Raw genomic sequence first — 57671 nt, forward strand, 5'->3', positions numbered from 1 at the left:
CCTGCGTGACAGGCAGGTATTCTAACCAACTGAACTACCGCTCCGTTTAGTGGTGGGCGTGGAGAGGCTCGAACTCCCGACATTCGCCTTGTAAGGGCGACGCTCTCCCAACTGAGCTACACGCCCACTAAACAAAGTTGAAGGCTTTAGACTCCCCTTCAGGAGTATTTGCAGATTGGCGGAACGGACGGGACTCGAACCCGCGACCCCCTGCGTGACAGGCAGGTATTCTAACCAACTGAACTACCGCTCCACTCTGCAAGTGTTCGATTTGATGGTGGGCGTGGAGAGGCTCGAACTCCCGACATTCGCCTTGTAAGGGCGACGCTCTCCCAACTGAGCTACACGCCCTCAAATCGAGAGCCGAATTGTAAGGATTTTGCGTGCCTTGTCAAACGTTTATCAGAAATTATTTCACAGCCTCAGCAAAGATTTTCTTCTGCCATTTAACCGCCCCCGGTCAGCCGCCATGTTTCTAACCGCTTCAATACATTCAGCTTTAACCGGTAAAGACATAATCCGTAGCATTCTATTATGGCCGGAAGCCTTTATACTTATCGCAACATTAAAGGGAAAACCGATCCATGCACCCAGCCGAAAGCTTACAGACACAAATTGACCAGTTCATACAGAGCAGCACTGAACTGCAGCACAAAACACTTGGCAGACTGCCGCTGACAATTGCTGATCCGGAATGGCCATCAGCCTGCTATCAGCCCTCTCCGGCGAATACGGACAGCCATCAGACCTGGCAGCCTGTACCACAAAACAACTATGCACAGGACATGTTCGACCGGCTGGAAGAAGCTCTTGGTTACAGCATTCACCCGGACATCCGTACCTGGTACAGCAGCTACTGGTCCGACCCTGTACCGGCACAATGTCCGGACGGCGACCTGAGCCTGCTGTTCATCTGGAATGAAAAAGACTGTGAACGCCTGCGGGGAAATCTGATCGGCCACCTGCTGAACAAACAGAAGCTGCGCCACCCACCGAGTATCTTTTTTGCCTGCACCGAACCGGACGGCGACCACTACCTGAGCGTCGACAACCACACCGGCGAAGTCTGGCTGGAACTTCCCGGCCGTCCGGCAATCCGAAAGATAGCAGGCTCATTAAGTGAATTTCTCACCACACTGACGCCTTTACCTATCCCTGACACGGAGTAATCATCTATGCGTTTTTTAATGATGTCTGTAATCACCTCATTATTGCTGCTCACGGGCTGTAGTAAATTTCAGCCACACCAGGTTGATTTGCAGGCCCTGCATCCAAAGATTGAAACCAAGCAACGCCTGCCGGAAGGCCTGACTGTTGCAGTTGAAACCCGTGATCTTCGGCCAGACAGCCTGATCGGCTACCGTATCAGCCGCCTCAGCGACCGGGCACCGGTCGAGCTGGCCTTGCCAGCAAATGTACAGATTAATCAGGGCGCGAAAGTAGCACTGGTAAAACTGGGGGCCACTCCGGTTGCCGGCAATGCTGAAGCTCAGTTACTACTGACGCTGAAAGATCTGAGCTACTCCGCAACGGTAGAAGCCCTGCAAACCGTTACCGTCAAAGCCAGCCTTGAAGTAAAAGCCAGCAAATATAACCGCAGCTACACCGGCAACTACAACAGCCAGAAGCAACACCAGTTTGTTGCCACCCCTGACCTGCAGGAAAATCAGGCAGTCGTACAGGAAATTATTCTGGAAACCCTGAGCCGTGCTTTCAGCGATCCGCAACTGCTGGATTTTCTCGCTCAGTAAAGCTGTATATTTAAAATAAGCGCAAAAAAACACACATAAAAAAAAACAGGCCATCAGGCCTGTTTTTATGTCACTCTTTCCGGCTTAGCGTTACCAGCCGACAGTGTAAGACAGCAACCTGCTGATATGCGCCAGAGGCCTGCCAGACTCCTGCTGCCAGGTATTAAATGCATTCTGCACCAGCGCCAGATCCCGCTTGGCCGTCGGTGCTTTATCGATCACCCCTTGCGCCTTCAGAGCTGCAACAACATCGTCCGTCAGCAGAAAAGTATCTTTCCCTATCTGGCGCAGAAAATACGCGGCAGAACGCCCGCCAAGCTGCTGACCTTCTTTTTTGAGAAACGCCCACAGACTGACAATATCCTCGGTTGGCCAGTGCGCCACCATATGCGCAAAACTGCCATGCTGCTCGCTGTAATTCACAATCATCGTCGCATTGGTACGTACCGCTTTAATCTTGCCCCAGTGCCGGATGATCTTGTCGTTTTGCATCATGTTTTCAAGCTGTTCATCACTCATCAGAGCAATTTTTTGCGGTGCAAACCCCCAGAACGCCTCCTCAAAAGCGGGCCACTTAGCATCCACCAGCGAATGTTTCAGCCCGGCCCGGAAAATCCGCCGGGACATTTCAGACAACACCCTGTCATCCGGTAACTCAGCCAGTATCTCCGGCGACTGCACCACCGGCATAAGACTTTCAACATCCTCTCCCGCCTTATGTGCACTGACATGCTCATAAATCCATTTAAATGACTTCACTTACTGCTCCTCTTTGGCGGTAAAATCCAGCGATACGGAATTTATACAGTACCGCAAACCGGTCGGTGCCGGACCATCCGGAAACACATGGCCCAGGTGCGCACCACAACCATTACATACCACCTCGGTACGGATCATGCCGTGAGACAGGTCACGGTTCTCACCGATACAGCTTTCATTGGCCGGCTGATTAAAACTCGGCCAGCCACAACCGGCATCAAATTTGGTATCTGAAACGAATAATTCTTCACCGCAGCATACGCACTGATACTTACCGGCAACAAAGTGCTGATCATACTCACCGGTGTGCGGACGCTCGGTCCCTTTCTGACGGCAGACCCGATACTGCTCCGGGGTTAACTCAGACTGCCATTCAGCGTCACTGCGCTGACGCGGATATTTATTTTCACCCATTGAAATTCCCCTGTTTTTTTACTCTCAGCTACTGTTTATGGACAGGCCAAATGCAGTATGATTCAAAACCTTGTTTTGATCGCCCAAAGTTAAACTTTAGCGTGCTGTGCATAATATAAAATAACTAACTGTTTCAGCCACCGGCAGACCGTGGCCACCAAGGATAAATAAAGATGTCAATAATCCGCAAATCCAACAAACTGATTAACGTCTGTTACGACATACGCGGACCAGTACTTCAGGAAGCCAAACGTCTCGAAGAAGAAGGCCAGCGCATCATCAAGCTGAACATCGGCAACCCCGCCCCGTTTGGCTTTGAAGCACCAGAAGAAATCATTCAGGACGTTGTTCATAATCTGCCAACCGCCCAGGGTTACTGCGACTCCAAAGGCCTGTTTTCTGCCCGTAAAGCCGTCATGCAGGAAACCCAGAAACGGGGCATTAAAAACGTCACCATCGAAGACATCTACCTGGGCAACGGGGTCAGCGAACTGATCGTCATGGCAACCCAGGGGTTACTTAACGACAACGATGAACTGCTCATTCCCGCGCCGGACTATCCACTGTGGACGGCCGCAGTCAGTCTGGCCGGCGGCACACCGGTTCATTACCAGTGTGACGAAAGCCACGACTGGGCACCTAACATTGATGACATACGCAGCAAAATCAGCGAACACACCAAAGGCATCGTCGTCATTAACCCGAATAATCCCACCGGTGCGGTTTATCCTCAGGAAGTACTGGAACAGATTATTGACCTTGCACGTGAATTCAACCTGATTATTTTTGCTGACGAAATTTACGACAAGATTATTTATGACGAAGCCAGGCACATTCCGCTGGCCAGCCTCAGCGATGACGTTCTGTGCATTACATTCAACGGCCTTTCGAAGACCTACCGGGCAGCCGGTTTCCGGTCCGGCTGGATGGTCCTGAGCGGCCCCAAACATCATGCCAGGGACTACATTGAAGGCCTGGACATGCTGGCCAGTATGCGCCTGTGCGCCAACGTTCCCGCCCAGCACGCCATTCAGACAGCACTGGGCGGCTACCAGAGCATCAACGAACTGATCATCCCCGGTGGCCGTTTATATGACCAGCGGGAACTTGCGTATCGTGAAATAAATGCCATTCCGGGACTATCCTGTGTCAAGCCAATGGGCGCGCTGTATCTGTTCGTAAAAGTTGATCCGGAAGTATGCCCGATCTTCAATGATGAAAAACTGGCCCTCGATCTGCTACTGCAACAAAAAGTACTGATCGTTCAGGGAAGTGGCTTCAACATGCCGGATACTCAGCACTTCCGCCTGGTCATCCTGCCCCGTGAAGATGAACTGATGGATGCCATCAGCCGCATCGGCGAATTCTTCCGCAACTACTCTCAGAGCTAATCAGCCACGCTCAGACGCCGCTGCCGGTTACCACTAACCGGCAGCATTTCCCTTGCTACAATTCCCACATAATGAAAACCAACACCCCTGCAGTCATTCGCTTTCCTTTTCTGATGGGCGTAAGATTTTTTTCATACAGGCCAGCTATACTGCCTGTGCCCTGATGCTGATCCCCGGCATCCAGCGCACTCAAACCATCAGCAACTGGAAGCATTATGTTTATAAAGATCAAAAAGAATTGCGGCATCTTCATGGAACACAACGGCATGGAACAGAACCATATCATTCCGGTCACCAGTAACTTTCTGATCAATCTTAACCACGCTGCCGAAATATCCTTCTACACCATCAAAGAAACCAAAACCCGGTATGATCTGGAAGGTCATGAGATAAACGTACCACCGCATACCCGCGTCATTCACATGCAGATGACCTACCGGCACTCCAGCATTAAAGAACGGATCGGTGACAACAAAGGCAGCATTGTTGAACGCAACTACTACAAGTTCTACTTCATGCCGGAAGAAATGGGCCAGTACGAACAACTGCGCGGCCATATCGAAAATCACGTCCTGAACCTGTAACGTGAACAAACTCCGGTTATGGCTGCCCGGCAGCCATAACCGTCTTTCACGTTTACACCCTCCCCCTGCAGACCCTAGCATTCACAACAACCCTGAACTGCCTACGATTAAACAAACGTGTGTTTATTTTCCGACCACCTCCCATAATGAGGTTATATCTGCTTGCAAAACAAGCCTCTTCGTATTTATCTATAACGGTCAGCTCGACGATTTAAGGAATATCTGGCGGCCTTTCTGGCACGTATTTTTTACGCCACCCAAACACAGACCGAGCTGGACAACGAATTATCAGATAGCCTGTCACAGATTAAGGAGTGGCTATGGAAGTCAGCGAATTATTACAACAGACTCACAAATTACCGAATGTACCTGACGTGGTACGTGAGCTGATCCAGCAACTGAACAACCCTAATGCCGACTATGGTGAAATCAGCGAAAAGGTCTCCAAAGATCAGACCATGTCGCTGAAGATTCTTCGCCTGGTCAACTCAGCACACTTCGGCCTGAGCCGTAAAGTATCCTCAATCGATGAAGCCGTTGTTATGCTGGGTATGAACCAGCTGAAAACCCTGGTAATCGCCTCCGGGCTGGCCGGCTCGGTCACCGAAGTGGAAGGCATGAATCTGAAAGAATTCTGGTCACAGTCTTTCCGCATTGCCACCATTGCCAAATGGTACGCCAGCAAAACTGACTCCGTGGATCCGGATGTAGCGTTCACCATCGGCCTGATTCACAACATCGGCCGCCTGTTACTGCACCTCACCAAGCCAAAACTGGCCGAAGCCATCCAGCAGCGGGTTAAAGAAAGTGGCACCAGCCGCTCCGCCGCAGAAATGGAACGCCTGAATTTCACTACCCCTGAAGCAGGTCAGGCTTTACTGGACATGTGGAAGTTCCCTGAAGAACTGGGACAGGCCGTGCGCTATCACAAGAATCCAATGGAATCCGAGCCGCCTAACCCGGCTTGCGCCATCACCAACATTGCCTGCTATCTGAATGCCTGCATCCGTAGCAAACGCAGCCTGGAAGAAACCATGGAACGCTTCCCGGTTAAAGTTGCCGCACTGGCTGGCTTACCGGCTGATATTGCCAGCAGCTGTGAAGAAGCCATGGCACTTGAGTCTGGCCTGGACGGCCTGGCAGGTTAATACCGCTTCAGGCTGCCGATTGCCGGCAGCCTGATCTTTCCTTTTCTCAGAAACTCTTTCTCAAGACAGTTTCTCAAATACAAGCACCTTCAGCGCCCGCTCCGGGTCTGCATCCGGGAAATCATCCGGGTTTTCCAGACGCCCAACAAAGCTGAACTGCGGACAATGCTCTGCCATCAGATCCCGTAAAAACTGACTGTCCAGCTCCGGCGAATTCAGACAACTGAGCACTTTGGCATTTTCACCGGTCAGCTCAGGCAAACGCCGTAACACTTTAAGATAATCCTTGGTTGCCACAAAGCTGCCCTTCTGAAAACTGGGCGGATCAATTACCACCAGATCATAAGGGCCTTCACGCTTCAGTTTTCCCCAGGAACGGAACAGGTCATGGGCGAAGAACTTTACCCGGCTGAGATCATGATCATTCAAACGATGATTTTCACGACCGGTATTCAGCGCCGGACTACTCATATCCAGATTAACAACCTTCTCGGCACCACCGGCCAGTGCAGCCACCGAAAAGCCACAGGTATACGCAAACAGATTAAGCACCCGCGCCCCTTCAGCATGCTGCTGCACCCAGCGGCGGCCTTCCCGCATGTCCAGAAACAAACCGCTGTTCTGATTCTTCAGAGGCTGCATCCAGAACTTCAGCTCACCTTCCGTCACTGCCAGCCGTCTGACATCCGCATCATCCGCCTGCCAGCACACCTGAATGCTGTCTTCACGGCGATAGCGGTGCTGCACCAGCAATGTGGATGGCTTGTGAACCGGATGTTCTGCAAAAAAAGCCACCAGATTATCCAGCTGCTCCGCCGGTATTTGATTAAACAGCCGGATAACAATCAGTGGTGGCAAGCGATCAATGACCACGTCTTCAAAGCCGCTGAAACAACGTCCCCGGCCATGAAATAAACGGCCCACCTCTCCCGGCCGGCGGGTAAACTGCTGTTCTATATAATCAAATACAGCCTGCATACTGTCCTGCTCTGAACCAGGCGGCATCCCGGAACTTTACGGAATGAAAACACCTGCAAATTAAAATCAGCGGCGATTATAGACATCCTGTCCGGGCGGCACCAGCGCAGACTAATTTAACCTGGGCGGTTGAAACTTAACGTGCCCGCCTATATCTAAGGATCAGACATAAATAATCCATAACAGGCCGCTAAATGGCCGGTAAAACAATCCCATAGCCAGCCAAAGGTTATACATCTATGCGTATCGTACTCTTTCTTCTGACCAACCTGGCCATCATTCTGGTTGCCAGTGTAACCCTCAGCCTTCTGGGCGTAGGCTCTACCCTGCAAGCCAATGGTGTAGATCTGGATCTTGGTAATCTGCTGATCATCTGTGCCGTTTTTGGTTTCATGGGCTCCTTTGTCTCCCTGCTGCTCTCCAAGTTCATGGCCAAACGCTCTACCGGCCTGCAAATGATCGAACAGGCCAGCAACGCTGACGAACAGTGGCTGATGGATACCGTGCAGGAGCTGGCAACAGAAGCCGGCATCGGCATGCCGGAAGTAGGTATTTTCCCGGCAGAACAGGCTAACGCCTTTGCGACCGGCTGGAATAAAAATAACGCTCTGGTGGGTATCAGCCTGGGCTTATTACAACGTTTTCGCCGGGAAGAAATCCGTGCAGTACTGGCCCACGAAATCGGCCACATTGCCAACGGCGACATGGTTACCCTGACCCTGATTCAGGGTGTGGTAAACACCTTTGTTATGTTCTTCGCCCGCATCATTGGTCACTTTGTTGACCGGGTTATTCTGAAGAACGAAGAAGGTCACGGTATCGGCTACTTCGTCGCATCTATCGTTGCTGAACTGGTTCTGGGTATACTGGCATCTACCATCGTTGCCTGGTTCAGCCGTCGCCGGGAATTCCGTGCTGATGAAATGGGTGCCCGCCTGGCTGGCAACTTCGCAATGATCGGTGCTCTGCAACGCCTGAAGGCTGAATATGAAGTACCTGATCAGATGCCGTCTACCATGACCGCATTCGGTATCAGCAGCCATCTGAAAGAAGGCTTCATGGCTGCATTTGCTACCCATCCGCCACTGGATGACCGTATCGCTGCACTGCAAAAATAAGCTGAAACACGCAATAATCAGCCCTGTTTTCCCAACGGAAAACAGGGCTTTTTTATGGCTGCAGACAGAGAATCCTGCTGCTACCGAATTATTCTCTCAGCGAATATTACGTCATAGTTTAATAAAAAAAAGTTCTTTAACCTCTCCCCAAACTTTGTTCCATAATCAGATTAACACTTACAGAGCCACGCCAAATTCGGCTGATGGTATTTTCACCAGCTATCGGACTTTAGCCGAGGTTTTTTAGCATGAATGAAAAAACTGCTATCGATGAAGAACTGGACATGACAGATGCCGATACAGAGGATACGGAGCTGTCGACAGCTGAAAAAAGATTTTGCCCTGACACTGAAAAACGCCGCCGTATTGAAGCCATGCGGGAGCAACGGGAACTGGAAAGAGAACTCAGGGAATTCTTTGACGACTGATACGACCCCGCTGTATCTCACATGACTGAACCGTCATCTTTCGGTAATACGCTGGTCATAAAAACGCGGTTTTATATATCTGAACAGGCACTGCGGTGCACCGGACAATAAGATATATAACCCAGCGGAACAGTACAGTTATGAGCAGCAAAATCCGTCTTGAAGACCTCTCTTCAGAAGCCCTTGATGATATGGACAACAGCTTCTTTGGCGAAGACAAACAACAGCGCCCGAAAAAAGCCAAAGCAAAACGCAAACGCCAGATGATCGAAGATTACATGGAAGAGCGCCAGCTGAAACGGCGTATCAGCGACGGCTTTGAATGGGCCTGAAGCAAAGCTAACCCCATTTTCAGAATACCGCTAAAGCAGCGCTCAGCGCTGCTTTATTCTGTCGGCTATCCGGCTGCGCTGAGCACTGCGGGCCTTAGCACCGGTTGCGGCTTTAGCAGCAGGCTTTTGCTTCTGTGAAGCGTTCTTCTTCGAGGGCTTTTTCTTCGCTTTAACCGCTTGCGGTGTGACCGGCTGATAGCCCTTTGCGGGCTGAGCTTTTCCGTGACCGGCAGCTTTTGCACCAGGCTGACGTTTCGGTGCTTCCTCTTCTGCAACCAGACACTCTTTCCCCCGACCGATCAGCTCTGAGCGCCCCATCTCTTTAAGCTTAGCCCGCAACTGTGGCCAGTTCTCTTTATCGTGATAGCGCAACAGGGTTTTATGAGCCTTACGCTGCTCCGTCTGCTTCGGAATATACATGCGGTCACTCTTATAGGTAATCTGCTTCAGCGGATTCTTTTCTGAGTGATACATAGCAGTTGCCAGAGACATCGGTGACGGATAGAAGGTCTGTACCTGATCCACCTTCAGATCATTATTCTTCAGCCACAGGGACAAGCTCAGCATATCCTCATCATCACAACCCGGATGGGCGGCAATGAAATACGGAATCAGATACTGCTTCTTACCCGCCTCTCTGGAAAAACGGTCAAACATATTCTTAAAGTCGTAGTATGTATCCATACCCGGCTTCATCATCTTGCTGAGGGTATTTGGCTCACTGTGCTCCGGGGCAATCTTCAGATAACCGCCCACATGATAGGTCACCAGCTCTTTAACGTATTCCGGGTCACGCACCGCCAGGTCATAACGCAGGCCGGAGGCAATCGCGACATTGTGAATACCCTGCACTTTACGGGCTTTACGGTACAGCTCAGTGGTGGGGCTATGATCCGTATTCAGATTCTTACAGATGGTCGGATATACACAGGAAAGCTTACGGCAGTTCGACTGAATTTCATCATCATTACAGTTGAGGAAATACATGTTAGACGTCGGGCCGCCAAGGTCAGAGATAGACCCGGTAAAGCCCGGCACCTTCTCTTTAATGTCTTCAATCTCGTTGATGATCGACTCATGGGAACGGCTCTGGATAATCCGGCCTTCATGTTCGGTAATCGAACAGAAGGTACAGCCACCGAAACAGCCGCGCATAATATTGATCGAGAAACGGATCATGTCATACGCAGGAATCTTTGCTTTACCGTAGCTGGGATGCGGCACCCGCTGATACTGCAGGCCAAATACACCGTCCATCTCTTCAGTGGTCAGGGGAATCGGTGGCGGGTTAACCCACACCTCCCGGTTACCGTGTTTCTGCATCAGCGCACGGGCATTGTGAGGATTTGACTCCTGATGAAGCACACGCGAAGCATGGGCATAAAGGGCCGGATCTTTGGTGACCTTATCGAACGAAGGCAAACGGATATAGGTGGTTTCAACCTCAAGCTTTTCCTTCCGCTTAAGGGGCATCGGTACAATTTTAATTGGCGCAGGAATGTCTGCCAGATCGTCCGGAGCAGTGCCACAGGCAGTACCGGCATCGCTGCCATTTTCCTGATTGCCAAAATCATATGGGTTAGGCAGTTTGTCGATATTACCCGGCCAGTCAATCCGGGAAGAGTCCAGCTCCACATAGCCCTCAGGCGGCGCTTTACGCAAATGCACCGTGCCGCGCAGATTCCAGATATCATCCAGAGACTTTCCTTCAGCCAGCGCATGGGACAGATCCACAATAGCCCGCTCGGCATTGCCGTACAGCAGAATATCCGCGGTGGCATCAATCAGTACCGACCGTCTGACCTTATCACTCCAATAATCGTACTGAGCAATACGACGCAGGCTCGCTTCGATCCCGCCGATGACCACAGGCACGTCCCGATAGGCTTCCTTACAGCGCTGGCTGTACACGATAACCGCCCGGTCCGGACGCTTTCCGCCTTCCCCGCCGGCGGTATAGGCATCATCATGACGCATCCGCAGATCCGCCGTATAACGGTTGATCATCGAATCCATGTTTCCAGCAGTTACCCCGTAATAGAGATTCGGTTTACCCAACGCCATAAACGGCTCAGCACTGCGCCAGTCCGGCTGAGCAATGATTCCCACACGGAAGCCCTGGGCCTCCAGTAAGCGCCCCATCACCGCCATACCAAAGCTCGGGTGGTCCACATAGGCATCACCGGTGACAATGATAATGTCACAGCTGTCCCAGCCTAGCTGGTCCATTTCTGCACGGGTTGTCGGTAAAAACGGTGCCGGGTTATCGCTTTTCGCCCAGTATGGCGCAAAGGAAAAAATATCGGGGGCGTGTATTCTCATGGCGTCTGGAAACTGCTTCGTCGTAAGTAGCCGGCCATTGTCGCAGAAACTGCGACTAACGGCCAATAAACCGAATGTCAGCAGCCCCTCCAACCCGAATCATTAAATGTTAGAATAGGGTTTCAATACGAATTATCGAGCCTAAGCCAATGAACCGAGAACGCCCGACACCGCCCGGCGAATATGAATGCTGCGAAAGCGCCTGCTCTCCCTGCGTATGGGATACCTACTATGAAGATCTGCATGCCTGGAATGCCGAGCAAAAGGCCCTGAAAGAAGCACAGGAACAACAGACAGACAAAAGTGAAGCCGACGCTTAAGGCGTTACATCCGTTCAAATACGAACAGCGTTAACATCACCAGAGCTGACATCCCCAGCATATACGGCATATTCCAGCGCATAATCTGCATACCGTCGATGCCGTATTTCCCCTGTATCGAAATGTTCATACCGGATAAAGGCCCTGCTGCCGACCCCAGCGCCCAGCTGGATAAAAAGATAATCCCCAGCATGCTCTGATCCGGCTGCAGGGGCATCAGCAACGGACCAATGATTGAAATACCAATCACCGGATGCAGCCCCGAAACCGCCAGCACCATAATAAATCCGTAGCTCAGGCCCGCCGTCCAGGCATTAAACTCGCTAAATGGCAGTAAAGCCCCCTGCCCGGCCAGCAAACTCTGCAAACCGAAACTGAACACGCCGGCAGATAAAAACAGCACCACTTCATTGGTCATATTGGCCAGCCGGCCTTGTATGTGGCCCCGCAACGGCGCAGCTACCTTGCCCCGGAACAGCAAAGTGAGCAGGCAAATTAAAGGGGCCGACAGAGTAATAATGAACAGGATGGATAACTGCGGATACAGGTAGTGTACAACCAGAACCGCCACCGCCAGCAAGCTTGGCAACCAGAGGCTGTTCAGCCGTAACGGATAGCCTTCAAAGCGCTCATGCTCCGACAGACGCCGTACGGTAAAGAAGATCACCACCAGCGCCGCCACCGCCAGAGCGGCGCCACTAAACATCAGCTCCGACAAGCGTGCTTCAGGTGCATAGGTCAGCGCCACCCCCATCGCGGCAAAGAATGGTGACCAGAAAGCTGCCGCAGAAAATGCCCGGGTCAGTGCCACTACTTGTGCCCGGCTCAGTGAGCGCCGCTGAGACATACGGTCCCCGAGGATAAACAGCGCAGAAAGGTTAATCACCGCCCCAAAGAAATGTACCCCAAGAAGGGTCCCCAGAATCGAGCGTTTACCGGTAGGCAGCCGCTCACCTTCCGCCAGATCCGGCTGGCTGACCAACCCCAGAAAGCTCACCGCCACCAGCATCGAAATCAGCGCAATATTGCCTTTCAGCAAGTCACTTAAATCTACTGTATTACCCAGCAACAGTGCCAATAAAGCCGCCCCTGCACCGATGCCCGACAGCACCAGCGCCTGCAACCGGTTACGGCGACTCATCGTCTGCCAGGAAAGACCACACGCCAGCCAGTAGCATAAACCGGCGAATACCAGAAAGCCTTCATGCCACAGAGCCATAGGGGTGCAGACTACCCCTAACAATACGCTGACGCCCCGCACGGACTGTACTGGGTTCACCGCCATTGTTTCCGCAACACTGTTCCCCTGTGACATAGTGCACTATCCTTAAAGATCCTGACGAAAGCAGCCTTAACGAAAAAAGCCTTGCGCTCCGAAGATGCACAAGGCTTTAAGTATTACATACAGAACTTATCAGTGATGATGGCCGCCAGCACCGTGTGCGTGGCCATGCTCAAGTTCTTCTTCAGATGCATCACGCACTTCAACCACTTCAACGTCGAAGTTCAGCACATCACCTGCCAGCGGATGGTTACCATCCACAGTAACCGTTTCGTCAGTCACAGCAGTCACAACAACCGGCTGCTCGCCCCATGGTGTCTGCGCCATGAACTGCATACCGATTTCGATTGTGTCGATGCCGTCAAACAGATTACGCTCAACTTCCTGAATCAGTTCTTCGTTCGGCTGACCGTAACCTTCTTCAGGAGATACTTCTACCTGCTGCTTATCACCAACCTGTTTGCCAGTCAGTGCGTTTTCCAGGCCCGGTACAATGTTGCCCTTACCGTGCAGATACGCCAACGGCTCACCACCGGCAGAAGAGTCCAGTACTTCACCGGCAGCATTTGTCAGGGTGTAATGGATCAGAACAACTTTATTGTCAGCAACTTGCATGTTTTTCTCTCGCTTATAAGGACAAAACAGCAATAGCGCTGCCAAAGGCCTCAGAAATTAATTAACCCGGTTTACTCAGAAGCACCCCGGCATGGTTTACATAATGCCGACGCCCCTGCTGTGTTTCAAGGGCTTAGCGGATATTCTACTTAATATAATCCGCCCCCAGCTCACGGGTCAGCAATCCGGCATCCACCGGCCGGCAACCGCTGCGGTTCTGACCGGACCATAACGGTGAAAAGTCCCCGCTGCCGGCTGCTTCTGCAGCACTTCGCAACGGCGCCAGCGCCGGGGTTGCCTGCGGAAATGGCGGTGCATCAGGGCTGACCAGCCCCAGTTCAAGCATCGCACGGTTAACGATTCCCCGGGCCGGCCCGCCGGAAAAGACATTGGTCAGCGCTGTATGCAGGGAAGCATCCTGCAATGCTGCCCGGTGCAGGGCGCTGGTATTCGTCTGATCACAGAGTAAATACACCGTACCCATCTGCACACCGGCCGCACCCAGCTGCATAGCCGCCCGGATGCCTGCCTGATCACAAATCCCGCCAGCAGCAATGACCGGCACATCCACCTCTGCAACTAACTGGGGCAACAATGAAAACGTACCGGACTGCGTATCCATATTCCGGGTCAGAAAAATCCCCCGATGACCACCCGCCTCCAGCCCCTGAGCAATAATGGCATCCACTCCCTGCTCCGCCAGCCAGCGCCCTTCTTCCAGCGTGGTCGCACTGGCAATTACTTTGGCACCTGTTGCCCTGACCCTCTTCAGGAGTCCAGCATCAGGCAGACCAAAATGAAAACTCACCACTTCCGGCCGGTACGCTTCCAGCACAGCAGCATGATCAGCATTAAACGGCGCACGGCCACCGGCAGCCGGCTCTTCGTCAACTCCAAGCTCATCGTAATAGGGCTGCAGCCTCTCCCGCCAGTGCTGTAGCTGGCTATCGGTGACCGGTAAAGGGTCGTGGGCAAAAAAGTTAACGTTCACAGGGAGGTCCGTACCCGCGCGGATAGCCTCCAGCTCTGTCGCCATTACTTCCGGTGTCAGCATCGCACAGGGTAAAGAGCCTAAACCACCGGCATTACTCACTGCCACCGCCAGTGCACTGCCCTGCACGCCCGCCATAGGTGCCTGAATAACAGGCAACTCAATATCAAACAAATCCCGGATATCTGTCATTGGTGAACTCCCCCTGTGCGGTTAATTTCAGTGCGCTAGCATTGCACAGTTATTGCAGTGCAACAACCGGCCAACACTCCCGCTTTAACAGTACCAGTCAGGCCTTTATGATTCGCAAAAATCCGGCAGATCCGCTAAGCTGCGAGACTTTTCAGCATGCCCGTCTGCATGCCTGCCAACCACGTGATAATCACGGAATCTGAAGTAACTTATGTCATTTGCAAAACTGGGTCTCAGTGACAACCTGCTCGCCACGCTTGAAGCACAAAACTTCACTACAGCAACGCCTGTTCAGCAACAGGCGATACCGCTGATCCTGCAGGGAAAAGACGTACTGGCCGCCGCGCAGACAGGCACCGGCAAAACCGCAGCCTTTGCATTGCCGATACTGCACATAATTGGTAACCGCCAGGCAGAAGCCCACCGGCCACTGGCACTGATCCTCGTCCCGACCCGGGAACTGGCCAGCCAGGTGGCAGCAAACATTGAACAACTGAGCAATAATTCTGCCCGCAGCATTATTCTCATTGGCGGCGTTTCCCGTGAACCACAGCTGGAAGCATTACAGGACGGTGCTGAAATCCTTATCGCCACGCCGGGCCGCTTACTTGATCTGTACCTGCAGGATGCCATCCGTTTTGATCACCTGGAGCTGTTAGTGCTGGATGAAGCAGACCGCATGCTGGATCTGGGCTTCAGCCCGGAAATCACCCGTATTTTTGAAGCACTGCCTGCCCGGCGCCAGACCCTGCTGTTCTCAGCCACATTCAGCGACAGCATCCGGCAACTGGCCAGACAACGCCTGAACAACCCCGCTGAAGTTTCAGTCAGCCCGGCAAACAGCGCGGCCAAAACGGTAAAGCACTGGCTCTACAGCACCGACAAAAAACGCAAAGCAGAATTACTCACCGAGCTTATTCTGACTGAACGCTGGCGTCAGACACTGGTGTTTACCAAAACTAAAAAAGGCGCCGATGCACTGGGCAGAACGCTGGCAGACGCCGGCATAAACTGCGCCGTCATTCACAGCGACCGCAATCAGCAGGCCCGGGATAAAGCCCTGAACTCATTTCAGGCAGGCAGAGTCTGGGTATTAATTGCCACGGATGTCGCCTCCCGCGGGCTGGACATTGATCAGTTAAAACAGGTCGTTAACTTTGATCTGCCGGTACAGGCTGAAGACTACATTCACCGCATCGGCCGCACCGGCAGAGCCGGCAAACAGGGACAGGCCATATCGCTAGTCAGTGCCGACGAGTTTCCGCAGCTACAGGCCATAGAACAGTTGCTGGGTAACAACATTGAGCGCCGTGAAGTAGCCGGCTTTGAAGCGGACCACCGTCTGCCGCTGTTCAGCAAGCCAGCAGTTCAGAAAAAAACAAAAGACAAATCACCGGCGGGAAAACAGCACAAGACAAGCCATCAGAAACAGTCTGCGGCAAAAAACAAATCGGCCAAAAAACATGGCAATGCTGAGCAGCACAATGTAAGCCGAAAAAAAGCGACGCAGGGAAAATCCGGCAAGCCGAGAGCTGTAAAGCAACCCACCGGAATAAAAGATTCGGCTGAGAAAAAACCGCAAAAGGTACCTAAACGCCCACGGCCAAGTTTCAGTAAATAATCATTCTCACGTACTAACAAACCCTATCCAAAAAATGATAGCACAAGGACCTAGGCTTAAAGTAAACGGTGCTATCATATATATTTTTTTAAAAAAGGCAGACTTAAGAAACAAATATCTTAAAACTAGCATCAAATAAACAAAAACAACCAAGATATAAAAAACAATCGATAAAATCATTGCTGATATATAGTAGGGCGAAAGTAAAAACTCAACATCAGAGTCTTTAATAATTGGTAAATTACCATAAAATCTTGGATCATAAACAGATCCTGTAATTTTTAAATCACTATCGCAAACTAATTCACTACTAGAATCTTTTTTCATAATAAGATTATAATCTATATCAATACACACCTCTTCATTCCAAAAAGGACTAAATCGACTATGCAGAGGAAAAAATTCTCTGGCTGATACTTTAACTAGTTCTGGCTCAAATAACCTCCAAAAATTATCTTCCAGCAAGTCAGATAGACTATGTGCAATCATATAAAAATACTTAAATGGTAAAACATAATCAACAGGAGGAATTTCTGTTCTTACCTGATAAGTCACTTCATCTTTCAGGTTAACTTCTTGTTTCATTTTATCAAACGATAACAATTTATCATTCACTGTATATGAAATAATTTTCCATGAAGAATAGCCCTCCAACTTCTCAAAGCTTGGAATAAAGAGATTTGGATCAACGAACTTTTTATTCGACACTATACTAAAATTTGCAAAAGTTACTACATTAAAAGCCTTTCCGTTAATTTTTGGAAGTAACTCTATTGAATACAAATAAGAATCACCAGCATGCTTTCTTTTATAAAAGCTATAATCCAATGTCAAACTAGAAGATGACGATTTAGGATTCAATACATTAGAGGAATACAGGTGAGCAGATAAAGCTAGACCAACTGAAAACAAAAATATAAAAAGATTGGATGATGTAAGCATATCCGAAAATATAAAAACAGCTCTTGATAGCTTATTATCAGTTTCCATTGACTCAAGCACAAAAAGTTTTGTTTGAGCAGAGATCAACCAAAAAATAAAAACATACGTTAAAAATAAAACAGAATTAAAGTATCCCTCAAATAAAAAAATATCGACCAGAGAAAAATCATTAAGAGTATAATAAACAACCAAGAAAACAAAAACAGATATTAAAAAGCTATTTCTGATATATCTATATGAAAGAGGTTTACCAGGAAAAGCCTTATCATAAAATTTATAATAAAAAACTGAAATCACATTATAATAATCTGGCTTTACCGGCTCTTTTCTAGCATTTCTAAACTTCGCCGTTAAGACATCAATGGTACCACCAATAGTTACAAAACTAGCCAATATGCCAAAAAAACTTGCAACAACTGAATGATCCACTCAAATACTCCTTTTCAAGTCAAAAATATCTAACTATAAACTCATATAAGTTATTATTTTACGCAATTGCCATCTGTGCGTTATTCATAACAGAAGATACACCCTCAAGGTGAGCCGCCGCAAACTCCAGCGCCGGTACCGGACGGCCATACAGATAGCCCTGCCCGCAGTCACACCCTTCTTCCAGAATAAAGTCATTCTGTTCCTGGGTTTCGATACCTTCAGCTATCACATTCAGGTTGAGTTTTCTGGCCATCGCAATAATAGCGCGGGCCAGCTCACGGTCCTGTTCACTGTTATCCAGATGCGCAATAAAGCCCCGGTCGATTTTCAGCGTATCAAAGGCATATTTCTGCAAATAACTCAGTGACGCATAGCCAGTACCAAAATCATCCAGAGACACGCCCACACCGATGCGTTTCAGGGCGTTGATTACCCGGGTTGCCTGATACTCATCCTGCATCAGCACACCCTCTGTAATCTCCAGTTCCAGCATATTCGGCGGCAGTTCAAACTCCGTTAACAGGTCTGCTACGTAACGTACCAGCCCGGTATCACGGAACTGCACCGGTGAAATATTCACCGCCATGCGCATAGGGTAGTTATACAGCCGGTACCAACTGGATATCTGCTCAATCGCCGTCCGTAACACGAAATGACCGATATCCACGATCTGGCCATTGCGCTCCGCCAGGCTGATGAACTGGTCCGGCCTGACATGTCCGAGTACTGGATTAAACCAGCGCAGCAACGCTTCTGCGCCGATCAGCCTGCGGGAATCCGTCGCAATCAACGGCTGAAAATGCAAACTGAATTCACTGTTTTTCAGCGCATCCACCAGATGTGATTCAAGGCGGCAACGCTCATCCAGTACCAGCTGCATACTGTCAGTGAAAAAGGTGTAGGCACTGCCGGAAACCTTACCCAGGTTCATTGCTGCGCCGGCCTTCTTCAGCAACGTGGATGCATCCGGCCCGTCTGCCGGAGACATCGCCAGTCCCATCTTAATCGGCACCGTAATATTCTGCTGATCAATCACCAGCGGCTGGTTCAGGCTGTGACTCAGACGGTTAGCCAACCGCACACTGAGCTCTTCGATCCGGGACGTCGCCAGCAGGACTACAAACTCATTGCCGGTTACCCGGGCAAGATAAAAGTTGCCCGATAAATCATGACGCAGCCGGTCGCTGATTCTCTGGAGAATCTGATCCCCGATCAGGTAACCGTAACTGTCGTTGATGGTTTTGAAATTCTGCAGGCCGATGTACAAAACAGCAAACTGCTGTTCAGCATTAACGGAGAGAATATGTTCCATGTGGCTGAGCAAAGCTGCCCGGTTAGGCAGGCCGGTTAGCGCATCATATCGCTGCACATATTCCAGCGTCTGCGCCATGGAGGCACGGTTATCAACCTCATTGGAAAGCTGTTCACGCAGACTGAGCAGTTCCTGCTGTTGCTTCTCATACAGCTGCGTCAGCACTTCGTTGGCAGCCTCAAGGCGGGCCTGCCGGGCCATGCATTCCAGATCAGCTTCGATGGTTTTCTGAAAACGGGATAACAGCGTGCGGATATTCTCGGCGTAGTGGTTCTCTGTGCTATCAAACACACAAATGGTGCCAAACAGCGCGCCGCCGGGCCAGTAAAGCGGTAAACCGTAGTACGACACCATCCCCTGCATTTCAGCCAGACACGCCTGCCATTCAGGGTGCTGCGCGATATCTGCAACGTGCAGCGGATTCTCATGACGAACAAATGCCTGGCACAGTTGCCCCTGCACATCCAGGCTGCCTTTGCTGAACGGATTAGTAAGGTTATCGCTGGCGACGAATACTTCCAGCTGCTCACCCTGATCCCTGATAATCAGCACTGCCGGTATACTGGCGATCTCAGACACCAGATCTACAGTTTGCTGCCAGCCTGCCAATATTGAATCGGGTACTTCCGCTGTTCTTATATCAACCGACATATGCTGTTTAAAGGTCCACTCTCTCTTTACGTTTTCTGCAAACGTAACGGCTATTAATCAAACGTTCATTAGAACACTTATTGCCGGAAGGAAAACCTTACCGCTCACCATTTTAAGGACAAGCGGTTTTATAAACGCGCAATCAGCTGCTAGCAATCAGCTGAGTCACCCCGTCATAAACAAACTGAATCGCCAGCGCCGCCAGAATAACCCCTAAAAAGCGGCGTAAAATCTCGTCTCCGGTACGGCCGATAATCACCTTTACATAGCGGGACAGTAACATCAGCACCAGCGTCAGCACTGTGATGGAAATAATCGCCAGCAGAATCGACAAATTCTGCTCTGCGTTCTCCGCCTGTGAAAACAGCAGGATCGATAACGTCAATGAACCGGGGCCGGCCATCAACGGAATCGACATCGGGAATACTGAAATATCCCGCTTAGCGGTCGTCACCGTGTACTCAACGTCCTGAGTGATCATCTTAAACGCGGTATAAAACAGCAGCAAGCCACCGGAAATCCGCAGCGCCTCAATGTTGATGCCCAGCTTATTCAGGAAAGGCTCGCCGTAATTACCAAAAATTATCAGCAACAGAGTCGAAATAACAATCGACTTAACCGCCATTTTAACCCGGTGACCGGTTTCGCCTGCCGGTACCAGAGAGTGGAAAACAATTGCCGCACCGATCGGATCAATAATAATGAACAGCGCAGTGATGGCATTCAGATAAACCAGAATATCCATTCAGAAAACCTTACAAAAAATAAAATAAGGCCGCAGCCGGCAAAACTACCGGCTGTCAGCTCAGAAAATCAGTTAACAGAATAATCGAAAACTAAGGACGGGTACCGATCCGGACATTGCCTGTCTGCATAAACTGGGCAACTTGCTTACGCTTGCGCCCGATCAGTAATGGTCCATTGTCGAAAAACAGAAAGTTTTTCCAGTGACGCTTAAACACGTGCCAGCGGGTTTCAATCACATGTTCAACGTCGTAACAAAAATACACCAGCGTATTGTCATCCCAGTCCAGATGCTCCAATAACTGCTCCGGCATATCCGCCTCATCCGACTCCCAGCGGTTTTGCCATGGAAAAGTTTCCTGCCAGGTCGGATTCTTATTCGCCCAGTCATCATCATAAAACAGTTCAGGGTGATTACTTTCCTGACTAATCTGCTGACGCCATACCTGTTCAGCACGGGCTTCACTCAGGGGTTTTATTTCATTCAGATCAGCCTCTGAAACAGGCAGATCTTTATGCCTGAAAATCCAGGCGCGCTTATATGCTTCTAACGGTATGTAATTCATCTGATAAACCAAAACTGCCGCTGTAGGTTATACAACGACACAATAACAAGAGGCTTTATCTGTCAGCCAGGGACTGTGACTCAGACGTCTGAACAATGCCAGGCCGGCGGGCTTGCCAGAAACGCTTACGCCAGTATGGATTTGCCAGCGGCGTAATACTTACCCCAAGAGTCTCACCGGAATGCAGAAAAGACTGATTGCCGATATAGATACCAACATGACGGCTGTACGTTCCGGTTTTAAAAAACACCAGATCACCGGGCCGTAACTCATCACGGCTAACCGGCGTACCGATTACCGCCTGCTTTAACGTAGTACGGGGCAGGTTAAGATCAAACTGCGCAGCGAAACTGCGCTGTACAAAAGCAGAGCAATCAATGCCCTTTTTGGTCGTGCCCCCCAGCCGGTACGGCACCCCTTCCCACTCTGCAAACTGGCGCAGTAACTGTTCCTGTACAGTCGCTTCCGCTGCCGGCAGTGGCGTGACATTATTATAACGCCAGCTGACCACCGGCTTCTCAGCCACTGATGTCTTATCTACCACGGCAGGTTTTACCGACTGACCACCACAGCCTGTCAGCAACACTGTCACTGCCATACTGCACACAATCAACCCTGTACGAATCTGCTTAAGCATTCTGCTGTTCATCCTGGAAAGCACGACAGATATTTGTGCCAATAATAGCCCAAGCATTGGCACAGCAATAGAGGCAAGATACTATTTTGGTTAAGGATTATCGAACATTCGGACAAAATGCCATGGCCCAGACACCCAATTTACCTATTGTTTACAGCACAGACATAAAATCTGACTGGCTCGACTACAACAACCACATGAACGTAGCCTACTACGTGCTGATCTTTGATCTGGCTGGGGTGGAACTGGTGGCAAAACTGGGCCTGAGCCCTGAATATACCGCGCAAGAGCAGATTTCATGGATGGTTCTGGAAAACCACATCACCTACAACAATGAAGTCAGCCTTGGTCAGGAAGTGGATATCAGCTGCCGGCTGCTGGATAACGACAGCAAACGCCTGCACCTCTATTTCGAAATGCATGCCCGTAACCCGGATGGCAGCACCTATCTGGCTTCCACACTGGAACAGATGGCAATGTGCGTTGACCTCAGCGCCCGTAAAGCCTGTGAATTCCCTTCTGATATTCTGGCGAATATTGAAGCACTTGCCGACAAACACGAAACCCTTCCAATGCCTGATAAAATCGGCCGTAAGATTGGCATTCGCCGTAAACCTGTCACAGGCTGAACCATGATAAAACCTGAAATACTCCAGCGCGCTGTTACTCAGGGGCTGATAAAACCCGAACAGGCAGGCCCATTACTGGACTTTATCAACCAGCAACAGGATGCTGAACTGCCATCCGCGCAGGATGAGGAACAACTTAAATTTGTACGTAACTTTGGTGATATTTTTATCACCATCGGCGTCGCTTTCGTCGCCATATCCATCGCCACGATGGACCTGCAAAGCTGGCAGTGGTGGCTGTCAGCAGGATGCTTTGTAGCCCTGGCCGAATGGCTGGTAAGACAACGCCGGCTGGCCCTGCCCGGTATGGCGATCCTGCTTTCTATAATGTATTTCGTCGCTCAGGGTGCGGGGCTGCCGGACATCGACCTGTTCGCAGACCAGTACAGCAGCATTCCTTCCCTGCTGTTACTGGCAGGCTGCGCCGGCGCCTTTTACTGGCGTTACGGTATGCCGTTCAGCCTGTTACCTATGGCGCTGAGTCTGGTGACGATTGCCCTGATCGGTCTGGGTGAAGAGTTACTCCGGCATCAGTGGCTGTTCACCCTGACCGGGCTGGTTGTATTTGCCGTTGCTATAACCTTTGACAGCAAAGACCGGCACCGGCAGCTGCGCTGGAGCGACTGTGGATTCTGGCTGCACCTGCTGGCATCGCCACTGATCGTCCACGGCGTCATGACCACCCTCATCTTTTCTGACGCGCCGGTGTTAAATGCCCTGGGCAATGAGATCCTGCTGATCGGCTTCTTTATTGTATTCATGTTGCTGGCCCTGCTGGTAGACCGGCGGGCAATGCTGGTCTCCAGCTCCAGTTACGGGATCTATGCGATCTTCATGCTGCTGGAAAACAGCCTCATCAGTACTGAAAACCTGCCATTAGTGGTCTTTATCGGTTTTGGCCTGTTCATCATTTTCTTTGGTACCTTCTGGTACCGGTTACGCAGCATAATTTTCCGCCCGCTCACCGGCACTGCCATTGCCAGGCTGGTACCGGACTTTAACGGAAAATAGCTTAAACACCCGTGAATGCTGGACTATTGGTCCGGCATTCTGCACCCTTAACCATGCGCTTTTAAACCGGGTGATTAACCACCCGTTTACCCCATTCGGACTACACTGGGGTAATAACTTTTTCAGACTGTTCGCCCACACAAAGGGAGATTTCCGTGTTGTCGTATCGTTTTCCCCACACGCCAGTGATTTTGGCAAGCCTTATATTGTCTGCAACCCTTCTTCAGGGATGCGCTGAAGAAGCCCCCCAAGCCTCTGATCAGGCCGCGCAGACCGTCATCCGCCCGGTTAAACTCTACAGCGTAGGGGCGCCCAAAGAAGCCCCGAGCCGCACCCTGGCCGGCACCATTCAGGCATCTGATCAGGCCGACCTCAGCTTCCGGGTGGGCGGAAAAGTCGCTGAAGTAAATGTAGATGCCGGTGACCAAATTACAGCCGGTGACGTCATCGCCACACTGGATAAAACCCAGTTGCAACTGGCTGCGGACTCCGCCAAAGCGCAACTGCAGCGTGCCAATGCGGTACTGGCAGAAGCCCAACGCAATTACACGGCGAACAAAGAACTGGTTAAGCGGGGTGTCATTTCCCGGATCAGCTTCGAAAACTTTGTCGCTACCCTGAAATCGGCCACTGCGGATGCCGATGCCGCCCGTGCCAGCCACGAGCGGGCACTCAAAGATCTGGACTACGCCGTATTACAGGCCCCTTTCAGTGGCCTGATCGCCAGCCGCAATGTTGAACCCTTTACCAACGTGACTGCCGGCCAGAGCCTGTTTCAGATCGCCAAACAGGGCCAGCGGGAAGTGGTCGTCAGAATGCCGCTTTCAACCCTGCGCTACATTAATCAGGACAGCCCGGTGCGGGTTACTCCGCTGATTGCCGATGAACTGAGCCTGGGTGAAGCACCGGCTTACGAAGGCGTGATCCACCAGATCGGTTCGCGCTCAGAAGCCGGCAACGCCGTCACCATGAAAGTACTGCTGCAGGGTAATGTTGCCGAACTGCGTGACGGCATGGCGGCCGAAGTACGTTTTAATCTCAGCTATCAGGACAGCGGTCACCTGACCGTACCATTCAGCGCCATCGTTGCCGGTGATCAGGCCGATACCGGTTACGTCTTTAAATACCAGCAGGATGAACAGACCGTCACCAAGGTTGAAATCCAACTGATTGCCCCTCGGGATCAGGGTGTTGAAGTCAGCGGAGAACTGCTGGCCGGTGATCAGGTAGTGGCCGCCGGTGCCCAGTTCCTGCATGAAGGCCAGCAGGTCACACCATTTAAAGCCGTGCAGTAAGGGAGCAGGATTATGATTACCAAGCTCGCCTTACAGGGCAACCGGGTTACCATTGCCCTGACCCTGTTGCTCAGTCTGATGGGCATATTTCTCTATCAGGACTTTCCCTCTCAGGAAGAACCTGAAATAAACATCCGCGAAGCTGTGGTGACTGCCCAGTATCCGGGCCTGCCGCCGCAACGGGTGGAAAATCTGATTATCCGTCAGCTGGAAGATGCCATCCGGCAAATCCCGGAAGTTAAAGACATCAACTCCCAGGCCAGTACCGGTTATGCCCAGATAAATGTCAGCCTGTATGACTCCGTCAGTGACCTGCAACCCATATGGCAAACCCTGCGCAATAAAGTTAACGATGTTAAAAACCAGCTCCCAAGCGGCACTCAGGGGCCGTTCGTCAATGACGACTTTGGCCGGGTAGCCGTTGCCAGCATTGCCTTCACCGCGGAAGGATTTACCCTGGCAGAAATGCGCGCCACGGTAAAACGCTTTCAGGATCAGCTAACTGCGCTGAAAGGTGTCAGCCGTATCGAACTGCTGGGCAACAACCCGGAACAGATCTATCTGGAAAGCACCACCACCGAACTGAGTAAAGCCGGGGTGAATATTCAACAGGCTCTGCAGACCCTGCAAAACCGCAACGTTATCAGCGCTGCTGGTGAACTGAGCACCGGCCAGCAACGGGTGGTGATTGAACCCACCGGCAACCTGAACGATGTCGAGGAAATTGCCAATATTCCCCTGCGGCTGGACGATGGCGGGATTATCTATCTCGGTGACCTGTTCCGGATTAGCCGGGGTTACAAAGAACCGGCCGAACGGTTTGCCTACTACAACGGCAAACGGGCACTGGTGCTGGCGGTTTCTATGCAAAGCGGTTTTAACGTACTGTCATTTTCAGAACGCATGAAACAGCGGGTGGCAGAACTTGAGAACACCTTGCCCTGGGGCTTTGAAGTGGACTTCGTCACCTATCAGGCCACAGAAGTAAAACGTTCTATCGACCAGGTAACCAACAGCCTGCTGCAAACAGTCGCTGTGGTATTTGTCGTGGTGGTGCTGTTCCTTGGCATCCGTACCGGTATCGTCGCTGGCTTGTTAGTACCGATAACGATTCTGGTCACAGTGGTGGTGATGTCCATCATGGAGATTCCACTGCAGAAAGTATCTATTGCTGCCATCATCATCGCTCTGGGACTGCTGGTGGACAACGGTATCGTCGTTGCGGAAGACTATCTCACCCGGGTCAGTCAGGGGCAGTCCGGTTTTGAAGCAGCCATGACCTCCGGCAGTAAGATGATGGTTCCCCTGCTCACCGCATCCCTGACCACTATTTTCGCCTTCTATCCGCTGATGGCCGGTGACAACGTCACCATTGAATACACCCGTTCACTGGCACAGGTCATTACCATTACCCTGCTATCGTCCTGGGTGGTGGCGCTGACCGTCATCCCGTTACTGGCTATGTGGCTGATCAAAGCCCGCGGTCCGCAACAGTCTGCCGACAGCGAATCATCACTGCAGACCGGTTATAAGCACCTGCTGAATATGATTCTGGGGGCCCGTACCGTCTTCCTGCTGATGATGGTTGGCCTGCTGGTGCTGGCGGTCTATGCCTTTGGCGCGGTACCGAAAAAATTCATGCCGCCCAATGCCCGCCTGCAGTACATGATCGAACTGGAACTGCCGGCCGGTTACAGCATTGATGCCACCCAGAAACTCAGCGGCGAAGTCAGCCACTGGCTGATGCAACCGGACAGCAATCCGGAAGTTGCAGATCACGTCACCTATATCGGCTTTGGCGGACCGCGTTTCGTACTGTCGCTCAACCCGAACGACCCGGCACCGCACCGCGCCTTTATGCTGGTTAACCTGAAAGATGGCAGCAGCCAGCAAGCCGCCATGGATAAAGCCCGCAACTACCTGACTGGCCAGTTCCCGGAAGCCCGTATCAGCGTCAAAGGCTTCGGTTCCGGCGGTGCTGAAGAAGGCAGCATTGAATACCGGATCAAAGGGCCGGATAAAATCACCCTGCGACAGATCTCTGAACAGGTGCAGGGTCTGCTGTATCAGCAGCCGGGCATGATCAACATTCAGGACAATTGGGATAACAAGGTCTTCAAACTGAAGGTACAGATTGATCAGACCAAAGCCGAACTGGCTGGCCTGAGCACTGAACAGGTATCCCGCGCACTGGATACCCTGCTGAGCAGCGGTGAGATTACCCAGTTCCGTGAAGGCGATCAGAGCATTCCGGTGACGGTGCGCAGCGCCGGCATAGAACGGGAAGATGTGGAACGCTTTGGCACCCTCTATGTGGGCAATGACCGGGAAGGTAACCCCATTACCCTGACCCAGATCGCTACTTTTTACGCGGAGCCAACCGAGTCACTCCAGCGCCGTTACAATCTGGAACCGACCATTAAGATTAAAGGCGTCAGCAGCCTGCTGCCGGCCAGCGAAATGGTCAGCCGTCTGGCACCGGAAATCGCCGCGTTGGGCATTCCGGCAGGCTACAGCATTGAAATCGGTGGCGAAGCGGAGTCTTCCAATGATGCCACCTCAGCACTGGCCCAGAACCTGCCAATAGCCTTTGGCGCGATCTTCCTGCTCCTGCTGGCACAGTTCCGCTCGTTCCGTAAGGTAGGCATCATCGGCATTACCCTGGTATTCAGCCTGATCGGTGCCAGTTTTGGCCTGTTCCTGCTAAATGCTAACTTTGGCTTCATGGCAATGCTGGGCTTCCTGTCACTGGGGGGCATCATTATCAATAACGGCATATTGCTGGTGGAACAGTTCGACCTGGAAGAAGCCAGCGGTAAGTCCCCTTATCAGTCGATTGTTGACGGCGCCGCATCCCGCCTTCGTCCGATACTGGTCACCACCGGTACCAGTGTTATCGGTCTGATGCCACTGATGCTCAGCGGCGACGAACTGTGGTTCGGCCTGACCGTTGTACTGGCGGCCGGCTTGCTGGGCGGCACCCTGCTGACCCTCGGCGTGGTACCGGTGCTGTACAGCCTGTTATTTAAGGTAAAACGGGCCTGACAGGTCATCACAGCCAAACGCAAACAGGCCGGCAATATGCCGGCCTGTTTTGTTTTTAAGGCAGTGCCTTTCAGCTCAGCTGCTGCAGGGTCACTTCGCAGGTATGCTCAGCACTGCTGAGCATCAGAGTATCGTCGGTAATCATCAGCGACAGATCCATATTTCGCGCCGCCATATCTTCCAACGGTGCCAGTTGCTCTGCAGGCAACTGCCAGACACTGACCTTAGGCAACTGGGTGATGGCCTGCTGATGTTTCTGCCACCAGATATCCGTTTCACTGCCATAGGCATACAGGCTGATTTGCTGCGCCCGGCTGACCCCTTTACGTAACCGTTCAGGGCTGGCCTGACCCAGTTCAATCCAATGTTCCACCTCTCCGGAAGGCGATACCTGCCACAGCTCCGGTTCATCAGTAGCGGAAAGCCCCTTGGTAAAACTGAGATCCCGGTGATAATTCAGGCCGTATACCAGAATCCTCACCATCATCCGGGTCAGGGTTTCTGACGGGTGCTGCGCCACAGTCAGCGACAAGCTCTCATAACAGTGCCGGTTCATATCGCTAAGCTGCAGGTTAACTTTAAAAATTGTCGGTTTCAGGGCCATAGGGATTCTCAGCAAAACGAAAAAAGTGCGCCATTGTAACGGTAAAAGGTGTCCTTAAACAGCTAACTGAATGACAGACATCCAGTGAGCTACTGTTCGCTGAGTACTGATATCCCGCTTGACCCGCCTGCCACATTGGCTCATCCTTATCCGACTTTCTCAACCGCCCCTTTCAGGTGTCATTATGCAGTGCCGTCCGGGCTGCGGTGCATGCTGCATCGCCCCACATATATCATCCGCCGTTCCGGGTATGCCTGAAGGCAAGCCTGCAGGTGTGCGCTGCATTAATCTGGACGCTGGCAATAACTGCCTGATCTGGCAGCGGGACGACTACCCGCAGGTTTGTCAGGACTTTACTGCCAACCGGGAACACTGTGCTGATAGTCGCCTACAGGCATTACAGATACTGACCCGGATGGAAGATGAAACCCGTCCGGACTAAAAAGCCCTGTGCAGCCGTTCTCCGGCGATGCTAAAATCCCCCTCCCTGTCCGCTAATCAATACAGAAGACATTATGGAACTGAAACATCTAGCCATCCGCGAACTGCTTAAAAATGCTGACGAAACCCAGGCAACTATCAGCAACCGGGGTGGCCCTGTTGATATTCAGGCCCCGATGGCACAACGGCTGTTTGATACTCTGGTATCCGCTTACGGACGCCGCGCCGCCCTGACCCACGGTTCCTTCACTGTAGAAGATCCGGACAGCCATCCGTTTATTACAAACTTCCGCCAGTTCATCAGTGGTACACCGGATGACAGCGATTTCCTCAGCCTGTGTGATGTGGCCATGGAACAACTGGCTGCTTCCCTGAGTTCCGAGTCTGCCTCGGCGGCGACCGGCGGTTACGTGATCTTCTGCCACTACAGTGCCGATGTATTTGATTACCTGCTGGTTGCGCTGGTCCGGGATAAAAACGGCGTGGCATTTGACGGCAACCTGCACCCGACCCAGGTGATTGAACTGGATCTGGATAAACTGCACCAGGCCGCCAAAATTAATATCTCCACCTACAAAGAAGGCACCGACAGCTACCTGAGCTTCATCGGCACCAAACGGAAAGGCGATATTACCCATTACTTCTCCACGGCACTGGGCTGCAGCGACGTAGTACCGGCCCGCCAGGCCACGTCGGAACTGATCCGTGCGACAGAAGACTTCTGCCGCAAAAACCAGCTGCAGGACAAGCAGGAAGCCATCGTTGATGACGTCGTTGGGTACCTGTCCAAACAGCGCAGTGAAAAGCAGTCTGCCTACCTGCCGGACATGGATGAAATCTTTGCCCAGCACATTCCGCCAGAACAGGCCGAAAGCGGTACTGAAACCTTCGGCAGCTTCGCCAACTCAGAAGAGTATCAGGTGAGCCACGAATTCCAGCCGCACACCAGCACCATTAACAATTACACAAAGATTAAGGCTAAGGCCGATAACTGGCAGCTGGACTTCTCCAAGCGCTCGCTGGGTGAACTGAACTCCACCAGCGATATTCAGTTTGACCCTAATACTAACAGCCTGATTATCCGTCGCCTGCCAACCAAGGTGGTGGACCAGCTTCGTGAAGCACTGGACGACTGATACACGCCAGCTCCGCATCTGACCGGTTCAGCAAGATTCATAACCGGTCAGATAATTCTCATCCCTCCTGATCTGCAATCATATTTCTGTCATATCCCCCTGCTACTGTGACGACATACACTTTGTGCGGCGCACAACATTAACCACAGACGGATAACCCGGTTTAATTTGTCGCATCGCACAATAAACAGAAAACTCAGGCTTACAGCGCCCATCGTCAAAAAAATATTTTTCGGATTAAAGCGCTGACAGCAGCTCTGTACACACTTAACTGTTGTAGCTTTAATACTTATAAAACAGCAGGTTAAAAAACAAACAACAAAACCCGGCTGAGATACCGGAATTTTATGAGATTATTTTTTTGTGCGGCGCACAAAAAAATATTTGACAGCTCTGAAAACCGGCTTACAATAAGCCACATATTGTGCACTGCACCAATCAAATATATGGAGATATACCATGACTGCTAACATCGATTTTCAAAAGTCTTTCGAATCTGTGAAGTCTCTGATGGAATTGCAAGCGCAAACTATCAGCAAGTCTGTTGAACTGCAGAAGCAATCCGGCGAACAGCTAACTGCTTTCTTCAAGAAAGAAGCTGAAAAGGCTCAGACTCTGAAGACGCCTGAAGACGTTGTAAAATTCAACGTTGAAGCAAACACTGCACTGTTCGAACTGCTGAAAGCACAGGGTGAAGCATTCACTTCTCTGGCGAAAGAAGCTGGCGAATCTGCAATGAGCGAAATGACTAAAGCTGCTAAGTAAGTTTACTTAACCGCTGTAAAAAAGCCCCGCCGGGTTTAACCTGGCGGGGCTTTTTTATGTGTTATTTACAGAGTCTGCTGATCAGTGCAGTGAAGGGCCACTTTCGTTAACCTGCAAAATCGGCTGACCGGCACTGTCCAGCGCCAACGCGCCCTGCTCAACGGCATAATCCATCAGCTGGCTCATGACCATATCAGTCAGATGGGCACTGATCACCAGTCCGGCTGGCGGATCACCTTCAAACATTTCGTCATCCACCATACCGTCGGCACGCAGCCCCAGTAACAGCGGATTCTCTGCCACCAGCGGCGCAATGTCATCCGGGGCAAACACCGAATATTCAGACGCAACTTCTAAAGCCAGGTTATAGGCATCCGCGGCTTCAGTGGCCAGACGCTCCTGGAATACAGATTCCGCCAGCGCCATCACTTTGCTCAGCTCCGAACGGCCAGGCTTTTGCATATTCTGCTTGGCCAGCTCGCTGTCGCTGTAATCTACCACCGGCGCACTGACATCATCCAGTTGCTGATGATCTTCTTCCGACAAACGGCCTTCTGCATCCGGCTTCAGCCAGCCCTGCTCTGCTGCCATGCTAATTAAAGCTTCCAGCATACCGGCCGCCAGATTCACACTGATGATCATACCAACACTGGGATTAGCGGCTTCTTCTGCATCAGCAATCATGCCGCCCGGACGGGTCGCCAGCAGGGTCGGATCTTCAGCCACCACCTGCGCCAGCGTATCCACTTCAAGGTAGAGATGCTGGTTACACAGCTCCATGGCAGTACCCAGGGCGTTCTCACCACCAGACGCCGTCATGGCAGCATGATAGTCCTGCTGCACCTTTTCAACGATGTCTGCTAATAACTGGCTCATGTTTTTCTCCGGCTGAACGCAAATTTTTCAACTCGCAAATCAGCACTCTTTACTAATGTTTAACAAAGGCGTGTCGATAGCCTTTATATGACGGCATTAAAAGGCCGTCAGCTTATACGATTTTCCGCCAGACAGGGGTGACTATGAATATTCAATTACCGCCGCCGGTACCCGAAGACGAAGATGAAGGTAAGGTATACGTGTTATCAGATAACTGAGTACCGCCGGACACCTTAAGCACCTGTCATTAATGATAGGTCAGACCGATCAGCTTAATCTGAGATTTAAGCGCGTCGAAGTGGTCCCGTAATTCAGCCAGCGGACGTAAACCGAAGTCCAGCGGATCGGTTGGCAATTCATACCAGTCCAGGGTAGATACCCGGGTCATCAGGTCGTATTCGCCAATCAAAGCATCCAGATAGATCATGACCGCTTCAATGCGCGGTTCCATATCCAGGCTGGCCGGCAGCTCTTGCATGTACACGGCCATAAACAGTTTGCCGTTCTCAATGCGGAAGCTGTACCAGAACTCTTTCAGTTCAATGACATCTTCACCCAGGTGGATATACGCCGGCACCGGATCATAGCGGTGGTTAAATGCGATAAAGCGAATCCCGCCAATGCTCGGCGCAGCCCCTACCAGACTCAGTACGCTGCTGATGGACTCAGGGTAACCGTCGCAGCCAAACACCATCTCAACCGGACCGTCTTCCTCATCCCGCTCGAAATGAAAGGTCAGGTTGCGGTCGATCTTCTGCAAAGAGTTACGGTATTCCAGCAACAGATTATCCGCATCGAAGTTATTATCTGTCTCGCTGCCGAGCAGATTATCGATGGTGTTCTCCAGCTGCTGCCAGAAACTGAGAATATTTTCCTGCCGATGAATCATGTGCGCGGAACAACCACTCCGGTCTGTCCCTGATATTTACCGTCCCGGTCTTTATAGGAGGTTTCACAGATTTCATCCGCCCCCAGGAACAGCATTTGCGCAACACCTTCATTGGCGTAGATCTTGGCAGGCAAAGGTGTGGTGTTAGAGAATTCCAGTGTCACGTGACCTTCCCACTCAGGTTCAAGAGGCGTCACGTTTACGATGATACCGCAACGGGCATAGGTGCTTTTACCCAGACAGATCGTCAGCACATCGCGTGGAATTTTGAAGTATTCAACGGTCCGCGCCAGGGCGAACGAGTTAGGCGGAATAATGCAGACATCAGATTTCACATCCACGAAGCTGCCTTCATCAAAGTTCTTCGGGTCAACCACAGAAGAGTTGATGTTGGTGAAGATCTTGAATTCATCCGCACAACGGACATCATAGCCATAGCTTGATGTACCATAGGAAATAAGTTTTTCTTCATCACGGCGACGCACCTGTCCCGCCTCAAACGGCGCGATCATCTGATGTTCTTCGGCCATGCGGCGAATCCAACCGTCCGACTTAATACCCATAGTTACAATATCCGTCAGTTTAATCTTAAAAAAGGCGACAATCTTAACGTTTTTGTCTAAAAAAAACCGCACTTTTTCATAAAAAAATGCGGTTAATTTTAACCCTGATCAACAGAGCCCCGGACAGCCCGTCCGGCAGCCAGAATCAGTCGTTCACAATGGAAATATTCGGCATTGCAACAGGGGTTTCTGCACGCTTCGCCAGCAGAGCACCGACCTTACGTGCCATATCCCGGTAGATTGCCGTTTCCTTGCTGTCCGGCGCGCTCACCACCGTTGGTGCACCGCTGTCTGTAGACGTACGGATACCCATCGTCAGCGGCAGAGCACCCAACATTGGCGCCTTGTACTGTTCCGCCAGCATCTCGCCACCACCGTGGCCGAAAATCGGCTCGCTGTGACCACATTCGCTGCAAATGTGCAGGCTCATGTTCTCAACCACACCCAGTACAGGGATCTCTACCTTGCGGAACATTTCGATGCCTTTCTTAGCATCCAGCAGAGCGATGTCCTGCGGTGTAGTAACAATCACAGAACCGGTGACCGGCACCTTCTGCGACAAGGTCAGCTGGATATCACCGGTACCCGGCGGCATATCGATGAACAGGTAATCCAGATCATCCCAAACGGTTTCTGTCAGTAACTGCTGTAATGCACCACTGGCCATCGGACCACGCCATACCATTGGCTGATCATCATCAATCAGGAAACCGATCGACATAACCTGCAGACCATGGGCTTCAATTGGCGCCATGTTCTTTTCGCCCACCGGCTGCGGACGGGTTCCCGGAGTCACCCCCAGCATCATGCCCTGGCTCGGGCCATAGATATCCGCATCCATCACACCGACACGGGCGCCCTCAGCCGCCATTGCCAGCGCCAGGTTCACAGTGGTGGTGGATTTACCCACACCGCCCTTGCCGGAAGAAACCGCAACAATGTTCTTCACCCCCTTCAGGGCCTGCAGGCTGCCCTGCACCTGATGAGCGGCAACCTTGCTGGTAATATCAATCTTTACATCGGTAGCGCCTGCAGCCGTTACTGCCTCGCTCAGCGCCTGTTTAATATCAGCTTCTGCACCCTTACAGGCGTAACCCAGCTCAAGCGAAATGTTAACCGTGCTGCCTTCTACACTCAGCGCTTTCACTGCGTTAGCGCTGATATAATCCTGTTCTAAATACTTATCCTGTACGCCGGCAATCGCCCCGCGTACCTGCTCGTTTGTTAGGCTTGTCATAAGGTTATCTACTCTTGGCTCTCAATACCCTAGTAATTTTGTCGGGAATTATGCGCCATCTGCTTTAGGAAGGCCAGACCAAATCCGGTATTTCGATGGCATCAATAGTCGTACCAGGCCGTCAGCTGGGTCTTACCCGGCTGCATCGACCGCCTGAACAGCTTCAGCCACCGAGGCCACCAGCATCTTTGCCACACAGCAATGACCTGCTGCAGCAAAATGTTTACGCAGAATTTCATTCAATTCGTTAAGGGAAAGCCTGATACCGGCCAGATGCGGAACAATCCGATCTGAAATCCGCTGCTGCAACAAAAAACACTGCCCTTCACTGTCAATCAGACGGTCCTGTGCAGCAAAAAAATGCTGCACATACTCTGCCCGCCATTCATCCGACGAACGGATAACCGTCAGCTCCGGATCACCTTCATACTGCAGCAACACCGGCCAGTGTATATTTGTCGTCATGTCTGTCTGCTCAGTGTGGCTGAGGCAATGCCTGCAGCAAATCAAGGGAATCACACACATGGCAGTATTCACCATGCAGGTTACTGAGAAACGTCCAGTGTACATCTTCCGCGCTGAGTTGCTTACCGTTCAGCAGATCCATGGCAAATGCCGCACTGGCGTCATCCGGCACCATGACCCTGAATCCCAGCCCGCTCGCAACCCGAACGGTCGCATCCAAAGAATTGTTGCTCAGCACACCGCACACCACCATCTCGCTGATCTCCTGGTCGCGTAGCAGCGATTCCAGCCCGGTACCGATAAAAGCACAGTTTTCCTGCTTGGTGATCACCGGTTCTTCAGCAAGCGGCTCAGCCTCATACTTAAATGAAAAGTGATGGGAAGTGGGATGATAAGGTGAATTCTCAAACTTCGACGCGTGCCGAATATGAATCACCGGCAGCCCGCGATCACGCCAGACAGTCAGCAAAGCGGCAATCACCCGCTCAGCATCCGGGTTATTCCGGCTGTAATCTGAATAACAGTCAATGGCATCCTGAACATCGATAATCACCAGTGCGGGATTACCTGAAATGAATAAATCCTGATTGTTGCCCGGCAGCATCACTATGCCCAACCCCTGCTCCTGAAACTGCCGCATTCTTATAATCGATATTTTTTGGCGGCGACAGTCATATTATTGTCGTAAGTATGGCGGGCATTAATGACAGCTTTTCCAAATAACAGCAAGCAGTCAGATCAACTTACCAGGCTCTACTGAAAGGCTGTACTGAAAGGCTCTACTGAAAGGCTCTGCTGAAAAACCACAGCCATCGACAGCCGTTACTTCATACCAATGCCATCAGTGGCGCGTACTGGAATACCGGCGGGATCAAAATCTTCCAGACAATATACATTCACCCCAAAATAATCCGGGGTAACCCGTTTGCGATGAAACGGATAAATCCCGCATACACTGCAGAAATAATGCTGTGCCGTATGGGTATGAAAGGTATAGGTGGAAAGTACATCTTCGCCGGTCAGAATTTTCATCTGACGCTCATGAACCTTCACCATCAGCGCATTCTTACGTCTGCAGATTGAACAGTCACAGGTGGTCAGCTCCGGAAAATCTGTCTCAATTTCGAAAGTTACCGCCTGACAGTGACAGGCCCCCCGGTAAGTTTTCATATCTACTCTCTCCCACACAGCATCTGCAACCAGTCATTGCTCTGCATGCAAACCCCCTTCTTTATCCAGGCGGTATCGGTGTAAATCTTCTGCCAGAAACAACGCCCCGCGATACACCGTGCGGGCCTCCTGCCGGAGTAAATCCACGGAAGACTTTACCTGAGGATTAAGCTGATAACGGGGGCTGAAGTGGGTCAGCAACAGATTAGGAATCGCCTGCTGAGCGGCGAATGCTGCAACCTGCTCCGCATAACTGTGGCCATATGTAGCTGCCTGTTCAGCAAGCTCCTTCGCATAAGTAGCTTCATGTATCAGCACATCACAACTGTTACACAGATCCTTAAGCACGGCAGGCTCGGCATTATCACCGCAAACAACCACTTTTCGGGGTACTGAATCCGTAATAACAAAGTCACGGGCCCGGTACAGTTTGCCATCATGGCTGACATCAATGCCGGATTTCAGCCGCCCCCAGTCCGAGCCGGCAGGTAAATCCGAAGCTCTGAGCCCTGCCACATCAAGCTCACCATCTACCCAGTTCTCTGTAAAGCTGTAAGCATAAGATTCAACCCGGTGAATCAGTGGGGTAGCAGCTACATTAAATTGCCCAAAAGTCATCTCCGGGAAGTCATTATCCTGATTCAGCATTAGTGCTTCAGGCAGAACAAAGTTAAGTTCAAATGACAGATGAAATTCGGTAAAACGCTGCGTCGCTTCAATCCATTCCCGGATACCCGCCGGTGCAACAATGGTCAGCGTCTCAGTCCGACCGGTCATACCTGCACTGCCTAACAGACCGGGCAAACCATAACAGTGATCACCGTGCACATGGGTAATGAAAATGCCTTTTAAGGTATTCAGTGACAGTTTGGTATGCAGCAACTGATGCTGCGTTGCCTCTCCGCAATCAACCAGATACCAGCTGCGGCCCTTGCTTTCCTGCAACGCCAGCCCCGAGACATTTCGCTGTTTGGTCGGCGTACCGGAAGACGTACCTAAAAACTGAATAAACACCCTGTATCCACCTGTTATGAAAAGCTGTTATGACAGTGTGCCATAAACTCACGGCAAGGCCTGCTTTAATAATGAGAATCCGTCATACCTAAGCACCATTCACCGGTTTATGAACTAACCTTAACTGACCTCATTCCTGCAAACTAACTGACAACAGGAGGTACAGAATGTCATTACGCATCAATGATCAGGCCCCCAACTTCACCGCACAGACCACTCAGGGAGAATTAGATTTTCATCAGTGGATTGGTGACAGCTGGGCAGTCCTTTTCTCTCACCCCAAAGACTTTACCCCGGTGTGCACCACTGAGCTTGGCTACATGGCAAAGATTCAGCCGGAATTCGACAAGCGAAACACCAAAATCATAGGCCTGAGCATCGACCCCCTCGATGATCACGTAAAATGGATAAAAGACGTCGAAGAAGTCGGTAACACCACCGTTAACTACCCGGTCATTGCCGATACTGACCTGAGCATTGCCAAGCTCTATAACATGTTCCCCGCCGATGAAACCGGCTCCGCCGAAGGCCGTACCGCCATGACCAACGCCACCGTACGTTCAGTATTTGTGGTCGGCCCGGATAAAAACATCAAACTGATGCTCACCTACCCGATGACCACCGGGCGTAACTTTGATGAAATCCTGCGGGTCATCGACTCCATGCAGCTCACCGCAAAACATAAGGTCGCCACCCCGGTAAACTGGCAACAGGGCGAAGACGTTATCATCGTTCCCGCTGTCTCTAATGAAGACGCCGAGAAGGTCTATCCGGATGGCTGGGAAACCGTAAAACCCTACTTACGTAAAGTAAAACAGCCGGGATAAAGAACCGTACATCCAGACACACAAAAGCCCTGCAATGCAGGGCTTTTGTAAACGTACAGATATCAGATCAGATCAGAACGGTACGTCGTCATCAAATTCAACCGGCGCAGTGGTATCGTAAGCAGGAGTCTGGTCATACGGATCAGCCACAGCACCACCCTGAATCTTCCAGCCCACCAGGTTATTGAAATAACGCCCATTGTATTCACGGCCACGGATATCAAAAGAAACCGTTACCTGCTGGCCCGGCTGGATGCTGTCCAGCAGGCTGACTTTATCCTGCACAAACTCCAGATTGATATCCTGCGGGTACTTGCCTTCTTCAACCGTCACAACCATTTCACGCTTGGTGAAGCCGCTGTTAAAGGTCTGCGGATCCTGAATTAACTTAACCTTACCGGTCAGTTCGTAAGCCATTGTCTTTACCTTGTATAGCTACATCGTGATGAGGGTTATTTAAGCAGAAATTGAGAAGGATTACTGTAAGTTTTGTGATGTAGTTCAGAAGAAAAAAGCACTAACCGTATCGCCTTATTTCTTTCACAGCAGAATCAGCCAGAAAGGCAGAACGATTTTTTCCATGGCCTTTCTGAACCTGCTTCTCTATCTGACGCACTAAAATAGACGGTAATGTAATTGTTACTTTTTCTGTTTTACCAGAAAACGGCGTGATATCTATGTCCACTAACGCCCAGATACCACCCGGAAACTGATGTTCAAAAGCTGATACAGGACTTGCTGCCGGTGCAATTTCACCATCTTCTGCGAGCCCTTCCAAATGAAATTCGATTGCTTCCCGCACATTATCCATTGCTTCATCCATGGTATTTCCGGCAGAAAAACAACCGGGTATATCAGGCACAGTAACCCCATACGCTGAACCTTCTTCGTGGTGAATTACAACAGGGTATCTCATTTCTTTTTACTCCAAACTCTTCTGTTACCAGGCAAAAATCCAAGTACTAAAGGCCTGCTTGCTTCAGAATGCTTTTTACCGTGCCAACTGGTAAGTCCTTTTTAGGATGAGGTAAGGTCACACGGCCTTTTTTGATCGCATGCTTTAGCTGGCAATGACTCCCTCTGGTGGCAACAACTTGCCATCCATCCGCTTTAAGTAACCTGAGCAGTTCCTTTGAATTCAAAAGAATTTCCTCATACAGATAAGTATTGAATTGGAAGCAATCCAGATATCAATTTCTCATCCCGGTTAACATCATAATACTACCAGTGGTATAAAACACAATTTTCATACCACCAGCAGTATAAATCTTACTGTCTACCTGTGTTACAAAATATCTGTTCAGGCTAGAAGACCGGTCTGTATCTGTATCCAGCAGTTGCTTCTGACTTTTGAACATACTCCGCACAATGAAATAGGCGCTGGAATTCCATTCCTTCTCGCTAAAAACTTTATGGCTATCATGCTCAGCAAACGAACAATCAGTACAGTAGGTCGCAGATATGTTTTGAATGTTTGAAATTCGCCCTCATCATCCCGGCAAGTTCTTTATCAAGCACAGAGCATGAATCAGCAGCCAGCCCACAAAGTGCTCGCCAAAACAGCCCCTTGCCACTATCATTCACGCCGAACTCACTGAAAGAAGAAATACTGTTATGTCCCTGCCTAACTGCCCGAGCTGTAACTCTGAATATGTTTACCAGGATCAGGATATGCTGATCTGTCCAGAATGCTCGTATGAATGGAATCCTGAAGAAGTTGCCGCAGAAAACGCCCTGAATATCCGCGACGCGAACGGCACACAGTTACAGGAAGGCGATAAAGTTACCCTGATTAAAGATCTGAAAGTAAAAGGCAGCTCTCAGGTACTGAAGATTGGCACCAAAGCGCTGATCAAGCGTATGGTCGACGGTAAAGACCATGAACTGGACTGCAAGGTAGACGGCGCCGGTGACATGATGGTGACCGCGAAGTTTGTAAAGAAAGCCTAAGTTATTGTCGAGCAGAGACCTGCTCTGCCCTTTCTGATTCGTGTTACAGGAGTGACTGCGAACTGCCCGTTACTCCGTAACCACTTCTTTAAACTGATTGGCTTCGCTGGATAACCATTCCTCAAACGCACTGACAGGCATCGGCCTGGCCAGTAAATAGCCCTGTACAACGTCACAGCCTTCCCGTCTCAGCTTTTGCAGCACAGCCGGATCGTTTACCCCTTCAGCGGTTACCTGAAGCCCCAGGTTATGGGCCAGATTGATTGTGGCATTTACGATCACCGCATCACTGTCATCGGTGAGAATATCTTTCACAAATGAACGGTCTATTTTCAGCTCTTTCAGCGGCATACGCTTGAGATAAGAAAGGGATGAATAGCCGGTGCCGTAATCGTCGATGGAGAACCGGAATCCCATCTGATCAATCCGGTTAATGATTTCAAAAGCGGTTTCCGGGTTACTCATAATCGAGCTCTCGGTAATCTCCAGCATCATCCATTCCGGGTTCACCCCGGTACGCCCTTTCAGGCCCGCAATTAAATCCGGTAATTCAGGATTATTAAGATCTTTTGCCGACAGATTCACCGAGATACTGATGTTATGACCGCTATCAGCCCACTTCACAGCCTGCAGCATGCTGGCTTCTATGACCCAGCGGGTCAGGGCCTGGATCATTCGGGTCCGTTCCATCAGCGGTACAAAGTGATCCGGCAACAATAAGCCGTGCCTTGGGTGGTTCCAGCGCACCAGCGCTTCGGCACTGCTGACGCAATCATTTCTTAAATCCAGTTTCGGCTGGTAATAAAGCTCCAGCTCACCCCGTTCAACAGCCTGGTTCAGTTCGCTCATCAGGGTTAACTGCCGCGGCGTATGTTCATCATAAGAAGGGTCATACAACGCATAGCCCTTATTTGAATTTTGCGCCACATACAGTGCAATGCCCGCCCGCTGCACCAGGGTATCCACATCACCGCCATGATCCGGAAAATAGACAATCCCGATATTGGCCTGACAAGCCATCTTTACCTTTTCAACAAAAAACGGTTCTTCCAGTGCCCGGTGAATGTTTTCAGCCTGAGACAGCACGGTTTGCTTGTTTTCAATATTGGTTAACAGCAAAGAGAATATGTTGCTGTCGATCCGGGCGATGGTGGCCGGTGCGGCATAGGCGCTTTTCAGCCGGACGGAGACCTGTTTGATCAAACTGTCACTGGCGTTGCGCCCGAGGGTATCGCTGACCTGTTTGTAGTTACCGATTTCAATGAGTAAAACAGACAGGGATTGCTGTTGGCTGGTCTGGGATAAAATGCCCTGTTCAACCCGGTCATAGAACAGTTCTTTATTGGGCAGGTCCGTCAGTAAATCGTGGGTAATATTGTAACGGGCCTGCTTTTCGAACGTATCAGCCCGCTCCCGCAATTCCTGAGTCTGGTCAATCACCAGTGCACTGGCTTCATAGGCAAGAATGGTACTTGAATATTGCCCCCAGAACGCAAATACAAAGGGCACTGCATCCATAATCCAGAGTGCAATATTGGTTTTCTGAACCAGCGCAATGCCATTAAGGCTGATACTGCCAGTAGTATAATAACAGGCCCCCAGTGTCGCGATTATCAGGGCCACTACCGCAACAACAATGCCCTGATAGGCCGTCTTGGAAACACGTGATTTCAGGACTTTTACATTGTTATTTAAAAAGTCGTTTGTGTTACTGCCGATTAAATTCACACTGCCACCTTTTCATCCTTGCTCCCCCTCATTAAATACTGAGGGAGGTGCGAATAATTCCATATTTCAGTTTCGGCGTTATCAATGATATGCCTTGGTGTATCCCACGTTTAAAACCCAAAGGTTCAGTGATTACGCACCGGAGAAAACCTGTCCCTGGCAGCCTCAGCGGGCGCCCGTCTTCACCGGTTAATATATAAACACGTTAATTGAACAATATCACTCTGAATAACATCTTAACTTTGCCATAACGGGTACTGAGACCGGAACCTGCCGGCATAAAAAAACCGCCGGAAGCTTTCGCTGCCGGCGGTTTGTCTCTAACCCTTCTTTCTTTTTTTAATTTATTTCTTGTGAGCGAAGGTCTCTTCTGCCTTAACCAGGCCGATACGGTCCTGCTCTTCGTCCAGCACTTCCTGCGGGAACTGGCTCATGAAGCAGCAGCATACGCCTTCACCGATCATGGTGCGTGGCCCCAGTGGGTGAGCGATGTGCTTGTAGATACCATGGCTGTGACCATGACCATGATCATGATCGTGTGAATGACCGTGGCCATGATCATGAGAATGACCGTGTGAGTGGCCATGATCGTGTGAGTGGCCATGATCGTGTGAGTGGCCATGATCATGAGAGTGACCGTGCGAGTGGCCATGGTCATGCGAATGATCGTGACCGTGCTCATCAGCATTCGGGTTGAACTCAGCATGGTGGTGATGAACATCCACTTCACCCGCCGCTAGGCGACGCTTGAAGGATTCCATCAGGCTTTCATTGCTCAGATCTGACGCACCATCCAGAATTTCACGGACACGGATTTCGAAAGCATCGATCACTTTCTCATGGTCGTTCAGGTACGGCGTCTTGATGAATTCAACACCCGGGTTCTGTTCAGCAACCTGATCCACATAACCGTAAATACGCTTGATCAGACGGCCGGTGAACAGGAAGTAAGGGGCAACAACCACGCGCTTGTAACCCAGCTTCAGCAGCTTCTCCATACCCACGCCTACAGACGGATAGGTAACACCGGAATACACCGTGTCAGCCCAGCCAAAGCCCATATTTTCGTTAACGATACGGGTCAGCTTAGCCGCTTCAGCATTAGCACCGGTGTCAGACGTACCACGACCAACCACTACCAGCAGAGTGTCATACAGGTTTTCCGGCGGATTTTCCGGGTCAATCCCCATGGATTCATAAATCCGCGCCTGGAACGCTTCAATCATTGCCGGGTGCAGACCCAGCTCGCTGCCATAATGCATCTCAATCTGGCTGTTGTTTTCTTCAAACGTTGTCAGCACAGACGGAATATCATTCTTGGCATGGGTCGCCGCAAACAGCATTCCCGGAATGGCATAAACCTGTTCAACGCCCTGCTCAAGCAGAGAGTTCAGCCCCATGTGAATATTCGGCGCCGAGAACTCCAGAAAACCGTATTCAACCGGGATATCCGGGAAACGTTTCTTCAGGCCGGCGGCCACTAAACCAAATTCGCGTTCTGCATCTTTGTCACGGCTACCGTGACCACAGACCATAATGCCTTTTTTTGACACAATTTCTCTCCGCATCTTGTTGCCCAGTATCATTCTGAGGGCTTTATATTCTTAGTATATTTTTATTGCTCACATCTTTTGCAGATGTTGTCGATTAAATTATTTCCAGCCGCTGTTTCAGTTGTGATGCTGTATTGGGATCAAGCGCATTTATTATGCCCGTCCGCAGCAACATCGTACCGTCATGCAGGTCAATTAAACGTACCAGTATGCCCTGTTCGGCCAACCGCTGATAAAGTTCATACGCTGCTGACGTTGCCAGCCGGTGGCAGGAAAACAACTGTTCCCTGCAAAATGGCTGTGCATCATACGCCTCTAACACTGGCTGTAAAAGTGCTTCCGTCAGTTCGGCGTTAGCAGCAATGTTTTCCCTGGCCTGTTGCTGCCACTGCACATCATTCAGTGCGGCAATGGCTACCGTCTGAGCCGGACCATTAACCGGCCATGGGCCAAGCAATTTTGCCACCCCCTGCATCACCGCTTCACTGCCAAAAATGGCGCCCAGCCGGATACCCGCCAGCCCAAAAAACTTACCGAATGAACGCAGCACCAGCATATTTGGCCGGAAACACTCCCCCAGCACACTTTGCTCAGGACTAAGATCCACAAAGGCTTCATCAACAATCAGCTGCGCGCCCGGAGCTAACCGATCTGCCCAGTCCGCCAATTGTTGCGGGGTAAACGTCAGCCCGGTGGGGTTATTCGGGTTAATCACCAACAGGTGAAAACGCTCTCCCTTTAACTCTGCCTGTTCCAGTGCCTGTTCAATTGCCAGCCGGGCTGAAACATCATCCAGCGCAGGGTAATAACGTAACTCTGCACCATAGGCCTGCCAGTGCTGCCGATGTTCCTGATAACCGAAGTCCGGCAGCAGTACCGGCATATCGTCCAGCACTTCCGGTAAAAACTGGATAATCGGCTGGCTACCACTGGCCAGTTGATATGGCCGGTCGGCGTAATAGCGACGTACAGCTTCATCCAACTCAGGCCGTAAATAAGGCAGCGCCTGATAGGCCTGGCTGTCAAACGCCGGTAACGGGTAATACTGAGGATTGATCCCCGTTGAGAGGTCAATCCAGTCTGCTACCGGCGTGCCAAACTGCTGACTGGCGGTATACAGATCACCGCCATGGCAGAGATTCAGCGCCTGGCCACTTAAGCGGCTTTCATTATCGGCAATACTACCCTGCACTTCAGCCATCACGTTTACCATCACATCAGTCTCACGGTCAGCCACAGAGACGGTGCCATTGCCAGTGCAGCAATCACCAGATACCAGCAAAGAATCGCTTTATTCACCAGCCTGCAAGCCGCTTCTATGTCCCGTGCCTTAGGCGTCGGATCTTCAACCAGCCCCAGTACAGGGCGATCCTGCCACTTGCCGTGATACACCGCACCACCGCCAAGTTTGACGCCAATAGCCGCCGCACCACTGGACATCACCAACCCGGCATTCGGGCTTTTCCAGTTGCCCCGCTGGCGTTTCCAGGCTTTGAATCCGGCACTCATTTTACCCGCCAGACAATAGCTCAGTGCGGTTAGCCGTGCCGGAATAAAATTCAGTACGTCATCTGCCCGGGCGGCTGCCCAACCGAACTTCAGATAACGGCGGTTCTTGTAGCCCCACATGGCATCCAGTGTGTTGCTCATGCGATACATAACAACGCCAGGCACACCCAACAGGCAGAACCAGAAAATGGCGGCAAAAATAGCATCTGCACCGTTTTCCAGCACGGATTCCGTCGCCGCCGTGGCAATGGCAGTTTCATCCAGCTCAGAGGTATCACGGCTGACGATCATACTCACCGCCTGACGGGCACCGTCCATATCTCCCTGCCCTAACGGACCGGCAATGGCACGGCCATGGCTCAGCAGACTTTGCCAGCCAATCCCCAGATAAAGCACCGCAGCACCGATCAGGGTTTCAAACCAGATATTCAGCGCCAGAATGTCCACCAGCACACAGGCCACAAAAGTGATTGGCAACACCGCCAGACACCAGGCCAGAACACCCCGCCATTGTCCGGAAGCCTCCCCCTGGGAACCATGACGATAGCGGTTCAGGTGTTTCTCCAGCCAGATCGCCAGATTGCCAAATCCCACCAACGGGTGATAACTGCGCGGTTCCTGAAAACGGTAATCCAGTAACAGGGCCAGCAGAATGGCCAGCACAATGCTTAATCCTTCGGTCATGACGCCTGTACCTGTTGTTCCTGTTCCTGTTTTTCGTGCGCTTGTGGAATGACACTGCTGTCCAGTTGCAGCAGGTCCAGCAGCTTTTCTAACGGAATCGCAGCTTCAACCGCATCCGCCAGCCGTTCGATCTGCTGATCCCGGAAGGCCAGATAATCAAAGCTTTCAAACTGCGCCAGCCCGGCCCAGCGTAAGACGTATTCAAGAGTCGTCTCTTCATCCAGCAGACCGTGAATATAGCTGCCCATCACCCGGTTATCTGCGTCTACTGCACCATCAGAAGAACCTTCAGAGAAGCCAGACTTCAGCTCACCATGTTGCTGTTCCTGCTCCTTCAGGCCACAGAACATTGGCGTATCCAGCGCAGCACCGCTGCTGCGCCCGGTATGTATCTCGTAACCGCTGACCACCACCGAGTCATCCGCCGCCAGACAGCCCCGCACGTTACGCAAAATTTTATTGCCGGTCAGAGTGGTTTCCATATCCAGCAGGCCAAGACCGGCATCCGAACCCGGTGCAGACTCATGACCATCCGGATCATGTACCCAGTTACCCAGCATCTGATAGCCACCGCAAATGCCCAGTACCTTTCCGCCTAAGCGCAAATGCCGCTGAATAACTTCACGCCAGGTCAGATCACCGATACCCGCATCATTATGCTCCGATTTAGCGTAGGTGTTACGGCCATCCAGCCAACTCAGATCACCGCGGACATTTTTACTGCCCGGCAGAACAATCAAATCTGCGCCTTTAAACTGCGCCGGGTCCTTCAGGAACTGGCAGTCCACCTGCGGATGCATCCGCAGGGCATCGAAATCCGTATGGTTGCTGGCCCGGGGATACAGAGGTACCACCACCCGCAACTGCTGGTACCTTTCATTACTAGCTTGGTCGTCACCGGTCTGCTGCTGTGCAACCGCGTCTTCCGCTTCAATGTGCAGGTTATGGATATACGGAATCACCCCGGTCACCGGCACACCAGTTTTATCTTCCAACCAGTCCAGCCCGGACTGCAGCAAGCGCACATCCCCCCGGAAGCGGTTGATAATAAACCCCTTCACCCGGGCTTTTTCAGATTCGCTAAGCAGTTCATAAGTACCGTAAAGGTGCGCAAATACACCACCACGGTCGATATCTGCACAGATCACCACTGGGCAGTCCACCGCTTCAGCGAAACCCATATTGGCAATATCATGTTCCCGCAGATTAATCTCTGCAGGGCTACCCGCCCCTTCTACCAGCACAGTCTGAAACTCATCCCGCAGACGGTGATGGCTGGCCACCACCTCTTTCAGCAGCTCCGGTTTATACGCGTGATATTCGGTGGCCTGCATATTGCCCACCGCCTTACCGTGCAGGATCACCTGTGCGCCCAGATCGCTGTTCGGCTTTAACAGCACCGGGTTCATGCTCACAGAAGGCTTAAGAAAACAGGCTTCAGCCTGTACCGCCTGGGCACGGCCAATTTCACCGCCCTCAGCAGTAACTGCACTGTTGAGCGCCATATTCTGGGATTTAAACGGCACGACACTGATCCCTTTACGGGCCAGAATCCGGCAAAACGCCGTCACCAGTATGCTTTTACCGGCATCGGAAGTTGTGCCCTGTACCATTAAACTGTGCGGTGAGCTGAATTTTGCAGCTGTCATCGTCTATAACCTGTACTTATCGCTTCGCCTGCCGGTCAACCGGCCGCTTCCTGCTGCTCGTCAATGCTCAGCAACAGATCCTGTAATTTATCCTGATATTCGCCCGGCTCCTGCCACAAACCTCGCTGTGCAGCTTCCAGCAGGCGCTCAGCCATTTCTTCCAGCGCGTGAGGATTATGCTTTTCCAGAAACGCCCGGTTTTCATCGTCGAACACCAGCGCATCAGAAACTTTTTCGTACTGATAATCAGCAATCAGATTGGTGGTGGCATCGTAAGCGAACATGTAGTCCACACTGGCGGTCATCTCAAATGCGCCCTTGTAGCCATGTTCGCGCATGGCCCCAATCCATTTCGGATTCAGCACCCGGGAACGGATTACCCGGTTCAGCTCTTCTTTCAGAGTGCGCACTTTTGGCTGCTGCGGATTAGAGTGATCATTGTGATACACCTGTGGCATTTCGCCACCAAATACCCGCACTGCATTGGTCATGCCTCCCTGGAACTGATAGTAGTCATCAGAATCAAGGATATCGTGTTCCCGGTTATCCTGGTTTTGCACCACCACTTCCAGCTGGGACAAACGGTTCTGGAAGGCCTGTTTGGCCTGCACGCCATCTTCCGCCTGACTGCCGTAGGCATAGCCGCCCCAGTTCAGGTAAGCATCCGCCAGATCACTTTCCTGTTCCCAGCAACGTTCATCAATTAAGCCCTGCAAACCGGCACCGTAGGCCCCCGGCTTACTGCCAAAGACCCGGAAACTTGCCTGACGCTCAGCGTCTTCAGCGCTCATGCCTTCAGCCACCAGCTCCGCCCGACGGGCCTCTATATTGGCCTGAATGGTGTTGCCGTTACCCGGCTCATCCAGTGCAGCAACCGCCTGTACGGCAGCATCGTAGAGCTTCATAACGTTAGGGAAGGCATCCCGGAAGAAACCGGAAACCCGCAGGGTCACATCCACCCTCGGACGGCCCAGCCGCTGACAGCTCACCACTTCAAAATCCACTACCCGGTTTGAACCCGGCGCCCATATCGGCCGGACGCCCATCAGCGCCATTGCCTGAGCAATATCATCGCCGCCGGTACGCATGGTGGCGGTTCCCCAGACAGATAAACCAATCTGTTTCGGGTAGTCACCGTGTTCCTGCAGATGCCGCTCAATCAGTGCAGCAGCAGAACGTTCACCGATGGCCCAGGCCGCAGGTGAAGGAATGGCACGGTTATCCACCGCAAAGAAGTTTCGCCCGGTAGGCAAGGTATCAAGACGGCCACGGGTAGGCGCACCACTTGGCCCCGGAGGCACAAAGCCACCACTCAGGCCACTAATCAGCGATTTGATTTCCAGCTCAGCACTTTGCTGCAATGCCCGGTAAATCACGCCGTTCACATATTCCAGCTGAGCAGCCGTATGGGGCAGCTGGTTCAGCACATCAGTAGCTAACAGCCCTGCGTCCGAATCATCATTGAGGACGTACTGTTTAATCAGGGCCTTGGCCACCAGTTCCAGACGCTCACGGGTATCTGCCTGGGTACGCCATGCGGCATCTGTCACTAGTTGCAATATCGGCGGCTGTTCACCGGTCCAGACACTGTGATCACCGGTCAGCGGTTCAAACAGCTCACCGTCGATCCGCAAATCCAGATCCAGTGCGATGTTATCGAGAATGCCGCGGCTGTCATCGGCGTCCCCTCGCGGCAGACGTAACAGAGCCACTAAGGTGTCCGCCAGTTTATCGCTGGCCGGCAGCTCACCCATAATGTGCAGCCCGTGGCGAATCTGGGCTTCCTTAATGTCACACAGGTAGGCATCCAGCTCCGACAGCAGCGTTTCTTCCAGCTCTTCCTGACTGACGTTTTCGTCGGCCTGTTCGGCGTGATTAAGGTTCGTCTGGCTGAGCAGTTCTTCCCGCAGGTTTGAATCATTCAACTGTTGCAGGATGGCCTCACGCAGCCAGTTTTCCCGGGCCTGATCCATCCCCATGGCCTGATAGAACTCATCCACCAGCCCTTCCAGCTCAGCCATTTCACCGTAGGTTTCCGCACGGGTCATCGGCGGCATCAGGTGATCGATGATCACCCCCTGGGTACGGCGCTTGGCCTGTGAGCCTTCACCGGGATCATTAACAATAAACGGATAAAAATGCGGCATCGGCCCCAGGGCAATGTCCGGCCAGCACTGATCAGACAGCGCCGAGCCTTTGCCCGGCAACCATTCCAGATTGCCGTGTTTGCCTACATGGATGACTGCATCCACGCCGTAGCAGTGGCGCATCCAGAAATAGAAAGCTAAATAGTTATGCGGCGGAATCAGATCCGGATCGTGGTAGTTCGCCACCAGATCAATGTTAAATCCACGGGCAGGCTGTATGCCGATGAAGGTTTCACCCAGACGCATGCCAGACAGCATCAGACGGCCATTACGGCACTTGATGTCCTGCTCCGGGCTGCCCCACTGATCGTATACTGCCTGCTGGCAGTCTTCTGGCAGTTGCCGGAAGTACTGCATGTATTCATCAATCGCCATGCTCTGCCAGCACGGCAAAGTATGCAGGGTATTCGGATTATTAGTCACCGAACCCAGCAGTTCTTTAATCAGATCATCGCCAGTGGCAGGAATGTTTTCCACCGGAAATCCGGCGTCCGCCATGGCGTTCAGAATGTTTACCGTTGACGCCGGGGTATCCAGCCCTACTCCGTTACCGATCCTGCCGTCTTTGGTCGGGTAGTTAGCAAGAATCACCCCGACCCGTTTATCGGCATTGGCTTTATTTGCCAACCGGCAATAAGCCAGTGACAGTTTTGCCACAAAGCGGGCACGCTCTTCATGCAGAGCATAACGCACCACCGAAATTTCACTGCGCTCGGCGAAATGGCTTTCAGCTTTAAAACTCAGCGCCCGGGTAATCACCCGGCCATCCATTTCCGGCAGCACCACCTGCATAGCGATATCACGGCTGCGCAGGCCCTGGCTGTATTGCTGCCAGTCATCTTCCGTACTGCTGGATAACACCAGCTGCAGTACCGGTACTTCACGGCTGAATGGCGAGTAGAACTCACTCGGCTGGGAACACAGGTCCGGGCTGGCCACGGTGTTACTGGCAAAGCCGGTCGTGTTGAGAATCAGTTTGGCATCGCTCTGCTCCAGCAGCGCATTAACCAGCGCCATGGATTCAGGGTCTTTCAGAGATGCGATGGCCAACGGCAGTGGGTTAAGCCCCTCGCTGCGTAATACGTCAATCAGATGATCGAACATGCCGGTGTTGGCCGACTGCAAATGGCTGCGGTAAAACAGCAACAGTGCCACCGGAGCCTCCGGCATGGCCCTGGCCTGCCATTCGGCAAAGGAGGCCTGCGCCAGCCCGTTTGCGGAAGACTCTCCCGCGGGCTGATAAATCATGCAGCGCGGCAATACCTGCGGCTCCCGCCACAGTAACACTGCATGTTCAGGAATAAAGGCTGCGCTTAAGTAGCGCAGTAACTGTTCAGCATTCGCAGTGCCGCCTTCCCGGAGGTAGCGCCACACCCGCTGCTGCTGTTCAGCGGTCACATTACTGGCAGTCTGCAACTGCGGATCGGGGGTATCGTCACCGGGTACAAGAATCAGCGTGCGGCCAGGCTGCTTCGCCCAGTCCTGTAAGCGTTCAAACCCGTACTGCCAGTAGCTGGCGCCCCCCAGCAGGGAAACAACCACCACTTTGGCCTGTTCCAGCACCTTGTGCTCATACAGGTCATACGCTGCAGGTTTAATGATCTGCATCCAGTTCGCCAGGCGTACACCGGGCAAGTCTGCCGGGGCCTGATCAACACCGCTGGCCAGACCAGCCAGGGCGCTGTCAGCCGCCGCCATAATAACGATATCGCCGGGGCTCTGGTCTAAATCGATGATACCTTCTTCATCAACAAAGCCACCGGGTTGTGCTGCCAGTAAATGCATTAAACCGCTGCTGCCTCTTCAGCTAAAGCTTCACTCAGTGCCGCTTCAATCACGGACTGTTCAATGCCTTTACCAATGAATACCAGCGAGGTTTTACGGGTTTCTTCAGCCGCCCACGGACGGTCAAAGTAAACATCCAGACGCTTACCTACCGCCTGCATCACCTGACGCATTGGTTTACCCGGCAGTGCCGCAAAACCTTTGGCACGGAAGATGTTGTACTCTTCGATCAGCCCCTGCAGTACCTGCTGCAGACGGTCGCTGTCCACCTCACCCATTGTGATCACGAAAGAATCGAAGTGATCGTGAGCGTGGTCGTGGTCATGGCCGTGATCATGGTGATGATCGTGGTGGTTATGCACGTGGTTGATACGCTCTTCAGCCTTGGCATCCAGGCCCATCAATACGTCAAGCTCGGCTTCACCGTTGCTGATGTAAGTAGTCTTAACCGAAGAAGGTACCTTGGCAGATACACGATCCTGCACAACGGTGCGCTGGGCTTCGTCCAGCAGGTCGTTCTTGCTGACCACAACCAGATCCGCTGCACTCAGCTGATCTTCCAGCAGCTCCTGCAGAGACGGATCGTGATCCAGGCTTTCATCCGCCAGACGCTGTTCCTGTACTTTGTCCGCATCGTGAGCAAAACGGCCAGCCGCAACCGCAGGGCCATCAATCACAGTGATAACCGCATCAACGGTGCAATATTCTTTAATGCCCGGCCAGTTGAAGGCCTGTACCAGTGGTTTAGGCAGTGCCAGACCACTGGTTTCAATCAGAATGTGGTCGATATCATCGCGACGGGCAACCAGCTGTTCCATTACCGGCAGGAACTCTTCTTCCACCGTGCAGCAGATGCAGCCGTTAGCCAGTTCGTAGAAACCGTTATCACCATCCGCTGCAGTTGCGCTTTCGTCTTCACAGTCCAGCGGGCAGCTGCGCAGCAGGTCAGAATCAATATCCAGTTCGCCAAATTCATTCACAATCACGGCGATGCGCTTACCGGCGGCCTGCTTCAGTACGTTAGACAGCAGAGTGGTTTTACCGCTGCCCAGAAAGCCTGTTACAACAGTTGTCGGGATCTTATTCAGTTGCATTATCTGTATCTCTCATTATTCCTGCTGTGCCACCGGTGTTTCTGACGGGCAGCACAGCACAATTATTCACAGGTGGATTAACGCTTCACGGTACGGGGCGTTTCCGGCTTAACTTTCGGGCGGTAAACGTGCGCCTGATCTTTGGCATACAGGTATGAGTCTGCAAAGTCTTCACAGTCCAGAACGTTACCGACCAGAATCAGCGCGGTACGGGTGAAACCTTTGTCCCGGACCTTCTGTACGATGTCTTTCAGGGTTCCGGTCACGTGATCCTGATCCGGCCATGAGGTGCGGTAGCAAACCGCTACCGGACAGTCTTCGCCATAGTGAGGTATCAGTTCCTCAACGATCTTGTGGATACGCAGAATCCCCAGGTGGATCGCCAGCGTCGCGCCACTCTGCGCCAGCTGTGGCAAACGCTCACGCTCAGGGAACGGAGTCTTCCCTTCATAACGGGTCATGATCACAGTCTGCGTCACACCGGACAGGGTCAGCTCTTTACCCAGCATGGCAGCAGAAGCCGCCACTGCGCTGACACCCGGAATCACCTGATAATCGATACCGAACTCTTCCAGGCGGCGGATCTGTTCACCGATTGCACCGTAAAGTGCCGGATCACCACACTGTAAGCGAGCAACATCTTTACCCTCTTTATGTGCCTGTTCGATTACCGCAGAAATCTCTTCCAGATCGATACTTGCCGTATCAATGATCTTCTCTGCAGTATCTTCCACTTCCGCCAGTACTTCGCGGGGAATCAGGGAACCTGCATACATCACTACCGGACACTTTTTCAGGGTTTTCATACCCTTGAGTGTCATCAGATCCGGATCACCCGGGCCAGCACCAATAAAATAAACGGTCATTTTCATGACTCCTGCAAACATGCATTGTTGTTTTTCGGCAATCTCACTGCACAGCAGCAGATGCCAGCGTTACGCTGCCAGTCTTTCCAATTTCAGTATCAGCTCCGGCGCAAAACGCAGGAGGCCGAACTTACTGCCTGCTTCTCAGCACAGTTCTGGCGTTATGAGCGCAGGTCAGACAAGGAATAAATTTGCCGAGGGAGCGGAGCTTATGCCACTAAGTGAGCATCCCGAGGCAAATTTTGACGCCGTATGGCCAAGCGCAGTAGCCAGAAAGTTAAAGCTTCTTACTGTAGCCACGTGGGGTGTATACCCACTCTTTAGAGCCGTTCAGAATGTGCTTGGATTCGCTGTTACCCACGCTCACCAGGGTGAACATATCCACATCTTTCGCGTCCAGCTCACCCAGCGTGATGATACGGATAGACTCATCTTCACGGGTCAGCTGACGGCCCAGCAGTACCGGTGTACTGGCCGGACGGTATTGCAGCAGCACGTCACGGGCATGGTTAAGCTGCCAGTCACGCTTTTTGGATACCGGATTGTAGAAAGACACTACAAAATCACCGGCACCGGCGCTGTGAATACGCTTGTCGATGGTTTCCCACGGCGTCAGCAGATCCGACAGGGAGATGGTGCAGAAGTCGTGCCCCAGCATCGCACCGATACGGCTTGAACCCGCCTGCATCGCAGAAATACCCGGTACCACTTCAATTTCCACATCCAGCCATTCAGGGTGATTTTCTTTACCCTGCAGCTGCTGATCCAACAATTCGAAAACCAGCGTTGCCATCGCGTAAATACCGATGTCACCACTGGAAATCAGCGCTGTGTCCTTGCCAGCTGAAGCCAGATCCAGCGCCAGACGTGCACGACCGATTTCCTCGCCTAATGGCAGGTCATGGTGGGTCTTGCCTTCACACAGTTCACCCAGCAGATCCAGATACAGACCATAAGCAACCAGGTCAGTACTGGCAGCGATAGCTGTACGGGCCTTCGGCGTTAACAGATCAGCATTTCCCGGGCCGGTGCCCACAACAAACAGTTTTGCCATTTTCTATCTACTCTTCAGTATCGGTACCGGTGCAAATACACCGGAGGTATTATCAAAATCTGTGCGTATCCGCACAGCCAGCAGGACCGGATGATCTCTGCTTCAGTATTTAAAGCTCCGTGCAATTGCGCACGTTGCCTGTTTATTCTTGTGCTTGGGCAATACCAGCTCCGGCGCTTCGCCGGTGATCTGCCCGGCAGCATACAGGGCAGCAGATTCTGCCACTCCGTAAACTCCCACAGTGTTAAACACATATTCGGAACGCATGCTCAGCAAAGGTTCCATTGCCATCAGGGTGGCGGCATCCCAGGTCTGGTAAGGCTTACCCAGGGTTTTGGCCAGCTCAATCAGCCCTACTTCATCAGCCTTCACATCAATGCTGTGAATGCTGCTGATGTCATCAATGCTGAGGTTGGCTTTCGCCAGACATTCATCCAGCAGCCCCTGTAACACATGTTCAGGACAGTGACGCTCACAGCCCATCCCCACGCTGTATACCGGTTCCAGATAAGCTCTGGCACTGGTAATAACCGGCAGGGCATCAATCAGTTTGGCCACATCCGCCGCCCACTGATTAGCACCGCCTTCATGGCCGGATAACAACGGGATCACAAACTTGCCCAACTCATCCAGCACCAGCACCGCAGGATCTTTATATTTATCCTCAATCACCGGTGCCAGGGTGCGCATTACAATGCCGGTGGCGCAGATGAAAATCTGCCGTTCACCCCGCTGAAAAGAATCACGCACCTGTTGCTTAAACGGTTGCGGTTTAAAGCTCAGCTCAGCGGTTTCGCCGGCTGCCGTCAGCAAGCGCTGAAGTTTCTCCCCCAGCCGCCTGCCGGTATCCGTTAAAGCAAAAATCCGCATCATGACGGGCGGTTTTCCCGTACCACAACGAACAGCGAGAAATACGGCCCGGCTTCATTTGCCAGCTCCGTTGCCGGCATGGTTTGCTGATTTTCACGGCCGATGTATTCAAGATAGCGGGCTTCATTCAGACGACCGGTGGCTTTCAGTTGAGCCAGAATCCGTGGTCGGGCCATACCGGCTTTCATAATCACGACACTGTCATGATCGGTCAGGGCCTCTGCCAGTTGCTCATCCGTATGCCGGCCACTCACAACCGCAAAGGATTCCTGCTGCATAGTCAGCGGCAGGGCCAGCGCAGAGGCCGCCGCGTTCACTGATGAAATGCCCGGTACAACCTTGCAGGTAAACTCACTTTCCAGGCGCTCCAGCAAATAGCTGAATGAGCCAAAGAACAGCGGATCACCTTCACACAGGAACACCACGTCCTGACCGGCCTGCAGGCATTCGCGGATTTCAGCTGCGCCTTTGTCATAGGCGGCATTGGCCGGATCACGCTGAATCACCATCGGCATCGGCACACTGATATGCTTTGCTTCACAGCCGGTACCGGAAAGTTCCAGCGCGGCACTGGCAATGCCCCAGGCCTGTGAGTGCCCTTCAGCATTCGACAGATAGCTGACCACTGCACTGTCCTTAATCAGACGCAGGGCCTTAAGAGTCAGCAGCTCCGGATCACCGGGGCCAACACCCACACCGTAAAAACATCCGGTGCGGGCAGTTGCTGTCGCATTGCTCATATCTTTTTTCTCACTTCAACATCACGAAAATTAACGTTTACAGAAACTGTATAAATTGACCGGGAGATTCGGCCGGTACATCAGTTGACCCGCCAGTTGCTCACCACGGCTGACACCGATCTGAACCGTATGCGGCTGGCTGTCATCCGCGGCGCAGCGCTGTTCATAAAAACTCAGCAACTGCTGTTTACTGTTCTCAGTTACCGCACTGGCCAGCAATACACCACCTGGCGGTAACAGCGCCCAGCACTGTTGCAGCAGACCGGCCATTTCGCCATCGCTGCCACCGATAAAAATTTTATTAGGAGACGGTAAATCATTCAGGGCCTGTGGTGCTCTTCCCGCCACGACCTGCAAGTTGCCGGATACGCCATATCTTTGCTGATTTGCCGTTAAGCAGGCTAAACGCTGCTCATGATGCTCGATTGCCAGTACCCGGCACCGGGGCTGCCAGTAACTCAGTTCAATGGCCACGCTGCCACAACCGGCACCGATATCCCAGATGGTGTCGTCCACCGCCGGCTGTAACAGCGAAAGAATGGACAACCGCACTTCACGCTTGGTGATCAGCCCCTTACCGGCTGAAGCTACATCCGCCGTCAGGCTGCATTCGTTTCCGGCAAGAATACGTCCGGCCTGTTCAGCATCGGTAATAAAACCGTTGTCAGGAATCCCCGGAAACACCGGCAATAACGCCTGTTTGGCCTGCGGTAACAGCGGCTCAACCAGGCTGACATGCAAAGGATCAAACTCCAGGTCACTGCTTTCAGCCAGTTGCCGGGCAGTGAAGCTGCGAACCTGCTCCTGAGGATAGCCCAGGGTCTCGCAGACACTGATCAGGGTCTCGCTGAATCCCGCCGCCAGACACTCCCGCGCCAGCGCCCGGGGGTTGCTCTTATCATCCGTCAGAATCAGCAACGGCTGGCGGTTACGCAACCTTGTACGGAGTTTGGCCAGTGGCCGGCCATGCAGGCTCAGTACTTCCACATCCTGCAATGAACGCCCCAGCCGGTGGCAGGCAGCCTGTAAGCTGGAAACACCCGGATGATAATGCAACTGTGCCTGGGCAAAGGTCCGCCCAAACCACGCCCCAATGCCATAAAACAAAGGATCGCCGGAAGCCAGTATCGCAATGCTGCTAACATCTGCCGCCATATCCGGCAGTTGGCGTTTCAGTTCTGATAACTTGGGTAACACCACCTGACGCTGATCGTCACGGAGCAGTTGCGCCACCGTTTCCAGCTGACGCTCGGAACCGATCACAATAGCTGCACTGTTCAGACCTGACTCAGCCTCAGCGCTCAGCCGGGCCTTGTCACTGACTCCAAGACCAATGATATGCAGTTGCAGGTGCCCCATTGCCGTCATGCTCAGTACCACTCACCGCGGTTACAGCGCAGCAACGCATTAACGCTGGCAGAACTGACAGCACTGCCGCCCTGACGGCCCAGCAAGGTAATGCACGGAATACCTAACTCTTCATGTACTTCCCACAGAGCATCCTTGGATTCTGCGGCACCCACAAAGCCCACCGGCATACCTACAACCAGTGCAGGTTTCGGTGCACCCTGCTGAATCATTTCCAGCAGACGGAACAGCGCAGTCGGGGCATTACCGATGACCACCACACTGCCTTCAAGATGCTCTTTCCAGAAATCCAGCGCCGCCATGGAACGGGTTTCGCCCCGTTCTTTAGCCAGGTCTTTAACCCGCTCATCATTCAGAAAGCACAGAGGGTCACGCTCAATCATCCGTTTGGTGATACCCTGCTTCACCATTTCCACGTCACACAGGATCGGGCAGTTATTCGCCAGGGCAGCCATGCCGGATTCGCAGGCACCTTCACTGAAACGAACCAGATCAGCGACCTCCGGCAGACCAAGGCTGTGCACAATGCGCATGGCAACCTGTTGCTGCTCACGGCTCAGGCCGTCCAGGTTAGCGGTCTGGCGAATCTGACGGAAACTTTCCTGCTCAATCGCCTGCGGGTTTAATTCGTATTCGAAGCTCACGGGCCTGACTCTCTTATTAATTGTTAAATAGCCAAATATGACCGCAACGCGGTTACACAGTCGGCAATATTGCTAAATTCCTGGCGGGCAGCGGGCATATCAGGCCGCTGCAGCATAAATACTTCAGCACCGCAGTTACGGGCGGCTGCCAGCTTCGCCACCGTGGCATCACCGCCACTGTTCTTAGTCACCAGCGCATCAATCTGATACTGATCAAACAGCGCGGCTTCCGCTGCCAGATCAAACGGGCCGATGGCTTTAATCCAGATCTGATCATCCGGCCAGCTGAACCGCGGCGGTGCAGCGGTGCGCAGAATCAGCCGCTGCCCTTCTGCTTTAGCCTGTGCAAGCAACTGCGCGCTGATATCTTCCGTCAGCTGTCCGGCGGTCAGTAAAATATTCCGCTTACCTGCCAGCAGCCCGGGCAGCACCTGCCAGTCAGTAAAGCTCTGCCAATGATCACCGGGTTGCGGTTGCCAGGCAGGACGGTGAAAACGCCAGCACGGTAAATCCAGCTCAGCACAGACTTCCAC

Annotated in this window: 57 protein-coding genes and 3 tRNA genes (1 of these 60 cut by a window edge); 19 read left to right on the forward strand and 41 right to left on the reverse strand. The window is 51.9% G+C overall.

From position 1 onward, the window contains the following. Positions 1 to 50: 50 nt before the first annotated feature. From JYB63_RS05625 to JYB63_RS05635, 3 genes are all read right to left on the reverse strand, one after another. Positions 51 to 126 (reverse strand) — tRNA-Val (locus tag JYB63_RS05625). A gap of 50 nt (positions 127 to 176) precedes the next feature. After that, positions 177 to 253: transfer RNA gene (locus JYB63_RS05630), tRNA-Asp, on the reverse strand. Between the two features lie 22 nt (positions 254 to 275). Next, positions 276 to 351: transfer RNA gene (locus JYB63_RS05635), tRNA-Val, on the reverse strand. A 233-nt stretch (positions 352 to 584) separates the two neighbouring features. On the opposite strand from JYB63_RS05635, the gene syd reads away from it, so the two are divergent. Then, a complete protein-coding gene (syd, locus tag JYB63_RS05640) occupies positions 585 to 1169 on the forward strand; it encodes a SecY-interacting protein (RefSeq protein WP_205656799.1) in 585 nt (194 codons plus the stop codon). A gap of 6 nt (positions 1170 to 1175) precedes the next feature. After that, a complete protein-coding gene (locus JYB63_RS05645; RefSeq protein ID WP_205656800.1) occupies positions 1176 to 1751 on the forward strand; it encodes a YajG family lipoprotein in 576 nt (191 codons plus the stop codon). 90 nt (positions 1752 to 1841) lie between these two features. Here JYB63_RS05645 and JYB63_RS05650 read toward each other — a convergent pair whose 3' ends face one another. Further along, positions 1842 to 2510 carry a DNA-3-methyladenine glycosylase I gene (locus JYB63_RS05650; protein ID WP_205656801.1) on the reverse strand — a complete coding sequence of 223 codons (669 nt, stop codon included), beginning with the start codon at positions 2508 to 2510 and terminating at the stop codon, positions 1842 to 1844. Then, positions 2511 to 2924, reverse strand: a complete 414-nt coding sequence (gene msrB / locus JYB63_RS05655; RefSeq protein WP_205656802.1) for a peptide-methionine (R)-S-oxide reductase MsrB — start codon at positions 2922 to 2924, stop codon at positions 2511 to 2513. A 173-nt stretch (positions 2925 to 3097) separates the two neighbouring features. Between msrB and JYB63_RS05660 the strand changes: the two genes are divergently transcribed. The 3 genes from JYB63_RS05660 to JYB63_RS05670 all read left to right on the forward strand — a co-directional run bounded on the left by JYB63_RS05660 (position 3098) and on the right by JYB63_RS05670 (position 6047). Continuing rightward, entirely contained in the window at positions 3098 to 4315 is a 1218-nt protein-coding gene (locus tag JYB63_RS05660; protein WP_205656803.1) for a pyridoxal phosphate-dependent aminotransferase, read from the forward strand. Between the two features lie 215 nt (positions 4316 to 4530). After that, positions 4531 to 4899: a hypothetical protein gene (locus JYB63_RS05665; protein ID WP_205656804.1), complete on the forward strand. Its 369-nt coding sequence runs from the start codon at positions 4531 to 4533 to the stop codon at positions 4897 to 4899. 320 nt (positions 4900 to 5219) lie between these two features. Beyond that, entirely contained in the window at positions 5220 to 6047 is an 828-nt protein-coding gene (locus JYB63_RS05670; RefSeq protein WP_205656805.1) for an HDOD domain-containing protein, read from the forward strand. Positions 6048 to 6107: 60 nt separating this feature from the next. Here the strand turns inward: JYB63_RS05670 and JYB63_RS05675 are convergent, their stop codons facing one another. After that, positions 6108 to 7025 carry a class I SAM-dependent methyltransferase gene (locus JYB63_RS05675; RefSeq protein ID WP_205656806.1) on the reverse strand — a complete coding sequence of 306 codons (918 nt, stop codon included), beginning with the start codon at positions 7023 to 7025 and terminating at the stop codon, positions 6108 to 6110. 239 nt (positions 7026 to 7264) lie between these two features. Between JYB63_RS05675 and htpX the strand changes: the two genes are divergently transcribed. The 3 genes from htpX (at position 7265) to JYB63_RS05690 (ending at position 8903) form a co-directional block, all read left to right on the forward strand. Continuing rightward, positions 7265 to 8143 carry a protease HtpX gene (htpX, locus tag JYB63_RS05680; RefSeq protein ID WP_205656807.1) on the forward strand — a complete coding sequence of 293 codons (879 nt, stop codon included), beginning with the start codon at positions 7265 to 7267 and terminating at the stop codon, positions 8141 to 8143. A 248-nt stretch (positions 8144 to 8391) separates the two neighbouring features. Continuing rightward, on the forward strand, positions 8392 to 8571 hold the full coding sequence (locus tag JYB63_RS05685; RefSeq protein ID WP_205656808.1) for a PA3496 family putative envelope integrity protein: 180 nt from the start codon (positions 8392 to 8394) through the stop codon (positions 8569 to 8571). Between the two features lie 140 nt (positions 8572 to 8711). Continuing rightward, positions 8712 to 8903, forward strand: a complete 192-nt coding sequence (locus tag JYB63_RS05690) for a PA3496 family putative envelope integrity protein (protein ID WP_205656809.1) — start codon at positions 8712 to 8714, stop codon at positions 8901 to 8903. Positions 8904 to 8945: 42 nt separating this feature from the next. Here the strand turns inward: JYB63_RS05690 and JYB63_RS05695 are convergent, their stop codons facing one another. After that, positions 8946 to 11225, reverse strand: a complete 2280-nt coding sequence (locus JYB63_RS05695; RefSeq protein WP_205656810.1) for a YgiQ family radical SAM protein — start codon at positions 11223 to 11225, stop codon at positions 8946 to 8948. 149 nt (positions 11226 to 11374) lie between these two features. Here JYB63_RS05695 and JYB63_RS05700 point away from each other — a divergent pair, with 149 nt between their 5' ends. Next, on the forward strand, positions 11375 to 11545 hold the full coding sequence (locus JYB63_RS05700) for an oxidoreductase-like domain-containing protein (protein ID WP_205656811.1): 171 nt from the start codon (positions 11375 to 11377) through the stop codon (positions 11543 to 11545). 4 nt (positions 11546 to 11549) lie between these two features. On the opposite strand, the gene JYB63_RS05705 is transcribed toward JYB63_RS05700, so the two are convergent. The 3 genes from JYB63_RS05705 to JYB63_RS05715 form a co-directional block, all read right to left on the reverse strand. Beyond that, positions 11550 to 12860, reverse strand: a complete 1311-nt coding sequence (locus JYB63_RS05705; protein ID WP_205656812.1) for a hypothetical protein — start codon at positions 12858 to 12860, stop codon at positions 11550 to 11552. A 99-nt stretch (positions 12861 to 12959) separates the two neighbouring features. Then, entirely contained in the window at positions 12960 to 13442 is a 483-nt protein-coding gene (locus JYB63_RS05710; RefSeq protein WP_205656813.1) for an FKBP-type peptidyl-prolyl cis-trans isomerase, read from the reverse strand. A 145-nt stretch (positions 13443 to 13587) separates the two neighbouring features. Further along, positions 13588 to 14625, reverse strand: a complete 1038-nt coding sequence (locus JYB63_RS05715) for an NAD(P)H-dependent flavin oxidoreductase (protein WP_205656814.1) — start codon at positions 14623 to 14625, stop codon at positions 13588 to 13590. 211 nt (positions 14626 to 14836) lie between these two features. Here JYB63_RS05715 and JYB63_RS05720 point away from each other — a divergent pair, with 211 nt between their 5' ends. Beyond that, on the forward strand, positions 14837 to 16246 hold the full coding sequence (locus JYB63_RS05720) for a DEAD/DEAH box helicase (protein ID WP_205656815.1): 1410 nt from the start codon (positions 14837 to 14839) through the stop codon (positions 16244 to 16246). Between the two features lie 6 nt (positions 16247 to 16252). Here JYB63_RS05720 and JYB63_RS05725 read toward each other — a convergent pair whose 3' ends face one another. The 5 genes from JYB63_RS05725 to JYB63_RS05745 form a co-directional block, all read right to left on the reverse strand. Next, positions 16253 to 17617 carry a hypothetical protein gene (locus JYB63_RS05725; protein ID WP_205656816.1) on the reverse strand — a complete coding sequence of 455 codons (1365 nt, stop codon included), beginning with the start codon at positions 17615 to 17617 and terminating at the stop codon, positions 16253 to 16255. Positions 17618 to 17675: 58 nt separating this feature from the next. Next, positions 17676 to 19583: a sensor domain-containing phosphodiesterase gene (locus JYB63_RS05730; RefSeq protein ID WP_205656817.1), complete on the reverse strand. Its 1908-nt coding sequence runs from the start codon at positions 19581 to 19583 to the stop codon at positions 17676 to 17678. 142 nt (positions 19584 to 19725) lie between these two features. Next, positions 19726 to 20328 (reverse strand): MarC family protein, encoded by a 603-nt coding sequence (locus JYB63_RS05735; RefSeq protein ID WP_205656818.1) that lies wholly within the window; start codon positions 20326 to 20328, stop codon positions 19726 to 19728. Positions 20329 to 20419: 91 nt separating this feature from the next. After that, positions 20420 to 20893, reverse strand: a complete 474-nt coding sequence (locus tag JYB63_RS05740) for a DUF2947 domain-containing protein (RefSeq protein WP_205656819.1) — start codon at positions 20891 to 20893, stop codon at positions 20420 to 20422. A 55-nt stretch (positions 20894 to 20948) separates the two neighbouring features. Beyond that, a complete protein-coding gene (locus JYB63_RS05745; RefSeq protein ID WP_243431805.1) occupies positions 20949 to 21530 on the reverse strand; it encodes an NlpC/P60 family protein in 582 nt (193 codons plus the stop codon). Between the two features lie 122 nt (positions 21531 to 21652). Here JYB63_RS05745 and JYB63_RS05750 point away from each other — a divergent pair, with 122 nt between their 5' ends. The 4 genes from JYB63_RS05750 to JYB63_RS05765 all read left to right on the forward strand — a co-directional run bounded on the left by JYB63_RS05750 (position 21653) and on the right by JYB63_RS05765 (position 27510). Beyond that, positions 21653 to 22159, forward strand: a complete 507-nt coding sequence (locus JYB63_RS05750; protein ID WP_205656820.1) for a thioesterase family protein — start codon at positions 21653 to 21655, stop codon at positions 22157 to 22159. Positions 22160 to 22162: 3 nt separating this feature from the next. Beyond that, positions 22163 to 23170, forward strand: a complete 1008-nt coding sequence (locus JYB63_RS05755) for a hypothetical protein (protein ID WP_205656821.1) — start codon at positions 22163 to 22165, stop codon at positions 23168 to 23170. 206 nt (positions 23171 to 23376) lie between these two features. Next, positions 23377 to 24465 carry an efflux RND transporter periplasmic adaptor subunit gene (locus tag JYB63_RS05760; RefSeq protein WP_205656822.1) on the forward strand — a complete coding sequence of 363 codons (1089 nt, stop codon included), beginning with the start codon at positions 23377 to 23379 and terminating at the stop codon, positions 24463 to 24465. 12 nt (positions 24466 to 24477) lie between these two features. Then, entirely contained in the window at positions 24478 to 27510 is a 3033-nt protein-coding gene (locus JYB63_RS05765) for an efflux RND transporter permease subunit (protein ID WP_205656823.1), read from the forward strand. Between the two features lie 70 nt (positions 27511 to 27580). Here JYB63_RS05765 and JYB63_RS05770 read toward each other — a convergent pair whose 3' ends face one another. Continuing rightward, positions 27581 to 28114 carry a YaeQ family protein gene (locus tag JYB63_RS05770; RefSeq protein WP_205656824.1) on the reverse strand — a complete coding sequence of 178 codons (534 nt, stop codon included), beginning with the start codon at positions 28112 to 28114 and terminating at the stop codon, positions 27581 to 27583. A gap of 184 nt (positions 28115 to 28298) precedes the next feature. On the opposite strand from JYB63_RS05770, the gene JYB63_RS05775 reads away from it, so the two are divergent. The 3 genes from JYB63_RS05775 to JYB63_RS05785 all read left to right on the forward strand — a co-directional run bounded on the left by JYB63_RS05775 (position 28299) and on the right by JYB63_RS05785 (position 30456). Next, positions 28299 to 28556, forward strand: coding sequence for a YkgJ family cysteine cluster protein (locus tag JYB63_RS05775; RefSeq protein WP_205656825.1), 258 nt, complete (start codon positions 28299 to 28301; stop codon positions 28554 to 28556). A 73-nt stretch (positions 28557 to 28629) separates the two neighbouring features. Next, positions 28630 to 29691: a nucleoid-associated protein gene (locus JYB63_RS05780; protein ID WP_205656826.1), complete on the forward strand. Its 1062-nt coding sequence runs from the start codon at positions 28630 to 28632 to the stop codon at positions 29689 to 29691. Between the two features lie 459 nt (positions 29692 to 30150). Further along, positions 30151 to 30456 carry a hypothetical protein gene (locus JYB63_RS05785; RefSeq protein ID WP_205656827.1) on the forward strand — a complete coding sequence of 102 codons (306 nt, stop codon included), beginning with the start codon at positions 30151 to 30153 and terminating at the stop codon, positions 30454 to 30456. Positions 30457 to 30537: 81 nt separating this feature from the next. Here the strand turns inward: JYB63_RS05785 and JYB63_RS05790 are convergent, their stop codons facing one another. The 8 genes from JYB63_RS05790 to JYB63_RS05825 all read right to left on the reverse strand — a co-directional run bounded on the left by JYB63_RS05790 (position 30538) and on the right by JYB63_RS05825 (position 36670). After that, complete coding sequence (locus tag JYB63_RS05790) at positions 30538 to 31332, reverse strand: hypothetical protein (protein WP_205656828.1); 795 nt, start codon at positions 31330 to 31332, stop codon at positions 30538 to 30540. A gap of 247 nt (positions 31333 to 31579) precedes the next feature. After that, entirely contained in the window at positions 31580 to 32221 is a 642-nt protein-coding gene (locus JYB63_RS05795) for an enolase-like domain-containing protein (RefSeq protein WP_205656829.1), read from the reverse strand. Beyond that, positions 32218 to 32784, reverse strand: coding sequence for a dCTP deaminase (gene dcd / locus JYB63_RS05800; RefSeq protein ID WP_205656830.1), 567 nt, complete (start codon positions 32782 to 32784; stop codon positions 32218 to 32220). The genes JYB63_RS05795 and dcd overlap by 4 nt, the downstream gene beginning before the upstream one ends. Positions 32785 to 32929: 145 nt before the next feature. Then, positions 32930 to 34021 carry an iron-sulfur cluster carrier protein ApbC gene (gene apbC, locus JYB63_RS05805; protein ID WP_205656831.1) on the reverse strand — a complete coding sequence of 364 codons (1092 nt, stop codon included), beginning with the start codon at positions 34019 to 34021 and terminating at the stop codon, positions 32930 to 32932. A 132-nt stretch (positions 34022 to 34153) separates the two neighbouring features. Then, positions 34154 to 34486: a DUF4144 family protein gene (locus JYB63_RS05810; RefSeq protein WP_205656832.1), complete on the reverse strand. Its 333-nt coding sequence runs from the start codon at positions 34484 to 34486 to the stop codon at positions 34154 to 34156. Between the two features lie 10 nt (positions 34487 to 34496). Then, positions 34497 to 35093 (reverse strand): cysteine hydrolase family protein, encoded by a 597-nt coding sequence (locus JYB63_RS05815; protein ID WP_315984042.1) that lies wholly within the window; start codon positions 35091 to 35093, stop codon positions 34497 to 34499. 215 nt (positions 35094 to 35308) lie between these two features. Beyond that, complete coding sequence (locus JYB63_RS05820; RefSeq protein ID WP_205656834.1) at positions 35309 to 35656, reverse strand: GFA family protein; 348 nt, start codon at positions 35654 to 35656, stop codon at positions 35309 to 35311. Between the two features lie 33 nt (positions 35657 to 35689). After that, entirely contained in the window at positions 35690 to 36670 is a 981-nt protein-coding gene (locus tag JYB63_RS05825; protein WP_205656835.1) for an MBL fold metallo-hydrolase, read from the reverse strand. 167 nt (positions 36671 to 36837) lie between these two features. Here JYB63_RS05825 and JYB63_RS05830 point away from each other — a divergent pair, with 167 nt between their 5' ends. After that, entirely contained in the window at positions 36838 to 37497 is a 660-nt protein-coding gene (locus JYB63_RS05830) for a peroxiredoxin (RefSeq protein WP_205656836.1), read from the forward strand. Positions 37498 to 37569: 72 nt separating this feature from the next. Here JYB63_RS05830 and JYB63_RS05835 read toward each other — a convergent pair whose 3' ends face one another. The 3 genes from JYB63_RS05835 to JYB63_RS05845 form a co-directional block, all read right to left on the reverse strand. Further along, entirely contained in the window at positions 37570 to 37914 is a 345-nt protein-coding gene (locus JYB63_RS05835; protein WP_205656837.1) for a DUF3127 domain-containing protein, read from the reverse strand. A 100-nt stretch (positions 37915 to 38014) separates the two neighbouring features. Then, positions 38015 to 38413, reverse strand: coding sequence for a type II toxin-antitoxin system HicB family antitoxin (locus JYB63_RS05840; protein ID WP_205656838.1), 399 nt, complete (start codon positions 38411 to 38413; stop codon positions 38015 to 38017). 46 nt (positions 38414 to 38459) lie between these two features. After that, positions 38460 to 38639, reverse strand: coding sequence for a type II toxin-antitoxin system HicA family toxin (locus tag JYB63_RS05845; RefSeq protein ID WP_205656839.1), 180 nt, complete (start codon positions 38637 to 38639; stop codon positions 38460 to 38462). A 472-nt stretch (positions 38640 to 39111) separates the two neighbouring features. Between JYB63_RS05845 and JYB63_RS05850 the strand changes: the two genes are divergently transcribed. Then, positions 39112 to 39447, forward strand: coding sequence for a zinc ribbon domain-containing protein YjdM (locus tag JYB63_RS05850; protein ID WP_205656840.1), 336 nt, complete (start codon positions 39112 to 39114; stop codon positions 39445 to 39447). Between the two features lie 69 nt (positions 39448 to 39516). Here the strand turns inward: JYB63_RS05850 and JYB63_RS05855 are convergent, their stop codons facing one another. From JYB63_RS05855 to JYB63_RS05920, 14 genes are all read right to left on the reverse strand, one after another. After that, the gene (locus tag JYB63_RS05855) at positions 39517 to 41175 is read right to left on the reverse strand and encodes an EAL domain-containing protein (protein ID WP_205656841.1); all 1659 of its coding nucleotides are present in this window, start codon (positions 41173 to 41175) and stop codon (positions 39517 to 39519) included. A gap of 344 nt (positions 41176 to 41519) precedes the next feature. Beyond that, the gene (locus JYB63_RS05860) at positions 41520 to 42743 is read right to left on the reverse strand and encodes a sirohydrochlorin chelatase (protein WP_205656842.1); all 1224 of its coding nucleotides are present in this window, start codon (positions 42741 to 42743) and stop codon (positions 41520 to 41522) included. A gap of 79 nt (positions 42744 to 42822) precedes the next feature. After that, the gene (locus JYB63_RS05865) at positions 42823 to 43965 is read right to left on the reverse strand and encodes an aminotransferase class I/II-fold pyridoxal phosphate-dependent enzyme (RefSeq protein ID WP_205656843.1); all 1143 of its coding nucleotides are present in this window, start codon (positions 43963 to 43965) and stop codon (positions 42823 to 42825) included. Further along, positions 43941 to 44921, reverse strand: a complete 981-nt coding sequence (gene cbiB / locus JYB63_RS05870; protein ID WP_205656844.1) for an adenosylcobinamide-phosphate synthase CbiB — start codon at positions 44919 to 44921, stop codon at positions 43941 to 43943. The genes JYB63_RS05865 and cbiB overlap by 25 nt, the downstream gene beginning before the upstream one ends. Beyond that, the gene (locus JYB63_RS05875; RefSeq protein ID WP_243431806.1) at positions 44918 to 46570 is read right to left on the reverse strand and encodes a cobyric acid synthase; all 1653 of its coding nucleotides are present in this window, start codon (positions 46568 to 46570) and stop codon (positions 44918 to 44920) included. The genes cbiB and JYB63_RS05875 overlap by 4 nt, the downstream gene beginning before the upstream one ends. Before the next feature lie 35 nt (positions 46571 to 46605). Next, positions 46606 to 50502, reverse strand: coding sequence for a cobaltochelatase subunit CobN (gene cobN, locus JYB63_RS05880; RefSeq protein ID WP_205656845.1), 3897 nt, complete (start codon positions 50500 to 50502; stop codon positions 46606 to 46608). Further along, complete coding sequence (cobW, locus tag JYB63_RS05885; RefSeq protein ID WP_205656846.1) at positions 50502 to 51596, reverse strand: cobalamin biosynthesis protein CobW; 1095 nt, start codon at positions 51594 to 51596, stop codon at positions 50502 to 50504. Before cobW ends, cobN begins: the two co-directional genes overlap by 1 nt. A gap of 77 nt (positions 51597 to 51673) precedes the next feature. Further along, complete coding sequence (cobM, locus tag JYB63_RS05890) at positions 51674 to 52462, reverse strand: precorrin-4 C(11)-methyltransferase (protein ID WP_205656847.1); 789 nt, start codon at positions 52460 to 52462, stop codon at positions 51674 to 51676. 277 nt (positions 52463 to 52739) lie between these two features. Next, entirely contained in the window at positions 52740 to 53516 is a 777-nt protein-coding gene (gene cobJ / locus JYB63_RS05895) for a precorrin-3B C(17)-methyltransferase (RefSeq protein WP_205656848.1), read from the reverse strand. A 102-nt stretch (positions 53517 to 53618) separates the two neighbouring features. Continuing rightward, a complete protein-coding gene (locus JYB63_RS05900) occupies positions 53619 to 54389 on the reverse strand; it encodes a cobalt-precorrin 5A hydrolase (protein WP_205656849.1) in 771 nt (256 codons plus the stop codon). After that, the gene (gene cobI / locus JYB63_RS05905; RefSeq protein WP_205656850.1) at positions 54386 to 55126 is read right to left on the reverse strand and encodes a precorrin-2 C(20)-methyltransferase; all 741 of its coding nucleotides are present in this window, start codon (positions 55124 to 55126) and stop codon (positions 54386 to 54388) included. Before cobI ends, JYB63_RS05900 begins: the two co-directional genes overlap by 4 nt. 30 nt (positions 55127 to 55156) lie before the next feature. After that, a complete protein-coding gene (gene cbiE / locus JYB63_RS05910; RefSeq protein WP_243431807.1) occupies positions 55157 to 56494 on the reverse strand; it encodes a precorrin-6y C5,15-methyltransferase (decarboxylating) subunit CbiE in 1338 nt (445 codons plus the stop codon). Between the two features lie 2 nt (positions 56495 to 56496). Beyond that, complete coding sequence (locus tag JYB63_RS05915) at positions 56497 to 57138, reverse strand: precorrin-8X methylmutase (RefSeq protein WP_205656851.1); 642 nt, start codon at positions 57136 to 57138, stop codon at positions 56497 to 56499. Positions 57139 to 57161: 23 nt separating this feature from the next. Beyond that, on the reverse strand, positions 57162 to 57671 hold the 3' portion of the coding sequence (locus JYB63_RS05920; protein WP_205656852.1) for a precorrin-6A/cobalt-precorrin-6A reductase. Its footprint extends 264 nt past the window's final position; the window shows 510 of its 774 coding nt (coding positions 265-774); the start codon falls outside the window, past its right edge; the stop codon is at positions 57162 to 57164.

The organism is Aliamphritea spongicola (assembly GCF_017051665.1).
Lineage (GTDB): Bacteria > Pseudomonadota > Gammaproteobacteria > Pseudomonadales > Balneatricaceae > Amphritea > Amphritea spongicola.

Bases quoted from the DNA above. Each gene is read 5' to 3' on its own strand.
- JYB63_RS05670 (WP_205656805.1), top strand. From the start codon at position 5,220: ATGGAAGTCAGCGAATTATTACAACAGACTCACAAATTACCGAATGTA.
- apbC (WP_205656831.1), bottom strand. From the start codon at position 34,021: ATGACAAGCCTAACAAACGAGCAGGTACGCGGGGCGATTGCCGGCGTA.
- JYB63_RS05645 (WP_205656800.1), top strand. From the start codon at position 1,176: ATGCGTTTTTTAATGATGTCTGTAATCACCTCATTATTGCTGCTCACG.
- cobW (WP_205656846.1), bottom strand. From the start codon at position 51,596: ATGCAACTGAATAAGATCCCGACAACTGTTGTAACAGGCTTTCTGGGC.
- cobJ (WP_205656848.1), bottom strand. From the start codon at position 53,516: ATGGCAAAACTGTTTGTTGTGGGCACCGGCCCGGGAAATGCTGATCTG.
- msrB (WP_205656802.1), bottom strand. From the start codon at position 2,924: ATGGGTGAAAATAAATATCCGCGTCAGCGCAGTGACGCTGAATGGCAG.
- JYB63_RS05770 (WP_205656824.1), bottom strand. From the start codon at position 28,114: ATGGCCCTGAAACCGACAATTTTTAAAGTTAACCTGCAGCTTAGCGAT.
- JYB63_RS05830 (WP_205656836.1), top strand. From the start codon at position 36,838: ATGTCATTACGCATCAATGATCAGGCCCCCAACTTCACCGCACAGACC.
- cbiE (WP_243431807.1), bottom strand. From the start codon at position 56,494: ATGACGGCAATGGGGCACCTGCAACTGCATATCATTGGTCTTGGAGTC.
- JYB63_RS05795 (WP_205656829.1), bottom strand. From the start codon at position 32,221: ATGATTCATCGGCAGGAAAATATTCTCAGTTTCTGGCAGCAGCTGGAG.
- JYB63_RS05690 (WP_205656809.1), top strand. From the start codon at position 8,712: ATGAGCAGCAAAATCCGTCTTGAAGACCTCTCTTCAGAAGCCCTTGAT.
- cbiB (WP_205656844.1), bottom strand. From the start codon at position 44,921: ATGACCGAAGGATTAAGCATTGTGCTGGCCATTCTGCTGGCCCTGTTA.
- JYB63_RS05720 (WP_205656815.1), top strand. From the start codon at position 14,837: ATGTCATTTGCAAAACTGGGTCTCAGTGACAACCTGCTCGCCACGCTT.
- syd (WP_205656799.1), top strand. From the start codon at position 585: ATGCACCCAGCCGAAAGCTTACAGACACAAATTGACCAGTTCATACAG.
- cobN (WP_205656845.1), bottom strand. From the start codon at position 50,502: ATGCATTTACTGGCAGCACAACCCGGTGGCTTTGTTGATGAAGAAGGT.
- JYB63_RS05860 (WP_205656842.1), bottom strand. From the start codon at position 42,743: ATGCGGAGAGAAATTGTGTCAAAAAAAGGCATTATGGTCTGTGGTCAC.
- JYB63_RS05660 (WP_205656803.1), top strand. From the start codon at position 3,098: ATGTCAATAATCCGCAAATCCAACAAACTGATTAACGTCTGTTACGAC.
- JYB63_RS05875 (WP_243431806.1), bottom strand. From the start codon at position 46,570: ATGACAGCTGCAAAATTCAGCTCACCGCACAGTTTAATGGTACAGGGC.
- JYB63_RS05735 (WP_205656818.1), bottom strand. From the start codon at position 20,328: ATGGATATTCTGGTTTATCTGAATGCCATCACTGCGCTGTTCATTATT.
- JYB63_RS05850 (WP_205656840.1), top strand. From the start codon at position 39,112: ATGTCCCTGCCTAACTGCCCGAGCTGTAACTCTGAATATGTTTACCAG.
- JYB63_RS05755 (WP_205656821.1), top strand. From the start codon at position 22,163: ATGATAAAACCTGAAATACTCCAGCGCGCTGTTACTCAGGGGCTGATA.
- JYB63_RS05840 (WP_205656838.1), bottom strand. From the start codon at position 38,413: ATGAGATACCCTGTTGTAATTCACCACGAAGAAGGTTCAGCGTATGGG.
- JYB63_RS05685 (WP_205656808.1), top strand. From the start codon at position 8,392: ATGAATGAAAAAACTGCTATCGATGAAGAACTGGACATGACAGATGCC.
- JYB63_RS05665 (WP_205656804.1), top strand. From the start codon at position 4,531: ATGTTTATAAAGATCAAAAAGAATTGCGGCATCTTCATGGAACACAAC.
- htpX (WP_205656807.1), top strand. From the start codon at position 7,265: ATGCGTATCGTACTCTTTCTTCTGACCAACCTGGCCATCATTCTGGTT.
- JYB63_RS05790 (WP_205656828.1), bottom strand. From the start codon at position 31,332: ATGAGCCAGTTATTAGCAGACATCGTTGAAAAGGTGCAGCAGGACTAT.
- JYB63_RS05730 (WP_205656817.1), bottom strand. From the start codon at position 19,583: ATGTCGGTTGATATAAGAACAGCGGAAGTACCCGATTCAATATTGGCA.
- JYB63_RS05780 (WP_205656826.1), top strand. From the start codon at position 28,630: ATGGAACTGAAACATCTAGCCATCCGCGAACTGCTTAAAAATGCTGAC.
- JYB63_RS05835 (WP_205656837.1), bottom strand. From the start codon at position 37,914: ATGGCTTACGAACTGACCGGTAAGGTTAAGTTAATTCAGGATCCGCAG.
- JYB63_RS05765 (WP_205656823.1), top strand. From the start codon at position 24,478: ATGATTACCAAGCTCGCCTTACAGGGCAACCGGGTTACCATTGCCCTG.
- dcd (WP_205656830.1), bottom strand. From the start codon at position 32,784: ATGGGTATTAAGTCGGACGGTTGGATTCGCCGCATGGCCGAAGAACAT.
- JYB63_RS05775 (WP_205656825.1), top strand. From the start codon at position 28,299: ATGCAGTGCCGTCCGGGCTGCGGTGCATGCTGCATCGCCCCACATATA.
- JYB63_RS05900 (WP_205656849.1), bottom strand. From the start codon at position 54,389: ATGATGCGGATTTTTGCTTTAACGGATACCGGCAGGCGGCTGGGGGAG.
- JYB63_RS05675 (WP_205656806.1), bottom strand. From the start codon at position 7,025: ATGCAGGCTGTATTTGATTATATAGAACAGCAGTTTACCCGCCGGCCG.
- JYB63_RS05715 (WP_205656814.1), bottom strand. From the start codon at position 14,625: ATGACAGATATCCGGGATTTGTTTGATATTGAGTTGCCTGTTATTCAG.
- JYB63_RS05705 (WP_205656812.1), bottom strand. From the start codon at position 12,860: ATGTCACAGGGGAACAGTGTTGCGGAAACAATGGCGGTGAACCCAGTA.
- JYB63_RS05740 (WP_205656819.1), bottom strand. From the start codon at position 20,893: ATGAATTACATACCGTTAGAAGCATATAAGCGCGCCTGGATTTTCAGG.
- JYB63_RS05820 (WP_205656834.1), bottom strand. From the start codon at position 35,656: ATGAAAACTTACCGGGGGGCCTGTCACTGTCAGGCGGTAACTTTCGAA.
- JYB63_RS05810 (WP_205656832.1), bottom strand. From the start codon at position 34,486: ATGACGACAAATATACACTGGCCGGTGTTGCTGCAGTATGAAGGTGAT.
- cobM (WP_205656847.1), bottom strand. From the start codon at position 52,462: ATGACCGTTTATTTTATTGGTGCTGGCCCGGGTGATCCGGATCTGATG.
- JYB63_RS05695 (WP_205656810.1), bottom strand. From the start codon at position 11,225: ATGAGAATACACGCCCCCGATATTTTTTCCTTTGCGCCATACTGGGCG.
- JYB63_RS05745 (WP_243431805.1), bottom strand. From the start codon at position 21,530: ATGCTTAAGCAGATTCGTACAGGGTTGATTGTGTGCAGTATGGCAGTG.
- JYB63_RS05700 (WP_205656811.1), top strand. From the start codon at position 11,375: ATGAACCGAGAACGCCCGACACCGCCCGGCGAATATGAATGCTGCGAA.
- cobI (WP_205656850.1), bottom strand. From the start codon at position 55,126: ATGAGCAATGCGACAGCAACTGCCCGCACCGGATGTTTTTACGGTGTG.
- JYB63_RS05710 (WP_205656813.1), bottom strand. From the start codon at position 13,442: ATGCAAGTTGCTGACAATAAAGTTGTTCTGATCCATTACACCCTGACA.
- JYB63_RS05750 (WP_205656820.1), top strand. From the start codon at position 21,653: ATGGCCCAGACACCCAATTTACCTATTGTTTACAGCACAGACATAAAA.
- JYB63_RS05785 (WP_205656827.1), top strand. From the start codon at position 30,151: ATGACTGCTAACATCGATTTTCAAAAGTCTTTCGAATCTGTGAAGTCT.